The organism is Pedosphaera parvula Ellin514 (assembly GCF_000172555.1).
GTDB lineage: Bacteria > Verrucomicrobiota > Verrucomicrobiia > Limisphaerales > Pedosphaeraceae > Pedosphaera.
This window is the reverse complement of sequence record NZ_ABOX02000015.1, coordinates 57,672-115,342: the sequence shown is the minus strand read 5'-3', so window position 1 is coordinate 115,342 and position 57,671 is coordinate 57,672. Positions and strand designations below refer to the sequence as shown.

Sequence of the window (57,671 nt, the reverse complement as noted above, 5' to 3'; positions counted from 1 at the left end):
CGGTCGCTGGCACGGAAACTCGGCTCGTGCGAAAAGATCGAAACGGGATACCATCAGCCAGTGCTTCAAGCGACGCCGCGGCCAACAACAGGAGGATAATGGTGATGTGTTTCATGTGCGTGTAGTGCGGCTAACAATTAATATCCAACCGGCGGTTCGTAAATGAAAATGGTGGAATGAATACCGAAAAAGTGGTGACGCCCACCTCCATTCGCTGCAGCGCATGGTTAGCCCCCGTTCGCCACATGTCAGTGAGGCCTGAAATCTTCCATGCGGGCCACATCGAGAAAGTTGTTCTCCCAGATCACCGGGCTCTCGTAGATGCGACCGCCAAACGAGAGATTGAGCACCGGGTCGTGCAGGAGACAGCGGGTGATGGGCACTTCAGAGCCAACAACCCCCATCTGCTGTTGCTTCCATTGGCGCGTAGTCATCATCGGGCCGGGAAATGCACTCTTGACGACGTCCGTGATTGGGGTGGATGGAAACTCGTAGAGATACGAGCAACGCAGCTTCGGATCGAGAGCCCCAAACGGTGAGAGGCGCTCCGTCTCCTTTGTAACCGGGCAAATCAACGCTTCCGCTGGGAGATATTGCGGGACTAAATCCGAGAGCCAGTTGGGAACCTCCTTGTGATCCTTTCGGTAGGCGACAATCGCGGCGGCAATTTTTTCGAGGTTCTGTTTGCAGCCATCCACATCGGCTTTGTTTGTCGATGGATCGTAACTGTATGGATTCGGTGGCGGTGCTTTTGGCTGCGCGGTTTCCTGTGCGGTGCCGGTGCTAAAAGCGACGAAAACCATGGCGACCAATAGTGCTAGTGCCGCGAAGTAATAATTTCGATTGGCGTTCATATTCGGGTTTTGTTTGAGTGCTCCTGCTCAGAACGATGCCGCAGCCAGCACCCAAAATCAAGCCTTTCACGCAAGTATCTCTTTCTACAAAGACGCTCTTGGGCATGCAGTCGAAAAACATCCAGGCTTTACAGGCCGGACGACCAACCTAGGCTCGCCACTCACCGACTCCGGATGGATCTCCTTCCCCTCAATCCCTCTTAATCCACGGGCTGATTTCCTCCTCAAAATCCTTTTGTGGGACCATAACCTTCGCCACATCAGGCTCAATCCGCATCAACGCGTTCGTCGCCGCCATCCGACTCGCCCCGATTTCCTCCCGGGCGATGCTCAACAAGGTCGGCACCGCCGCCCTGGCATCCGGCCCGAATTTCTCCAACATATAAATGATGTCTACGTAATCACCGCTCCCGTCTTTCCGCAACGACTCCACCTTCTTTATGAGCCTCGGCACCACCTCGTCACCCGGCACATGCACCGATACCAACGCATACAATGCCGTGGAACGCATTTTTAGGCCAGGATCGTCCAAAGCCCGGCTCAGTACCGGCACAGCATCATTCGCCGACGGCCCGATTTTCTCCAAACATATCATCACCATCCTTCGCACCATCATATCCTTATCATCCATCAATTGAATCAAGGCTGGCACCGCCGGTTTCGCTTCTGCTCCCAAAACATCAAATCCCCAGGTCGCCAACGGCCGCTCTTCCCTGGCCATCAAGGGAATCCGCACCACCGATTGTCTACGTAGCAACATCCATATTTTCACTTTCAGCGGCGAATCCTTTGCTCCCACCATCCTCACCAAATGTGGCAAAGCATTCGTCCCAATCTTCCGAATCGCCAGCTGCGCCTCACCGGGCGTTTCTCCCGGAACATGAAATTTCCCCGTCCGCTGCCACCCCGACGTCTCGTGTTGCGAATACAGCCGACACCACTCCGTTAAACTCTTTCCCTCAGAACGTGGCTCTCGTCCCGCGTACGCCATCCACCCCGCCGCCGCCACTGCCAGCACCACTACCAGCGAAACCATCAACCCCATGATTCTTCTTCTGCTCATTAAAATATGTATCCTGGCTGTAACACCTCCGAACAAAAATTCTTGTCCGCCGTAATCTCTCTCCTTTCAACTATCTCAACTTACTTCAGCTTATTGTCCTTATTCGCTTCTATCAGTTTCAAGAAGTTTGGCATTGCCGCTTTCGATCGCTCCCCAATTGCACCGAGGGCCACTGCCGCAATCTTCCTGACCTGTGCATCGGAATCCTTCAATTTCTTCGTCAACGCTGGCACCACAATATCCGGCTGCCCCCCAATCTCCTGCAGCGCCACCCAGGCATTCAGACGGACCGTGTCATTCTCATCCTCCAGGCATTTTATCAAAGCTAGCATGGCCACAATTCCATCCTTCCCGGCCACCTTTAACCTCCAGGCAGGCCCTCTCCGAACATTTGTTCCCCGAGATTCTGGATCTTTAACCAGGCAGGAAATCGTCACCTCTAAATCTATCTTCATCAAAGCTCCTGTCATAGTGATGCTTTCATTGTAACCTCCGCTCCCGGCTCTTTTTAGTAGTAGAGGGAAGGCAGGCTTCGCCTTCTCACCAAAACCCACCAACACACGAGCTGCATTTTGGCGCATGGTTTCATTCCTATCCTCCAAACATCCCATGAGTGCGGGCACAATCACCTCCGCTTGTTCAGGAAATTCTTCCAAGGCATCGGCTGCTGCACTTCGCTCCATTACGCTCCCGCTCTTGAGCATCGGTATTAATATTGGCACCACCACATCCCCTCTGGAGGTAAATCTGCCCAAGGCCATTATGGCTGCACACCGACTCAATTGATTTGGGTTGGTCAGCGCCGCTTCCAAAACCGGAATGGCTTCCTCCCCCACCTCGGACAAGGTATAAGCAACCTCCTGCGCTCTATGTCCCGCAGCGATGCTATCTCCACTCATCTGTTCCGCCAGCATTGGGATTGCACCTCTGGCTTTTGGTCCAAGGACTCGTATCCCACGGAGTGCAGCACTTCGCTTTTCATGTGCCCATTGAAAATCAAAACCTGTCCACCGTTGCCACCAAGGCAGGTATGCAGCGGCAATTTTGATCCGGGAATCTTTCGCTTGCAGCAGGTTGACCAGGTAGGGCACCGCGTTGGTTCCCATCTCGCGCAAAGCATCAACGGCAGGATTATATACGCCAGCTCTCGGCGGATTCTGACGTAAATCTTCCAACCACGCGCTGAGCCCCTTCCCTTCATATTGCGGCTCCCGAGCCCCCAGCATCATCACGAATAAAAGAACTCCGCCACCAGCGAGCAGCGTCAAAATCAAAGTGAGCCGTTTCTTCCCCACGCCCCCACCCTACCAAACCACCTCCCCAAATCGAGAATTAATCACGCCCCGCCGCAACACGCCCCGCCGCAACACGCAACACGCAACACGCAACACGCAACACGCAACACGCAACACGCAACACGCAACCATCCCCAAACCTCCGTTCTCTCCGCGCCCTCCTGTTGAATAGTTTCGAATCCCTAAAGGGGCACCGCTGGGCAAATTAGGCAATCCGTCATGTCGCCAAAGCAGCCTTTATTGCTTTTCACTCTCCGCCTTCAAGCGTAATCTTCGCCCCATGAGAGCGGGGTATAACGAACCACTTGGGAAATTTCACCGATCTGCTTGCGCGGCAGAATGCCATTCTTTGATCAAATGCGTTGTCATGATGGCCATTCTCGCTGCCTTGAGCCTGGCCTCCGCCTTGGCTGACGGTTGTTTTGTTTTCAAATGGAACAAGGCCATTGACATAAACGAACCTACACAGAAAGCGATTATCTTCCACGACGCCGGTCGCGAGGACCTTCTGCTCCAGGTGAAGTATGAGGGACCGCTGGAAGATTTTGGTTGGCTGATCCCAACGCCAAACCTGCCAGACGTCCGGGAAGGGACCATGGGGCCATTCTATGAGCTAAGCAAATTGACGCAGAGACACTTCGGGTCTGGTGAAGGCTGGGGGCGAGGTCGCGGCCTTGACACGCTTTCAAACGGCGGATCGGCTGAGGACGTTAAGGTAATTCAAATCAAGACCGTCGGCGCGTATGAAGTGTCCATTCTTTCTCCCAAGGACGCCGGCAGTCTGCAGCGGTGGCTCAAGGCTCACGCGTATTCCTTCCCCGAAGGAAAATCCGAAATAGTGGAGGAATATATTCGACTGGGCTGGTATTTCATCGCCGCAAAGATCGAGTTGAATAAGGGACTTGGTTTCAAGAAAGTGCCTGCCACCTCGCCGAAGGAAGCTCCAGGCGCGGCCACCGCCCGCACGACACTTCAATCCAAGCTTTCCAGCGGGGAACTGCACCCGTTGTTGATCAGCTTCGACACCCCAAAAGCTGTTTTCCCTTTGAAAATTTCAGCGGTTGGCGGCAAGCCTTCCGAGGTCTCTCTTTACGTCATTGCGGCAGAACCCTTGCTGAGTCGGTTTATTTATGGACAGTCCGTCGAGAGGCTCGGCCAAAAATATAACCAATGGGAGGCGGAAAAGTCGGCGCGGCAGGAAAGTCGTCAGAAGTCGCATCAGAATATGAGTGCGCTCGGACTTCAGATGTTCTTGGATTCGTTTTACTCAAAAGATCCTAGAGATCCGATTCGGCAACGCCTTCGCGACTACACTCGGGAGGAGCTTCTGGCTCTGGCGAGTGAAGGGGAGAGGACTGTGCAAAAAGATGAACTCAGCGAAATCTATTATGCGCCACCGGGAGAGTTGCTTCAATGTCTGCGAGTGAATGACAAAGAACTTCCTGCTTGCCGCAAAAGTTTTTCGCGCTTGAAAAATGGAGACTGGTATCTCACCAAGCTGGTTCACACGTTCGCTTCGGCCGATATGCGCGATCTCGAATTCGAGCCGGCGTTCCCCGCGCTCGCTCGCACGTTGAGCCAACCCGTGGGGCAAATCCCCGCACAAATCCTGGGCCAACTTGGTCCAAAGGCGCAGGTCTATTTGACTCAGGCTTGCAGCAGCACAAACTCCGTCGAACGTCTCAACGCGGTCATCGGAATTGAGACAAGTCGTACACCAGGTTTTGGCGACACCCTGGCAGTACTTCTGAAGGATCCAACGCCCGCGATCCGCCTTCACACGTTGCGCGCCCTCGATGCCAATACGGTGAGCCGGGTTGTTGATACAATTATAGCGCTCCTACGAGATCCCAACCGCGAGATTCGGCAGGAAGCCTGCGGACTCCTTGATAACGAGTCTGTGGATAGAACTCCCTTCTATCTGGCGCTGACACGGGATCCTGACCCAAACGTTCGGATGTCCTCAATCGGCATTGCCACCTGGATAAACAGGTATGCCCCTTCGGATAAAGTTTTCCAAGAGACACTGCGGCTGTTAAAAGATCCGAACGAAGACGTCCGGACCGGCGCTTTGCATGCGCTCCTCCAGATGCGCGCCAGGATCTCTTCCCAGGAGGTACCACGAGTGGAAATTCTGCCATTCCTGAGCAGCCGGGACCCCGAAGTCCGTGGCATGGCCTATGCCCTCCTACGCGACGGTCCTCAGGTGCCCGGCAACCCATGGGCGGCCCTTCCCTCCAGCGAAACTTTAGGCCTCCTAAAAAATCCCGTAACAATGGCCCGTCTCATGGGACTAAAAAACCTGCAGAGCACCGGTGATGCCGAAGCGGTGGAATTGATCCTTCCGCTGCTCACCGATACCAACAAACTCGTGCGGAACCGCGCTTTCTTTGTTCTGCGGGAAATCACCGGTGGCGATGTGTCCGAAAATGACCCTGCCAAATGGCAAGCTTGGTGGAAGGCAAACAAGTCATCGTTTCGCCCGAAACAAACGGTCGATCAAAATAAAGAATAAGCGCTGGCAAAGCTCATCAGTCCCCGCCTCTTCTCATTAACCCCCTGTTTCAACTGGGGGTTATTCGCCCTCTGCGCACTCCCAACCGTTTCAACTGTTTTCCATTTCGTCAATGACTCTGCAACCTCTTCACCAAACTTCGGACGCGAAGAGACAGCCGGGCAGTTTCTAAAACAACGGCACCTCCACCACCTTCTTCCCCTGCTTAAACCGCAGCACCTTGCCCCCGGACTTCTCCTCAATCCTGCACAATTTCGCCAGCGCCGATGTCTCCTTCGCCGTGGCCTCCACAAAAAAGATCACCACGCGATGCGCCGCTTCCTCACCCGCCTTGAACTTTTTCGGCTGATCAGAATAGGAGCCATAAAGCGAATCCGCACATACCGAAATCCCCGGCGAATACCCGGAAGCCTGCGCATAAGCCATTCCCTCTCCCGCCATCATCACGACGCCCAACCTGCCATCCACGTTGACCCAAGCTCCGGGAATAGCCGCAAGCTGCCGGGGCTTCTGCGCATCAAAGATTATCTGGCCATCCTGATCGGACACCACCCGCATGCCACCGCTGATCTGGTCGTTTTCGATACCCACCGGAACTCCCAGCGCTTTCTTCACCGTGACATCCTTCACCGCCGTGACCTGGTCTTGATAAACCACCGCCTGCTCCCCGATCGAAGTCACTTTCACGGTCTGCTTCAACCGTCCGCCATTAATCAACAACGTCCCGGTCGTCTCAAAACCGTCCAGCGTCTTTTTCCACGAATGTTCCTGAACCGTCATTTTGGCATCACCAGCCGGAGCCAGTTCAAACGATCCAACCAATCCGTTCAGGATCGGAACCGTGAACTCGGGATTCCCCTCGTGACCTTCTCCAATCGGAATGAGCTGGCCCATGATTTGGTTCTTCCAGGAAAAAGTCACAAACTTCTTCCCCGTGCGATGAACAACAAAGTCCACATAACGATACTCCCACACGCCCTGGTCGCAGGTCGTGGCAGCCCGGTCACTCAATTCCTTCGTCGCCGGTCTGAACACTTTATGCGCAATGAAGCCATAGGCCGCCTGCTCGGCGTTGACCGAGTGGCGCGTGATTCCGAGCTTCGAGCCAGGAACGGCCAAATCCCCCTGCTTCATCACCTGCCAGGCACGAAGATATTGCAGACTCCTCTGCTCGAAGTGTGCGGCGAGCGGATCCTTCCCATGCGTGGCCAGCGTGGCAAACAGGTTGAGGTAAGGCAGGGCGTGCAATTCCCAGTCCATCCCCTGAGGATAAGCCGCCTCGCCCCACGGCAAAAGGACTGTCTGAAACATCCGCCAAGTGTCCATGAGATGGTGGGCCGCCGCCTGCGGAATAGGCCGGCCGGCATAAGTGTAATACATCGCCGCCTGCGTCAAAAAATAGGAACTGCACCCGACATACGCGGGATGAAATTTGTTGTGGTTTTCGAGCGTAAAATCCGGTTGCAGATTCGCGCCCTGCACCCACTGGTTCACGGCCCGCCCGTCCACCAGGCTGGTGTCCTCCAGATCAGCCGCGGTGCAAAGCGTGTTCATCATGTACTTCTGCGCCGTTTCATGCCAGGCAGCGGCGTGCGGATGCGAGGGAAACATCAATTCACCCAGGACCAGGCACGGCACTTCCCACCCGTTTTCCTCGGCCTTGGTATCCAACCAAAGTCCGGTCGGTGGCGTCCGCTTGGCCAAAATATCATCCTCCGAAGCCACCACGCGCTGGATGCCTTCCTGCAACCCGGGCTCCAATTTGTCCCACATCAACCACGCGCCAAAGAGGAGCGTCCCCGTCCACATGCCCGACTGCCAACTCTCGGAACCAAACTTCTCCGTCGCACCCCACTGTTTGCCATTCGTGCATTTTTGTGTGCCGGTGACATGCGTGGCCGTGGCGTAACGTAGCGCTGCCGTGGCTTTGGCCAACAACTCCCGTCGTTCTCCCTCACTGAGCCCATCGTCATACTTGAGCAATGTTCCACTAGCCAGCACCATGTTGGCGATGGTCCGGATGCCTTGATTCCCGCTGCTAACCCCGTCGCCCCAGTAGCCCACCGCCGGATCTGACGCCGAACTCTTCCAGTCCTGGTCGGCATGACGGCAGGCATCGCGCAGAACCAGGGTATAAGTTTTCAAGACCTCCCGCTCCGAAAGCGGGTGGATCTGATAAATGTCCTTTGCCAACGAACAAAACGGCAACAACAACAGGACCAGAAAAAATCTCATATCGCGCCGCCAGTAGAGGCCAGGAAGATCGTGTTCATGAATGAATCATCCCTTGGCAACGCCCTCTCTTCAAACACTTTTTGCATCAGACAGAGCCCGCACCCCATTTCTCTCCGGAACATGTTCATTGTGCAAAAATTTTATTGCACCAAAGCCCACATGGTCCCAGGCCCACCCTCACATCCCCGCACTCAGCCCAATCTTCGCCCGCACCTCCATCACCTCTGGATGCGCCCACTGCGTCGGCGTGATCTGCCCCAACTCCTTGCAGGCCTCCACCGGATTTCCCAGCTCATTCCAACCCTGCGCCGCGCGCAGGTAATGCGTATCCGGCGCTTCCAGCGGCTTCAACTCACACAAACTCTTCAGAAAATTCCCGGCTCCAAAAGTAAACCCCGGCTTCCCCTTCTCCCCCGCAACGTAAAGCACCGCGCGAAATTCATTGCCCTTGATGCTGCGCACCACTTCGACTGGCAACTTGCACAAATCCACGGCCTGGGCCTCAGACGTCACCCATTTGTTGTTCTTAGCCAGGTACTTTCCGGTCTTAATATTTTGGATCAAAACTTTCACGCAATACCTCTAGCACGACCTCGCAGTCAGACGGGCGACGTTTCTACCCTCCTCCTTTGTCCTACAAAAAACCAAAGGGCCGACCCCATTGCTGAGACCGGCCCACACACTTTCAATGAGAACAAATCATTGAATAGGTTTGACGCCTCCAATGCACCCACGTTCAATCCGCATGTCCTCAAATATCACTATAATCTGCAGCTATTTCGCTATCAGCAATTTGCAGCCTTTGTGCTCAACGCTCATGAGGCCCGAGGCCTTTGTCTTTATTCGTGGTTGCTCCTCAGGGAAACGTCACCCGGAAGAACCGCTTAGGCACCGCCGAATTGACCGGCGTAGACCAGTGCAAAGCCCCATTAACATCCGCTGCATTCGTGCTCACGTTCGACCACGTCACCAAATCATCAGATATTTGAATCACATAAACCTGCGATGCAACCCCTTGCACAGAAAGCTGCAACTGATTATTCGCCGCTGGCTGTATTGCAGTAATCTGCGGCGCTGGCAGATTCGTATACGTGGCACTCACCACCGCATTGCTGCCCGGCATGATGAACGACGTGGTCATTGCACCTGGGCTGCTCACGCCCGCCCCTGCCCAATGATCAAATTTCTGACCGGAAGGTGCCGCCTGCACTGTCAGGCTGAGAATGGAACCGGCTCCGTACGCACCGCTCCCACTCCCTTGGCTGACAGTCAACTGATACGTGCTTGCCCCATTCGTTCTCCAATAACGCAGCAATTCACGCAATGCCTGCGGCGGATTCGTTGGTGATGGCCGTCCAAGCTGATCCTTGTCGTTGATGCCGTGGCAATTCGCACAGGTGCGAATTTCACCGGGGCGGAAAGTTAGCCAGAAACGCTCCTTCACAATGCTCAAATTATTGTTGGTGCCCGTCAGTTGCCACGTTACCGCGCGTCCCGCCGGCACGATCGTTGCCTGCGACCCATCCGGCATCAATTCACTGCCACCGAACGGCGCATTGGGCCGGCTGCTCGGCGGGTTAAAATTGGCCGTATCATGCATCGGCGTGGCCAGAATGCGCCGGCCCGGCTGAATGTTTGTCGTATTGTAATTATATCCGCGCAGATAATCCGCCTGCAGAAACTGCAAATGCGTGATGTCATAATTGGTATGACCGCCCGGCACAATCGAACTGGCCCCGCCCGGCACCCGCAGGTTGAACGGCTGCTGCTTGTCCGCCGCATCCCGCGCCGTCACATTGCGGCTGATCACCAATGCCAGCCCACGAGCCTTGAGATCCGCCTGGAAAGTATTTAGATCCACATTCTCCTCGCTGAAAACCTGCGCCTCCACGCTCGCCACTCCCGGATTCCACGGCTGCGGCACGGAGCGCGATGTCACCTCCACCGGCTGCAATTCCCACAAAGTACTCGTATTCGTCACCAACGTGGTGTCGTCCCAATAAACGGCACTGCCCGCAATGCCGCTGGTCAGCAGTTTGTTCGTCGTCCACGTCGCGCCGTTGGGCGTCATTGTCATCAAACGAAAATGGTATGCCGGAATAATCAAGTTTGCGGTTCCAGAGTTCGTATCCACTGCATTTGCGCCAGTGTAAGCCGCGACCAGGGACTTATCAGACATCGGCAGCGGATTACGATACACTCCCGGCGTCGCTGCCAGATTGGAAATCTTGGGCGTGATATACGAAACCACCATGCCCGTCGGATTCAGCGAAATCCCGCCCGTAAGCGTGATGATTTGCCCCGCTGTATGGGTGCCACCAAACGGACTGAAATCCGGCGCATCGACGCCGAAATACGTTCCCGGTTGGCGCGGGTCCTCGGCGATTTGAAAAAAGTTATCCAGATAGTTTGTATTCGCGCTCACGATTCCCGCTCCCGCACGCGCGGCTGCAGTATTATTCGTCAGCGGCACCAAATCCAAATCCGCCCGAAACGTGGTGGGGATGGTTTTGTTTAACTCATGCCGGCCGACATGATTCAGCAATTCCTCATTGCCACCATCTTGCGAAAGCATCCAGGGAAAGAACTGGTTGAATGTATTCCCATTGATGTTCAGCGCATTCAATGCGTTCGTATCAAAATTTCGCGGCTCGGGAAAGGACTCCACCAGATTTGTCAGGATGGTTGCATTCGGCAATTCCGATGAAAAGTTCAATGACCCATTCGTTGCGCGACCCAGCCGATCATCCGTCGAATTACTGTCCACCACCAAATGGTCCCACCGCGTCATAATGAGCCGGCCGAAACTGTCTATAAACGGATTGAACGCGCCGCTCGGCGTATGCTCCAGCACACGCAAATCGTTCGTGGTGGGATCGATGCTATAGACGCCGGTTATGGACGCCGCACCCTTATACTCCTCGCGCTGCGGATAAAGATGTGTCAGCCCATTGAACGGCCGGTCACTCATGAAAATGATCCGCCCATCCGTCGCATAGCAAGGACTGACGTTGTTGTAATTCGTCGGCTGGTTGAGAACTTTCACAATCGCGGGAACCACATTCGAGTTCGCCACCACCGCGGTCAGGTTCGTAAGTTCATAGAGCTGCCAGAAGAAAATATTAGTATCGCCCGAGAATCGTGGCGCACCCACCACCATACTGAAGAGCACCTTGCCTCCGCCCCAATGAATCTGAGGATCACGCACCGCAATGCCATTAGTATGTTGCACCCCGCTCATCCCAAGACCCGCCGCATGCGTGAGATTCAGCAACGTGCCATTCGTATACAACAGCCACAAATCCCCGCCGCGTCCCGCTCGCGCGGTGTCCGAGCACTGATTGCCAAATAATGATACAACGGAAAGAAACGTGTTCGACACCGTGCTGTTAAGCTCTCTCGGAATCGGCACCTGGGTGACAAACACCACCGGGTTCGTGAGCCCCGCCAACCCCGTTGGCCCCGTGCTTGCGGTTGCCACCGAAGGCCTTCCACCACACCAAAGCCCCGCCAACAAGCAGCCCATGATCAATAAATTTGAGCGCCTCACGCCCACAAATTGTTTAACACCCAGTAACAACCCTAGAGATACCTTCATTCAGTCCTGCAAAAGCAACCCCGGTGCCAAGTCCCTGCTTTCCATCCATTCATTTCGCATACGTGGAAATCGTTGCCTCTGGCAACTCCTCCCTGTGCCTTCAAACACACATTTCCTTTCCTCCCAAACGTGCTATCCTCCTTCAGAAGCCATTCAAGATCGCAGTCCCGTTTTATCGCTGCAATCATTGCCGTTTGCGAAGTCGAATCTCATGAAAGTTGGAATCTTATCCATTTTTCTGCTTATCGCGATAAGCGCCTTTTCCCAGGGCACGCCGGACATCCTTTGGCAAAAGTCCACGCCGGGCACCCCATTCAACGGCATCGCCGTCTCACCCGATGGCAGACTGGTGGCCACTGCCGGCACCAACGCTCCAGTGCAAGTATGGAATGCCACCAACGGCTCCCTGGCGCATTCCCTCTCCGGCCCCACATCCTGGATCGGCCAACTCGCTTTTTCTCCCAACGGTGGCTACCTCGCCGCCGGCTCGGGTGACCGTACGGTCACCCTCTGGGAAACCACGAATTGGACGCTTGTCTCCGGCTTTGTCACCCATCAGCAAGGCCCCGCCATCGCCTTCTCACCCGACTCCTCCATGATCGCGCTCAGCTCCCAAGCCAATGTCGAACTCCGCTCCCTCCCCAAGTTCGGCCTGATCCGCAGTTGGACCGCTGGCACAAATGAAATTCCCGCCGTTGCCTTTTCCCCTGATGGCACCCGACTTGCCTCCAGCGCCGATTTTCGCGGCCAGGATACCCGCCTCAAAATGTGGGATGTCGCCACCGGCAATCTCCTCTGGGCCGTGCCAACCGCTCAAACCTATTCCATCGGCTCACTCGCTTTCTCACCGGATGGCACCCGCATCGCCACCGCCAACTCGCTCCTCAATTTCTCCAGCTCCGTGCAACTCTTCCGCGTCACTGATGGCGCTCTGCTCCGCACCTATCCCGAGAACGCCAACTCCGTCGCCTTCTCTCCCGATGGCCTGACCACGCTTTCGGCGGGCACCAACCTTGTTTTGCGCAGCGTCCAAAGCGGCGCCCTCATTGCATCCTTTACCGATGGGATTTCCGCAAATGAATCCCGTGCCATCACCTTTGCCCCTGATGGATCTGCGTTTTATTACGGTCATTCCTCGCAACACCTCTTCGCTGCTCGCGTCCCCATCGCCTTCCACCCGTTCCTTCTGCAACCCAACGGCTGGACCCTGCGTTGGAATGGCGGCGTTGGCCCATATCAACCCCAGTTCAAAACGAACCTTACCGATCCGTGGCAAGACCTCGGCACTCCCTCCACCAACCAATCCTTCACCATCTCCAACCAATACCCCAACGCCTTCTTTCGTGTCATTGCGCCGCAGTGACATTTCCGACGGCTCGTCGCGGTATTCGCCCCTTGCACAACCAACTCCTTTTCGATAAATCTCTTCATCATGCTGAGGACGCGCATACTTTACGCCTACGTTGTCGTAGCACTCTGTTTGCTTACTGCCTGCTCCAGAAGTCAACCGGAAGCTCTCGCTCGAAAAGCCCGGTCCATTGCCTTGCTTAAAAAGGATGGCGTGCCGGTTATGGAAAACCTTCCTGTCATTGAGGATTCCAAAACCGCCGTCCGCCGGTCCAGGAAAGAGGTGGCGCAACGAGCTATTGCTCTCTGCATTGTCGCTGAGAAAGCCGACGGGGCCGGACCGGAGGAAACTAACGACCTCATTAAGAAATACCATGCTGATACGTTCTTCACCCCCAAGGAAATGGTTTTCATAAAAGATCCCCACCCTCCCAAAAAAATGCTGAACCGTTTTTCATGGCGCTATGAATCTTACTGGGTGCTTCTTTGGTCTCTGGGCTATATCGAGAGCCTGCATAAACCCGACCACCAATGCGACGTGCTTGCAGCGGTCGCAATCCTTAAAAACCGCACGACCGAGCAATTCATCGACGGCGCAACTCTGCGTGACCTGAACGAGCTGCTGGATCACGCTGACCTTATTTACCGTTATCATTGGGCCACCGTTGATTCCCGGGTAAATGGCAGAAAAAACCCCTCCAACCTGAATGATGATGTCGCCTACGAGCACCACTATGCCCTGCACTGGCTGATCGGCGACGAGGACGAGGATTGGGACGATGTCTCCACCGATACCTAAACCAGCTTGGCCCACCCCTCATGAGACTTTCCCCAAATACTTGCCCCACCTGCCAGTCGCAGGGAAAACATCAACTCCTTGGTCACAAAAGATATCCTTCTTCCGCTCTGCCTTTGGCCGGCGGCCCGCTCATCGCGCTCATCTTTGAATTAAGCCGGAAGCGACGTTTCCGTTGCGGCAATTGCCAATCAGAGTTCTATACACATACCATTGGCTCGCGCTTCTTTCTTGCCTTCTGGATTCTATTCCTCGCTTCGGTGATCCTCGCAATTCTCGCCATCGTTTTGCAAATTATACTGCACCCCCAACCGTCATAAACTGATTCGGCAATCAGACATCTCCAATCCTCTCCGCAATAGCTGGTTTCCTTAAAATCAAGACCCCAAGTCCATCTCGCACAATATTTTCGTTTTATTAAAGTTGACTTTCATTTTATTCAACATAATGTTAAATCATAGTTTCACATTATTAAACAATGCATCAACCGAACCACAGCCGTTGGATTGACCTTTTGGAAGAGGAGGACCTGGCCTTTATCAAGCGCTTCATCCTTTCTTCCGGCTCGCTCAAGGACCTCGCCACGGCCTACAACGTGACTTACCCCACGCTCCGGCTGCGTCTCGATCGTTTGATTGCCAAGCTCACTGTCCTCGACAACCAGAAAATTGAAGACGACCACGAGCGCCTGCTCCGCGCCTTGTTCGCCGAAGGCAAGCTCGATTCGGTTACGTTCAAAAAACTGCTTCACACATATCAGCAACAAAAGAAAGGTGCTTCATGAAACTGTTCCTGACACTCGCCACCGCGCTTCTCTGTGCCCTAAATGCCCGCAGCCAGCAAACCCTCGCCGAGTACGATTGGGCGAAGCTCGCCAGCCAGATCCACGGCGCAGCTGTCGTCACAATCGATGGCCGCCAGGCGCTCAAAATTGAAAACACAAACGACGCCCCCCTCCAACTCACGCTGCTCAACATCGAGCATCCACCCATCACTCAAAAAATTTACAGTCTCCCCGGTGAAATCCGCTACGACAATGTCAAAGGCGATGGCTTTCTCGAATTGTGGAATTATTTTTCCTCCCCCGGACAGCCTGAAGCCCGCTATTTCTCACGCACACTCGGCGACGACGGTCCGATGAAAAAAATCAGCGGCACCTCTTCCTGGCGCGAATTTAGCCTTCCTTTCAATAGCACTGGAACCAGCAATCCTCCCACTCGCCTCCAGTTCAATCTTTATCTTCCCGGTCGCGGCACTGTTTATCTTGGCCCGGTAAAACTGGCGCAATATTCAAACTCCAATCTCACGGCCGCCCTGACTCCCTCAAACGCCTGGTGGTCCGATCGCACCGCCGGTTTGGTGGGCGGTTATGGCGGCGGTTTCATTGGGATTCTTTGCAGCATTTGTGCTCTGCTTGCCTATAAAGGCAAGGCCCGTGCCTTCGTAACCTCCGTGCTGCTCGTTCTCTCGGGATTCGGCGGTGTGCTCGCTACCCTGGCCTGCCTCGCCTTGATTCAACACCAACCGTATGCCGTTTGGTTCCCACTCACCCTTGGAGCCCTGCTGCTCAGGGGCATCTGCCCTTACCGCCTCCGCACGTTTCAAAAACAATACAACGATCTCGAACTACGCCGCATCGCTTCACTGGACGCCTCCAGCGCATAATCTCTAAATCCGCTCCACCCGGAAGGATCTTCGTGGTTGCCATCCTCCATCCTCCATGCCCCTGTGTATTTTTCGTGGCTATTCCCCTTTCGCGTATTAGCCCCGCCCTCAGGACTCCTTTTCTTGTATTCCTGCCAAATCTGTTTATCTTTTGCTTTGCCTCGAGATGGTATGAGTATTTTTGGCAATTGGTTCAATCGACGTCCGGCAGTATCGCTGGATTCCATTCGCTTCAACACAACCGGTTACCATTCGCGCGCCTTTCAGCCCAACCGGCGTGACTGGTGCACGGAAGATGATGTTGCCATCACGCTTCATTTTTTTGATCAACGCCCGGACCTGCCCCCCGTCCCCTGGACTCCCGGATTGCTGCGGCAGTTCTACGAGACTCCTCTCGCCCTGACTGCTGCGCGCATCATTGAGTGCGATGTCACCACTGCTGGCGGCTATCCCGCAGTCTGGCTCATCATCAAGTCCCCCGCGAACCCGATTGGCAATTCCTTCCTGGGCTCGCTCACCATCCCCTTTCGGAATTTCAGCTTTGTCATCAAGGTGCAAATCTCCGAGCAGGAAAGCACCGGCTTGCGTGAGGCCGTGCTCATGGATGAAGCTCTCCGCACAGGACGGATACAAACAGTGGGTGACAGGCTCATCACGAACGACTGGACCGCCGACGATGCATCCTATGATTCACGGTTCCCGCTACACCCCCTCTCACGCGTCCGCCAGGAAATGCGGCGCATTGCCGAATCAGCCCTGCTGGAACCCGACGTCCTTGCCGCCCCTCTATTCTAAGTAAAGTTGGGAACGTTTTGACAGGAAAGGCCATTCAAGTGGCTTTCACCAAACCATCATTCCTGCCAATACTTTATTCACCTCACTTGGACTAGACCGTACTCCAAAAAGAATGTCAAAAAAGGGTTGTGCTCTGATGGGAAAACAACCCGTGATGGCAATCCGCGCCATCATGCCCAATCAACCATGCGCTGCCAGACGTAGTCACCCTCTCCCTTTGCGCATGGGAGAGGGCGGGGTGAGGGAAGATGCGCCCGGACTCCGCGCCGCCTCGGGTGACTCCCACGCCCCCCAACCGATGTGGCGGCCAAGAGCTCGCTCCGTTTCCGACATTCATTTTGAGAAATGTTATAAATGTGTTCAGTCCATACCGAATGCGAAAAGAAATTTCCGAATCGCAGGAGGAATTTTGGCTTGCGGCAAGACCGACAACGTCGCTTCAAATCAAAAGCTCCGTGCACCCAATAACGAATCACCCTGACCGCACCCAGACCATGGCTTTTCAGTCTCCACTTTCATCAGACTTATCGCCTGTTTTCATTCCGGTCCTTTTATCCATTTCGTAAATTTTGGCATTTGGTATAACTGCTGCCCCGGGGCAGCGTCCTCACAGGGCAATGCAAAGTAAAAAACTGCTCCCTTGCCCTTCTCACCTTGCGCCCAAATCCTTCCGCCATGACGCGTGATAATTCGATTCACCGTCGCCAGTCCTATTCCGGTTCCAGGGAATTCTTCGGCTGCGTGCAATCGTTGGAACGGTCCGAATAGCAGCTTGGAACTTTCCATGTCGAACCCTACTCCATTATCCTTTACGAAATACACACACTCATCCTCCTGCAGCATCGCTCCAAACTCAATCCTCGCTCCCGGGCGCTTTGCCGTAAATTTCCAGGCATTGCTAAACAGATGTTCCAGAACCACCCGCATCAATCTCGGATCTCCATACGCCGCTGGCGTTGGCAGGATCTCAAAATGCACCTCGCGCGCCGGCTCGCGACACCGCATCTCCTCTACAACCGTCCAAGCCAGCGCACTCAAATCCACATGTTTAAGTTGCAGTTCTCTTTGCGTTAATCGCGCCAGCGCCAAAAGATCCTCCACCGTCTGGTTCATCCGTGCCGCTCCCTGGATCACAAATTGCAAATACTCCCTGCCCTGTGCATCCAGGTCTTTGCCATACTCTTCGGACAATAGTTGCGTGAAGGAAAAAATCGCCCGCAATGGAGCGCGCAAATCATGTGAGACCGAATAATTAAACGAATCCAACTCGCGGTTGATTGCTACATAACGCGCCGTCCGCTCCTCCACCTGTTGTTCCAATTCCTTGGTGCTGAATTCAGTCATTTCCTCCGCCCGTTTCCGTTCCGTAACGTCCACCACCACACCGCCTACCCGCACTGGCTTCCCTTCAGCCTCGCAAACCACACCCCCATGGTCTTCCAGCCAAATCACCTTCCCGTTGTCGGAGCGTACAATGCGAAACCGGGTCACATATTTTTTACGCTTTTCCAGCGCCTCCAGCAGTTGCCGCCGATATCCCTCCAGATCTTCGGAATGTATCCAGGTGAAAGCGCTGTTAACCCCTTTGATCACTGACGGCGCACGAATGCCAAATACCCTTTTGGCATTGGGAGATAATGTTATTTCATCCCTCGCCAGATCCCAATCCCAGCCCACCATGTGCGCGGATTCCAATGCCAATTGCAGTCGCTTTTCACTCTGCACCAATGCCTCCTCCGCCCGTTTGCGCTGCCCAATCTCCGCCTCTAATGCCTTTCCTTTTTCTTCGGCTATTCTCGTGCTCGCCTCCGCGCGTCGCCGTCCCCTCTTGGCCGTCTGGCTGAAGGCAGTAATGACCATCCCTACAACAGAAAACTCCAATAACCCGATCCAATCAACACTATGAAATTCCAACAGATTTAAATGGTACGTCGGAGGGATGAAAAACCAATCTGCCGCCAGAAAACTTAAAATAGTGCAAAATAATGAAGCTCCCCAACCACCAAACCACGCCGTAGCTGCTATCCCGGCAAAATAGGCAATGTATACAAACCTGTCTCCCAAAATTGGCGCCAGGGCGACTCGAAGCGCCGTTATTAACACAACACTGAGCACCGCAACAACATAAGGACGCAGTGCCTCCCACAAGGACCAAAAACGAGCCGACCACTGCACCCCCTCGCGCGGTATTGCAAAGCCAGCCTTCATAATCCAATCTAATCCTGCTCTTCCAATCCTCAATAATTACCTGACCCTCTCGAACTTTCCGGCCTCCCGCCACCGCCGGCCCTTTACTTTTATACCCTCCCGCTTCATCCTAAAGTTCAGCCGATGAAGAACATCGTTTATTTCGACCTGGAAACACAGAAGTCCGCCGAGGAAGTCGGCGGCTGGGACAAGATCAGCGCCATGCGCATGAGCATCGGCGTTACCTACTCCACCGCCCGTGGCGATTACAAAATCTACGGCGAAAAACAGGTCGACGATCTCCTCACCGAACTCCAGCGTGCCGATCTCGTAGTCGGTTTCAACCACCTCCGCTTCGATTACGAGGTGCTCCATGGTTACACCTCCATGGACCTCCGCCAGTTACCTACGCTAGATATGCTCGTGGAACTGCAGAACACTCTTCAGCATCGCCTTTCTCTCGATTCCATTGCCACCGCCACCTTTGGCCTCGAAAAAACTGCCGAAGGCCTTCAGGCCATCGAATGGTTCCGCCAGGGCAAACTCATGGAAATCGCCGAGTACTGCTGCTTTGACGTCAAGCTCACGAAAATGGTTTATGAGCATGGAGTAAACTACAAGGAACTCCACTACCACAACCGCTTCGGCAAAAAACTCACGGTTGCGGTAAAGTGGTAATTGGTGGCAACCTGGACTGCTTTTGACCTGCAATAATTTGATTGCTAATTCTCCCCCACCTTCCCTTAATACGCCGGTCTAAACCAAAAAGATAAGGGCGGCCATGAAATTTATTTTTGCTATTGCGCTCCTGCTCGGCGTGTCAGCCCAGGCAGGTGAAATCGTTTTAAAGAAGGATACCGGCTTCTCAGTGGCCGACCTGAAGTTTTCTCTTACCAACGCCCAGGACAACTCGCTCGCTGAGGTCACTTTTTCCAGGACAGTCTTTGATGTCGATGAGGCTCCGGTCTATAACTTCCTCATTTCTCGCTTTGGCAGCAATTATCTTTTCTTTAACCCGAAAAGCTTAAGCCTCGTCGCCGATGGCCAAACGATACATTGCGTCAATACCAGTGATCTGTCTGCCATGAGGTCAACTGTCGGAAACACCAGAAAGGAACTGGAGGGCTTTGATTCGGACGAAAAAACGTTCCTCAAGGTCTGCCAGGCGAAACAGGTGGACCTTCACCTCGATGGCGACAAAGGCTCTTCCATTTATCATGTGGATACGGCAAAAGCAGATCGCGGACGTGCTGAATTTGCCGACTTGATTACTCATGAAGCATCTGCGGTTAAAAGCAAACAACCCGCCGCTGCCACCAGCAGCGCCGACGACCTCAAGGTTACTTCTGTCAAAGGTAAACTGGCTGAACAGTCAGACCTCGGCTGGCGCTTTTCCTACAAGCTGGACGCCAGCAGTGTGGCCGGTTGCAAAGGAAAAATCATTCTCATCCAATTTGTGGATGAGGACGGCTTTGCGCTCGCTGAGACCATGGAAATGAATGTGACTCTTCAGCCCGGCGAAAGCAAATCCATCACAGGAATCAAAACCATCGATGCCAAATCCGGAGCGAAAGTGAGCAGAGTCAAAGCCGAAGTTAAATAGATCACTAGCTTGCCCCACAGGAACTAGACCGTACTCCAAAAAGAATGTCAAAAAAGAGGTTGTGCTCTGATGGGAAAACAACCCGTGATGGCCATCCGCGCCATCATGCCCAATCAACCATGCGCTGCCAGACGTAGTCACCCTCTCCCTTTGCGCATGGGAGAGGGCGGGGTGAGGGAAGATGCGCTCGGAATCCGCGCCGCCTCGGGGGACTCCCACGCCCCCCAACCGATGAGGCGGCCAATAGCTCGCTCCATTTCCGACATTCATTTTGAGAAATGTTATAAACAGCTCAAGACCCGCAATCCGAAGCGGAACCACCAGCGCAATCCAGCGCATCCCTCGTTATTCTTGCCAATACTTTACTCACCTTACTTAGAGTTCCCTGGTCGTATCCTGGTATTCTCCCGGCGGCAACGCCTTCGTTTCCACAGATTTATTGCTCACCGCCACTTTGCCGCTAAAGACATTCTTTGCATTGAATGCCACCGGCCCTTGGACTTTCAACTCCCTGCACTGCGCCAGTGACGGCACACCGCCCCTGAGCTTGGAATCCAATTGATCCACCAGTTTGTAATAATCTGAATCCAGATCAATCGCTGGCGGCACACCCTGACGACTTGCCGCCAATTCCAATCGCCAATCCTTCGTCACCTCATACGCATCCGATCGCAACGCCAACAAATCAGCCGTTGTCTTGACTGGTGCAAACCGCGTCCGCGGCACCACAATCGCCCCGGCCCCATCGAAACATTCAATTGCCGCGCCCATCGCCGTTTCGAGCTGAAACACCTTCGTGGAATTCTTGTCGCGCGGGTCCACCGTCTTGGAATTCTTGATGATCGGCAGCTTGATGAAACCCCCGGTCGCATCCAGCAGTTCCTTCAATTTATCCAGCCGCACCCAAAGATTATTCGTATTGAAAAAACGGTGCTTGGAAATGTCCTGGAATGCCGCCATGTCTTCCTCCGGACATTGAGCGGATTCCCGCAGCAGCAACTTTCCATTTCGCTGTGCCAGGTGACCGCCCTTCTTGTCCGACGCCGTCCGCTCGCAGACTTCCATGAGGAAAGGCTGGTTGCTTTTGGCAAAGTAACTCAGCAAATCCAAATCCAGGCTCGCCCCCAGGTTATCCGAGTTGGATACAAACATGTATTTAACCCCACCGGCAAGCAACCGCTCCAGCCAACCCGATCCCAGCAGCGAAGGATACAAATCACCATGTCCCGGCGGACACCATTCCAGCTCCCGATTCGCCGGCCACTCCACCGGCCTCAATGTCTTCGCATCGACCTTTGGCACCGCGCTCTGCATCAACTCCAGTTTTTGCGCCTCGCCCAACTCTGGATATTTCTTCAGAAAGTCCAGCGTATCCTTGCTCGTGCTGAAACTGTCCATCAGCAGGAAGCGCAACTGCGACCCATGCTGCTGGCGCAAATACAAAATCTGTTTCGCGATGAAATCCAGGAACGTAAGGCCATCCTTCAATTGCAGCAGCGACTTGGCCTTCTCCAACCCCATGCTGGTCCCCAACCCGCCATTGAGCTTCACCACCACCGCCTGCGACAGCAACTCCCCCTGCCCCGAACCTTTCGACATCTCTTCGAACCGCGGCAATTGAACCACGGGTTGAATGCTGCTCTCGGGAATCATTCCTGACTGACCAGCCACCAAATTGTCGTAACTATGTTTAAACGCCCGGATGGCCGCCTCATTGAGATCGGCTCCGCGCATTTTGTTCGCATATTCAAGGAATGAATCGCTCATAAAAGTTTCGGGATGCTTCCATAACTCCCTGCCCTTTGTCCATAAGGCAATTACCGTTCGTTTCTTCAAAGCAACTTCTTTGTCTGAAACACCGCCGTTCCTTTGAATTGTTATTCTCTGTCAACCATCATAAACTATACCATCAATTTATGAAGGTTTTCAAATACACTCTCCTCTGCTGGCTCGTTTTACTCGGCAGCTGTTGCTTTGCTGCCGAAACCAATTCCCCCATCTCCGCCCCCCTGCCCAATCCACTCACAATGCGTAACGGCACCCCGGTCACCAGCAAGGAACAATGGTTCCACGACCGTCGCCCTGAACTGAAATCCATGTTCCAGTTCTTCATGTATGGCAGCATGCCGCCCAATCCGGGCCAGACCAACTTCGTGGTCGAACGCGTGTATAAGAACTTCTTCGACGGCAAAGCGACCAAAAAGGAAGTCACCATCTCGTTCAGTTCTGATACCAATTCCCCAAAAATTACCTTGTTGGTCATCACTCCCAACCATCCTCCTAAAAAAGCCAGCCAACGCCTGAGCGGCAATATCGGCACCGGCAGTGAGCAATTGATTGCTCGTGCCCCACATGACGCCCGCTACCCCATCTTCCTTGGCATTAATTTTAATGGCAACGATACGCTCTTGACCGATACCACCACCGCCCTGCCCAACGGTTGGGTCTCCAAAAATCGTCGTGGCAGCGTGAACCATGAAGCCAACGAAAAAGGCCGTGGTTCACAAGTGGATATGTGGGCCATCGAGCAAACAATCGATCGTGGCTACGCCTTCGCTTCCTTTTATTGCGGTGATGTGGAACCCGATGATCCGAATGCCACCACCGGCATTCGCACCTGGCTCAATCTTAAAAATGAAACCGGCGCACTTGCCGCCTGGGCCTGGGGAGTTTCCCGCGCGGTCGATTACCTCGTGACCGACCGGAATATCGACCCCAAACGCATCGCGGTCGTCGGTCATTCACGTCTGGGCAAGGCCGCCCTGCTCGCCGGGGCCTTTGATGACCGCATCGCTTTAACCATTCCCTTGCAAGCCGGTTGCGGCGGGTCTGCTCCCAGCCGTGGCACCATTGGAGAATCCGTGAAAGCCATCACCAAAGAATTTCCCCACTGGTTCAATGATGAATTCAAAAAATATGCCGACCAACCGGAAGCGCTTCCTTTTGATCAAAATTGCCTGGTCGCCATGTGCGCCCCTCGCCCTGTCCTCTTTGCCGCCGCCGCCGAGGACACCTGGGCCAATCCCGCCGGCCAGTTTGAAGTCCTGCGCGCCGCCAGCCCCGTCTTTTTCTTCACCGGTGGCGAAGGCCTCGCCGCCAAACAAATGCCGGAAACCAATCATCTCATCAGCAGCCAACTCGGCTACTACATCCGCCCCGGCAAACATTCCATGACCAAAGACGACTGGAAATTTTTCCTCGATTACGCCGACAAGCAAATGCGGTAACCGCACCTTCTTATTCGTGTTGCTTCGTGTTCATCTGTGGTCAAGTTGTTAAAACCCTTGCAAATGCAGGATTTCTTATATGGATGGGCGACCACAGTCAGCGGAACTGTCAGTAACCCGGCGAGTGCTGAAACAACTCGCCAAAACTGGCTGGAACTCGCTGAAACTTTGCCACCACCGTGTTCTTGAACGCAAGTAAGGGCAAAGTCACTGATCGCCGTTTTGCCTGATTACTCCGGTTTTTTAGTGGAATGTTTCACCTCGCGCCAACATTTCCAAGATCAACTTCATCCGTTTCTCGCGGGTCTCCGGCTTCTTTGCCGTTTGAAGGCGATAGACTATGGAATAAATGTTGGCTTTGTTTAGCGTTTCAAAAAATGCCTTTGCCTTCCTATCGTTATCCAATGCTCTCAAAAAATCTTCGGGCGGAGTGGCATTGCGGGGCGAATCATAAGCGGCGTGCCATCGGCCATCGGCCCGGGCAAACTCAATTACTTTGAGCCCGGCGGAGGTCATTTGGCCGGTCTTGACGAGCCTTTCGGCGTGTTGTGTGTTTACTTTTGACCATCCGCTTTTGGCACGGCGCGGCGTGAATTTCTGGAGCCAGGAATGTTCGTCATGCGCTTGCTTTTGACCATCTACCCAGCCATAGCAAAGCGATTGGTCCAAAGCTTCGGCGTAAGTAATGGATTTTTCGCCTGAGTCTTTCTTGAAGATACGGAGCCAAATGCCATCCGAGGTAGCATTGTTTTTCTCAAGCCAGTTTCGGAAGTCGAGAGGCGATTTGAAGCTTAAAGTGTTCATGCATTCCTTTGAGCCAACCCATGCAGAGCTTTAAATTACGCTGCCAGGATATTTGATCAAGCCCATTTCATTCGAGATTTCAGAGCCATCATTGGGATGTCACCGGGCAAATATATCAAGGGTTTTGCTATTTTAATGAGGTTCTGAATCGGGTTTACAGATCGTGTCCCTCTGTGGTGAATTTGACGAAACCCTTTATTTATCAGGGTTTTCTCGCAGGACGGACGGCCACTGTCAGCAAAAGTGTCAGTCACGGGGCCGACGATAAAACAATTCGCCAAAACTGGCCAGAACTTGCTGAAACCTTGCCATCACTGGCGTTCATAAACGCTGTGGATACTGGACCGGAATATCGAAACAGATACCCGCTCGCGCTGGCCTGATCGCTAACGCGCAGCTTTCCGCACGGCGGAAAGAGAAGTGCGTGGAAAAAGCTGCGTCCATCCGCCGTTTCGTTACGAAGCATGGTTTAGCCCTTCAACAATAATTCCGCTGTAATCCGCCCCTCGCAAACGGTGTTGACGTGCCTCACGGTAAGCGGGGCTGTCATACCACCGTTTTGCTTCATCGAAAGAAGGGAATTCAAGAATAGCTGCACCCTCGATTTGCGCCCCTTCAATTACTTCGTGTCGTCCATACAGGGCATGAATCGTGATTGGCTGACCGGCCAGCGAAGCCGGTGCCTTTTGAGCATAAGTTTCAAGTTCCGCAGGTGTATGTGTGTGCTTGCGAATGAATATGATATAGGCAGGCATAAGATTTTGGTAGTCCTTCAGGGGACGATTTCCAGTGATGCAATTTTGTCACCTTCGCAATTGAAGATGTATCGAAGATCAACCGGACTACCGGGAAAGTTTCCGGTCAGTCGGCTGGTGACGAAAGTCCTACCGCCTTCTTGTTGACACGCGAAAGGCTCGCTCGTGTATTCATACTTCGCCGACGTGTCAGTCTTCCATTGCTTGATCGCAGCTCGACCCTTGTAGGTATGCTCTTCGTCTTTCACGACCGCATTTTCGGTGAAGCAATGCGAGATCGTTTCGCTGTTAAGTTTATCGGCATCGAAATAAGCGGCGATGGGCTTGGGCAATTTTAGGGATTTTGTTGCGGGTTTCATATCTAGTTTCCTTTCCTGTTTGAAAGTCAGACCGTCGGAATCGTGCCGCCGTCAATTACAAATTCGGTTCCCGTGATAGATGAAGCCCTGTCCGAAGCCACAAATGCCACCAGTTCTGCGACTTCATGCGGACTGTTAGGACGGCCCAGGGGAATGCCGCCGAGCATGTCCATCAATTTTTGCCGGGCCGTGGCGTAGTCGCTTTTGTCTTTTTCCGCCATGCGGTCAATCATCCTGGTTGCAGCATCAGTTTCAATGAAGCCGGGCGAAACCGTGACGACCCGTATCCCTTTTGGACTGACTTCATTCGACAATGCTTTGCTGTAATTGCTCAGAGCCGCTTTCGCGGCGGCATAAGCGATGGTTGAATCATAAAGCGGGAGTGCTCTTTGAATGGACGAAATGTGAATTATTACACCGGAGCCTCGCTCAATCATGGAAGGCAGGAGCCCGCGATCCAGGCGGACGGCAGGATATAAGTTCTCATTGATGTTTTGCTGCCAGATTTCGTCGGTGACTGTAATAAATCCGCCGCTGGGTGCCGATGATCCCCCAACATTATGGACGATTATGTCAATTCCATGAAAGCGGTTCAGAATCTCATTGATTACTTTCGACGTGCCTTCAGGGTTTGAGACATCTGTCTGAATAAAATGGTTGTCCGTTTTTTCCTCCGGCGCAGACCGTGCTGTTATGATGACGGTTGCTCCTCCCCGTTGGAAGCGGTCGGCAATTGCCTTGCCCGCGCCTTTTGTGCCGCCAGTCACTAAAACGCGCTTGCCATCAAATTCACTTTCGTAAGGAGTGTTTTTTGCCGCATTCATGTCATTACTCCTGCTTCAATAGTTTCACTTTTCACCCATAATCAGTATTGCCACAATACGCCGCCAAAAGTGGACTTGCAATGGCTTGGAATCCGTGTTTTTAGTCTAAAACGCCAACAAGGGGTCAAAAGTATTGTTATTTTGCGAAAATTGGAACAGCCTATGTGAGACGAATTTAACCGCGCCGCCGTTCAACTTTTTGAAAGTTCAAGACCTATGGATGTTCTTGCCGACATCATGTCGCTTCTCAGGACCAGCACTCACTTGTATGGCAAGCTGGATCTGTCCGCTCCCTTTGGTTTCAAATTTCCCGGCGAGAAAGGCATCTGTATTATTGTCCTTAGAGGCTCGTGCTTTCTCGGCGTGGACAAGGAATCACTCGTCCCGCTAGTAGGCGGCGACTTTGTATTACTTCCAGCCCCCAAATTCTACTCGCTTCGCAGCAGTCCCAAACTACCACTGCGCCCCGTCGAGCAAATAACGTCTGAAAAGGAATTTCACCGAACACGGCTTATCTCGTTCGATGGCGGAGAAGGGCCACCCACCACACTGGTTGCTGGATGTTTCACATTCTCCTCACCGGAGAGCGAATTGCTGGTAAAACATCTTCCGCCGATCATTCACCTTCAAGCCTCGGGAAATCGTGCAACGCCGTGGTTTCATTCCACCCTTCAATTTATTGCGGCGGAGGCGGCGCAAAATCTGCCGGGCGGAACCGCCATTGTTGATCGTCTGGCGGAGGTGCTTTTCGTCCTGGCAATGAGAACCCGCACGGATTCCTTTTCATCGGCCAATCCAAGCTGGCTGCGCGCACTTACCGACCCACAGATTGGCGAAGCACTTAGACAAATGCACGCCGAGCCAGGACGGCCATGGACTGTGAGTGACCTGGCGCGAACCGTGTCAATGTCCCGCTCGTCCTTCGCTGATCGTTTCCGTGAATTGGTTGGAGAGACGCCACTGGGTCATCTCACTCAATGGCGAATGGTCAGGGCGGCGAATATGATGTGCTCCAATCGTCCAATGAAAATGGCCGCCATTGCATCAGCCGTCGGATATGAATCGGAGAGTTCATTTGGAAAAGTCTTTCGGCGTGTCATGGGAATTTCACCCGGCAAATACCGTTTAACCAAGCAGATTGACCAATCTACACCCATTCAGGGAACAGGGCTGTCCTGTGAGCCTTGGGGTTCCTGAGTTTGCTGATAGGACTTCTACTGTCAGTGAAAGTGTCAGCGCAAGTGCCGAAAAGGAATGAAAAATTCCGGCGAGTAGTAACGCATTTATCTTTATTTTACAGTGCTTTTTGCTACTTTATGAGTATTCTGAATCGGGTTTACGGATCGTGTCCATTAGTGGTTGAACTGCATTTCTCCGGCTTAAAGCACCTCCGCACGAGGCTCGTTCACGCGACTCCCCAGATTCCCGTAACGATGATAGTCGATGCTGAGACTCTGCTCGTGCAGATACCAAAGCAATTCCAACCGCCCCTCACTCGACACGGGCACACTGACCACGCAACTTCCCGTCTCCCGCGCAGCCTCAAGCACCGCGACGGGCACACGCTCCGGCGCGGCGTAACGAAGCCGCTCCGCCTGTCGTTCGCGAATGGCCTGCACCAACTCCTCATCCGATTCCTCAACGAATTCAATGGCTCCCGCCCACAACTCGGTCAGTTCTTCAAGCAATGAAACGTCGGCGGAATCCAGCCCCGGCGGCACGCTCACCGTGACCTGACTCCCCGCCGCATGCGCCGCACAAGCCCGGGCGAACAACTCAAACATCGTATCCGCCGGATGCACCCGAATGCGTGTGTTCCGCACCGGCAGGTACCGGCGAAAATTATCCTGCCCAACGAGCTTGAAATGATCATGCGCTTTTCCGAACTCCTCACGGTAACTCCGGTCATAGCTCATCACTGTCGCAATAATTTCATCAGCCCCGCTCGCCTTCGAAGTCCGGAGCCCTTCGCAAATCCCAGCCAACGTTGAGCGACTCGGAGCAGCCTCAGTTTCCCCACCACCCGCATCGCTGAAATTCATCAGTTGCGCCACGTAGTTCGGCCCCCCGGCTTTCATGCCGGGACCAAAAACCGATTTGCCCATGCCGCCAAACGGCTGCCGCAGCACAATCGCTCCCGTGGTCACGCGATTAATGTAGAGATTGCCCGCGTGAATATGTTCCTTCCAATAATCCCACTCGCGCTCATCCAGACTTTCCAACCCGCTGGTCAGCCCGTAACCGGTCTGGTTCACCAATGCCACCGCTTCGCTTAACGTCTTGAAGCGCATCACCGCCAGCACCGGCCCGAAAAACTCGGTCATATGTGTGAAGCTGCCCGGGCTCACGCCATACTTGATGCCGGGTGTCCAAAGATTCGGATTGCCTTCAATCGGCTGCGGCATCAATGCCCATTCTTCGCCCGGTTCCAGCACCTTCAGCGCGGTTTCAAGGTCACCGCTGGGTGGCCGAATCAGCGGTCCCATTTTGGTGTCCAGCTCCCACGCCGAACCGACCTTCATGCTCTCCACCGCTTCGCACAAACCACGACGAAAAGCCGGATCATCATAAACTTCGTCCTGAAGCAACAGCAGCGACGTGGCGGAACACTTTTGCCCGGCATGACTAAACGCCGAATGCAGGATATGCTTGATGGCCTGGTCACGGTCGGAAACCGCCGTCACAATCGTCGCGTCCTTGCCACCAGTCTCCGCAAACAATGTCAATCGTGGGTTATCACGCAGCATGCCAAGCGCCGTGGCCGTTCCACCTGTGAGAATCACGGCATTGACCTGCGGATGATTCACCAGCTTGCGCCCTTCCTTGCCGCCGGAACACGGCACGAATTGCAACGCATTCTTCGAAACACCCGCGCGCCAGAAACACTGGCACAGTTCCCACGCTACCAGCACAGTGTCGGAAGCAGGCTTGAGAATCACAGTATTACCCGCCGCCAACGCCGCAGCGACTCCACCGCACGGAATCGCGATGGGAAAGTTCCACGGCGAAACCACCACCACCACGCCCTTGCCTCGTGCCCGCGTCGTCGGCATCTCCTGCCACCAACGCGCGGTGCTGCGATAAAACTCCAGAAAATCCACCGCTTCGGAAACTTCAGGATCGGATTCAGCCAACGTCTTGCCGCCATTGGCCAGCGCCACGCCCATCAAGTCTGCCCGACCTCTACGCAACTCCTGCGCCACTCTACCCAGTATTTCAAATCGCGCCTCGGCGCTTAACTTCCGCCAACCATCCGGATCAGCCGCCGCGCTCTCAACCGCCCGAGCCACATCCGCATCCGTGGCCTGCAGGTAACGGCCCACGATAATTCCCGGCCGCGACGGATCCAAACACTCGCGCATGGGACGCCCTTCAAACAATTCTTCACCCGCCACAACCAGCGGAATCCGCGTGGCCTTCTCCCCAAACAGTGGCTGCCATTTCGCAATAATTGCTTCTCCCCACTTACCATTTTCCGGCAACACAAAATCAGTGTCCGGTTCATTCTGAAGCAACTGCCAGCCTCGCGCCACGGCCGCGGAAGGTTCCAGTGGAGGCAAATTCCGATTCTGCGTACGACGCGGCGCCTCGCTGGTCGCCGCCATCGCGTCAAAGGAAGCCAGGAAACCTTGCTCCAACTTCTGCCATTCCGGACTCCCCACTTTGATTTTGAAAGCGTGACGCAGAAAATTCTCCGGCCCGGTGTTTTCATCCAGGCGGCGAATGAGATAACCAATGGCGTTGATGAAATTCTCCTTCTTGCAGGCCGGAGCATAGAGCAGCAGCTTCGAAGTCAGCTCGAACAACGCACGACGCTGCTGGTTCGCCATGCCTTCCAACATCTCGAATTGCACCCGGTCAAACGCATTGTTTTCCTGCGTCAACACCAGCGCATACGCCAGATCAAACAAGTTGTGCGATGCCACCCCGACATTCATCGCCGCGAGATTCTCGGGCTTCATCATTTCGTGCAGCATCCGTTTGTAATTGGCATCGGTCTCGACCTTGCTCTTATACGGCGCCTGCGGCCAGCCGCGCTGCGAAGCCTCCGCCCGCTCGCTCTCCATGTTCGCACCTTTGACGAGACGGACCGTCACACGCCCGCCTCCTGCCGCCACTCTCCGCCGCGCCCACTCCTGAATATGCTGCAGCGTGCGAAAGGAATCTGGGACGTAACTCTGCAACGCAATCCCGGCGCGGACCTGCTTCAGCCCCGGCCGATCCAGCGTGCGCATGAACGCCTCCGCCGTCAGCTCCTTGTCCCGGTATTCCTCCATGTCCAAATAAACAAACTTCGGCACCTGCTCGCCATCCAGCCGCATGAATCGCGCACGTTGCGCCGTCAGGAAAAGTCGCTCAAGCCGGTCGCATAGCCGCGCCACAGTCAACTCCCGCGCCAGTGGCGAAATTTGCGAATACAGCGTCGATATCTTGATCGATACCACCTCAATTTCCGGCCATTGAAGACTGATCAAATATTGCTGCAATCGCCGCTCCGCCTCGGCTTCACTCAGGATCGCTTCACCCAAAAAGTTCACATTCATCCGCACCCCTTCGTGAGTGCGTTCGCTCAGATGCCGCGTCAACATCTCCTTCTCCCCGGGCAGGATAACATTCGCCGTCTCCTTCTGCATGTGCTCCTTGACCAGGGGCAAAGCCACGCCCGGCAGATACCCGCCAAACGATTGAAAACCCCTCATCAACGTGCGGTCCCACGAACTGAAAAATCGCGGCACGCCCTGCACGTCGAGAATGTGAATCAAATGCTCCACCGCCCGATGCGGATCGTTCGTGCGAAAGGCCTGATCGGTAATCTGGGCGAGAGTCGCCTTGTCCGACGGCGTCTGCAGCATCCGGTCCAGTTCCGCCTGCTGACGCTTTTCCGACGGTGTCTGCAATTCCGTGGCCCGTTCCTGCAATCGACGCGCCAGGAACAACGCCTTCCTGACCGTGAGTGGATACTTCGCTGGCTTGTCAGAATCGAAGCCATCCATTAACTGATCGAGCAGCGGAACTTGCATCTCAGATTGAAGATTCATAATTTCTGAACACAACCGAATCGGCTGGGAAATAATGCCACCATTTGTCGCACCGGGCAAACCGGTGCGCCTGAGTAAACAACCAACCTGCCGAAACACAATATAATTCCTTTAGAAGTAATCGGCACCCTACAACTGACCCTCATTCCCCACCTCACCTATCAAGGCGGCAAACGCGCGTTGATCGAAACCGTGCGCGCATTGACAATAAATATCGCAGTCAAGACCTTGGCCGCCAACTCTTCAAATGGGCCATCACCCAATCCCGCGCCGCCTCGTGGAACTCGTCCTTCAGCTTGCCCTTGGGATTCGATAGAAATCCTTGGCGGGGTCCGTTTGCCGCCTTTGTTGCAGCCTTTCCATGGAAGGTCTACCCCACTCATTATTCGCCAGGAAATATGCTGGACAGCGATTTACGTCCAGCACAGCATTCAATCCATGGAAAGGATAGGCCACAGAATCTAATAGGTAATAACTGTTAGGCGGCATCGCACTTTATGAAGCCCTCATTGGACGAGACGGTTCCACTTCGGACAGCATTTGTGATCATGCAGCGATACCTGGAGTTTTATTGGGAGCACACCGGACGAGGTGGTGAAATTGGTTCGTTACTCAGTGACGTTCAGATGCTGCAGGATGGAGGCACGGCAGACCCCGCGGCACTTGAGGATTGGCTTACCGTTGCCGAGACAGTGATACGTGGCGGACAGGGACCGCTTTTCATGCAGTTGACGCCAAAGCCATGACTATATTGCCACCTAACACATCACTGGAGCCAACTGGCGTTGGCGCCGGCAATTCCGCTGCGCGGTTCACGTCCCGCGTCGCCGGTGGCTCAGTTCTTGGTCGTTAGGCGGCAAGAGCACATATTTATGGAATTACCCTTTCCAATGCCGATGACAATTCGCTGCTACCAGTGCGGAAAGGTGTATGATGCAGTGCTGACTAGCGAAGAGACGCATGAGTTTCCTTGCCCTGCTTGCGGGAAGGTTGAGGTTTATAATTTGGCCGCATTGAGGGAAAAGGCCGAGAAGATTATCCGACAGCGGACGAGAGGCCGGTGATATTTTTAGCGATTATGTTTTTGAGTTTTGAACATTGCCACCTAACCATGCGCTCAACTTCGAACGTTCCGTTTTGAATGCTCGATATTTCCCGCACTTTGCAGCCCGCCCCAAGGTCCAGCGGACCGAAATGTTTATAGGGACCAATCCCAAAAACTATCCCCGCTTCGGCCCAGGATTTTAAACAGCTCAAGACACGCCATCCGAAGCGGAACTGACCGCGCCAACGCCGGTTGGTTCCAGTGATGTGTTAAGCCACGGCTCGTGAGACAAATATAATCTCATCTTCGTCCAGTGAATCTTTTGGAAGAAACACAAGCCCACCATAGGATGTGTCAATCATCAAACCAGGCGCTTCCAAATTCCACCGCTCGACATCTTCTGGCAAATCAATGATGTGCTGAACCACGCCGGCGTAAGCGCGATGATGCAATAAAACAGCATCGCCGACTCGAATCTCTGTGCCATCTGGATACAAAATCATGTCCCACGCTCGATCTGGCCTCACGTTCAGGAACTGAGCCACGCCAAAGCAGTGTTGTCAACGCGCAAAGCGTTAGCGGCGTTGGCTCCAGTGATGTGTTAGGCTGCCGTCGGATTGTCATAAAACTCAAATGCTACATCAATGCCGCCTCCATCAAGCAAAACCATCGTCGCGTAAGAAATGTGCTCTATCCAACCATCCAGCCGCTCAACATCCGCTGGCTGAATCAATCCATTGCTTCTAAGCATGCCGTCTGGATACACCCCCCATGCTCTGGCTAAATGACAGATACCCCAAAGTGACCTGACAACCTCTCGGTCAACGACTGGCTGCTCCAGCGAAGGAGCAAGCACAAGCAATGCCGCCATAACCTCGTGATAATTCTGCTCATTCAAATGACCAGAAAACGGACGCAACGAACCTAGGAATCCTGACTTCATTTTGGGATGGTCAACATCGGAATAGGCGAAGCTGTGCATCAGCAACAACTCTTTGGCTTCGGCGATAGTCATAATCCTAAAAGTGTAGGCAGCCTAACGTTCCGGATCAGTGACCCCGCGCCAGTGATATTCGAAATGCAACCGGGACGCAATCGCGGGGTTCACTGCATCCGGTTTGTTGGGCATTCTCATCGTTCGAGTTCTCGCGCGGCGACGTAAGCTTTCCGGGCCCAGAACTCAATATCAATCTTGGGCCAATCATTTCGGAAAAGCGTAAACGATACCCACTGATCGCCGCATTCGGGATACGGCACGCCTCCACTGGCAAGGGCACGAGCCTTCATGCGCTCATCCAATCGGAATGCGGTCGTGTCCATCCCGACGGCAAACGCCATGATGATACCCTTGGTGGAAGCAACCACGTAGCGATACTGTTGCCAATCGGGACAAAACATCTGGACATCTCCCAGCGGCTTCAACGCCGCACTCAGGGCGCCAGCGACATCAGAATGCGCAGACAGGCCGTCTAGATGACTGAGCACCTGCCGATTGATGCTCGTCTCTAGTTCGGATGGGATGCTCCGTGTCATGGTGTTACTCCGCCCAACGCCAGATATAGGTAATCCGAAGTTATTCATGGTCTGCGAGCGGGCGGTTGAAGAGCTCGCGCCGATGGCAACCGCGACGGCCCGCCGCCGTTCGCTGCAGCGCATGGTTAGGCGACTTATTTGGTAAATCTGACATCTGAAATCTTCGCATCTACTGCTCCCTCCTTCCACTCGGTGGGAACTGACTTAGCAGAGTAAAACTTCCCACTCTCCATCTGCCAAACGTAACCAGCCTTGAGCGGCTTATTGTCTCGGAGTGAATACTTAGATACGAGAACTGGAGTGTAGTCCTCCTCGTGAATCACTGCTCCAGTGGCGTCCTTGAAAAGAACTGTGACCTTCACCATCTCCAAATCTCTGTCTCCAGTGTTGCGCAGCTTGAAAAGCACGCCTGGAACTTTCCCGTCGAGAATCGAATCCATGTAACGCGCCTGCACATCGTAGAGAGAGAGGTGCTCCTGAATGTATGCGGTCTTCGCCTTCGTCTCCTCATCTTCTTGGACCTTCTTCTGAGATGTGGAAGATCTGGACTTCCTGGATGACTCCTCCACGGCCCTCGTAATCGCCGCCGAAGTGCCGCCCGTGGAAAGAATCGGAAGGACTAAAGCGCCAACGCAGATAACCCCGCCGAGCAACGGCATTCCGATGCCCTTGCCACTCTTGAACAGCGCAATCACAAAACCAATGCCCGCAAGCAACAAACCGATGATCGCCACCGGAATGGCAAGGAGTCCGAGAAATGGAATCCAGCCCACGAGCAACGACAACACTCCGACTACGAGCGCAATGATGCCGAGTGTCAGCGATGCCGTATTTTTCGTCGTGACGATGACGGTTTGGGGTTCTTGTGATGTTGCGTTCATGTGTGGTGTGGCATAGTCGGCTAACAATTATCATGCGACACGTGTCGCAATCATTCCAATATACGAATAATATTTCGAGCCGCCTCACTTGCCCAGCGAACTCAAACTGGAACGATTCCTCACGGCGCTTGCTCAAACCCTGTCACCGCCAGCACCCGGAATCAAGCGTTTAGAAATGGACTGGTCGCGCATCCGGCGCTTAACTTCCTGCGCCCGCTCTGGACTTGCCGCCGCACTCATCCTGCCACCCAGGCCGCCTGGAAATCCTGCCCGCAAATACTTTCCGCAAAGCAACTCCTCGCTTCGCAAGACCCGCTAAAACTCTCCCGCAGCTTCGTTCAACCCGGGAATGCAGACAACCCTCCGCTTCGCTCCGCGTTATCTACATTCCTTTTCTTGTTAGGCCACATTATTTTTCACGATGGGGCTGATGGTCGCGGTTCCAACGCACCAAAGCTGCGTCGCTGGTATCTTCAAAAAGAAATTTCAGCGTCGGCGATTCAACGTGGCCGTCGCAAAACACCACGTTGGCTTTGCCATGATGACGCGTGCTCATGTTTCCGTACTTTTCTAACTCGACCAAACTCTTTCGCATGAAATCTCCTTGAATGAAATCTCCGACTGCCATCATTTCGCTTGGAGCAAACACTTCTGACTCAGCTATTGGTTTGTAACTATCCGGTGCACCCTCAACCCGGATGGCCCTGAAGGCCGAATTGGTTGGTTGGGTTCCTCCGCAACAAGTTCTCTGAGTATTCGTCTGAGTTGTACCCGTAGGACAATCTTGGTCCTGGGGGAAGCAGCCAAGTGGCTGACGGGCATACCCATACTCCTCTTAGAAAATAATTTGTTTCAAGGTGAGAGTCACCAAACCCATCCCGTGCTAATTGGCCACACCAAAACCTGCTATTGTAGTTCTCATTTGTGCTTGCAAACCTCACGGGATAACCGTGGTCGTTTGCGAGGAACGTGTGCAAGCCCACCCCGATTTGACGTAAATTGTTGACGCAGTAAATTTGTTGCGCTCTGGCCTTGCCTTTAGAAACCGTTGGCAGCAGTAGCGCGGCCAGAATTCCGATGATTGCGATTACGACCAAAAGTTCAACGAGCGTGAACCCGTCGCGACCACCTCTTTGCATTTGCATACACGTTGTCGGCTCCATGATCGTTGAATTACGGCTTTGTGACAAGGTTGCGGCCTAACGCCCCAAGCTCAGCGACGGCGGCCACGAGGCGCGCCGATTGCAAGCGCGACGGCCCGCCGCCGTTCGCTGCAGCGCATGGTTAGGTGTCCAGGCCACGATTGACATAAGGTTCACGTTCCATCCATTGACTTGGTGCGGGGTTGTGCCTTTACGTAATATGCGTCGAGACCCTTCATCGAACAGACAAGCCCGAATGCGAGTATGATGCTTCTTACCCAGTTCATGGTGCTCCACTCGGAACAGATTTTAGTGAACACATCAGCGTTCGACTGGGCGGCGAGGAACAAAATTTCATTCCGGGGATAGAAATAGGCAAAGGTCAGGGCGTCCGTCAGCACCGCGAGCAGGAACGCCAGTCCGAAATACAGCCTTACCTTCCTTCCGAACTTCCAACAAGCAACCAGAGCGGCTAACGCCAGAAGCTGATTGAACGGCGAAGCCGTCCGGAAAAATGTTCCTGGGTTGACGGTCTTGAAGTAGATTCTCGCTGTGAGAATCGAATCTGGAATGTTGGCGCTCCAGCTCCTCGCGTCGACGATCGAGTTGTAGACATTCACGCTAAGCACAGCGGCCATCAACGCCAAGGATGCAAATATGCAGATTTTTCTCATGATGTTCTCTCGATTCCAACAGCTATCCACGCGTGACTCCTTGGCCACGCTGAACACCTAACAATCAATATGCGACGCGTGTCGCAATAATTCCGATATACGAACAAGGACTACCGCGCTGAAAACATTGTCAGCTGTCATTTGGCGAAAGCATCTTGCATTGAACACCGCACAGATTTACTACGGCTCAAGCGATACTGAAATTATCTTCAAACACTGCCGCCTCACTTGCGCAGCGAACTCAAACTGGAACGATTCCTCACGGCGCTTGCTCAAAACCATGTCTTCGCCAGCACCCAGAATCAAGCGTTTAATGCCATCCTTTTCTTCTATAGGAGGTGCAGGCATCATGAAGCAGAGAATGCGAAGGGTGCGACTTGTGTCAATACTTTGGACCTCACTGACCCCTTTTTTGGTTTGCCCCCTTTTCTATCGAGTGAGGTAATAGGAAGTACACAACCCGGTCATGGCTTAATATTTGACCGGTTTCTTTAAATCCTCCTCGATCCTCTTTAACCTTGCTTTCTTCTTCTCCTCGTCCTTCTTGATATTGGTAGCGAGTAGCCAATCTTTAAACGCCTTTCCGTTTATTGTTAATTGAGCAGTGCCATCACTGAACCTGTCAAAATATGCGCTGCTGGTCTCTGCTTCCCATACTTTCCGACGAGGTTCAGATGCATTTATCTTGAGCTTCCATTCTACGTTCGTAACTCCTGTAATTTCCTTTGCCAAAGCTATGCATTCAGCGTCGGTTATTTTGTGCTTTTCTTCGAAAAAAAACTGTTCGGACAGATCTTTTCCCTCGATATAATCCACCATGACTCCGTAACCCTGATATTCGTACGTTCGCCACTCGGAGTATGGGTCTTTGAAAATGTTGGTTGGCTTACCATAGCGGGTTTCGACTTGAGCGACAGTCTCTCCCAATTTTGCTGCAACGATACTGCACCAGATCAAAACAGCAGAGATCAGAATCATCCTTTTCATAGTTAAGATCAGTAATTTTCCGGCTGGCTCAAGCGATACTGAAATTATCTTCAAACACTGCCGCCTCACTTGCCCAGCGAACTCAAACTGGAACAATTCCTCACGGCGCTTGCTCAAAACCATGTCTCCGCCAGCACCCAAAATCAAGCCTTTAGAAATGGACTGGTCGCGCATCCGGCGCTTAACTTCCTGCGCCTGCTCTGGACTTGCCGCCGCACTCAACCTGCCACCCAGGTCGCCTGGAAATCCTGCCCGCAAATACTTTCCGCAAAGCAACTCCTCGCTTCGTACGACCCGCTAAAACTCTCCCGCAGCTTCGTTCAACCCGGGAATGCAGACAACCCTCCGCTTCGCTCCGGGTTATCTACATTCCTTTTCTTGTTAGACATCATGCGAATCATACTCGTGGCTCAGAAAGCACCTCCACCCGACCTTTCCAGCCGCCCATGTGTAAATAATCCACAACTCTTGGAATGATCACAGACTGAGTCTCACCAGTGCTCACATGCACTCGCCCGTCTGCGCCGGTCCAGCGATAAGCATGAATAAGCCACCGACCTCCCGCCCGTAACTCAACATCGAAACGACACGTCTGCTTGCCATCCTCGTAATCAACTTGCTTGCCGCCGCGCGCAATCTTCACAACCCAACTCTCCTTCAGCTCTGCGTCTGGGACTCTCTCGAATACACCACGGCGGTCATGCTTGTCGAAAAGAACCAAAGTGTTAGGGTCTGGCAGCTCGAACCGTTGGGTGCTCTGTCCCTTCTCACCGCGCGCTCCTCCGATCTGAAGTCGTCCATCTACTATCTTCCAGCGCATTGGCAGCTTCGCGCCACCGGGAGCGTTCCAGGACGCCGAGCCGTCGGGATTGAAGGTATAATTTGGCGGCGCGGGCATCGGAGTAGTGTCTTCCTTGCCAGCGCGGTCAATCTGCTTGACCCAGCGCCACGTGCCATGAAGTTGCGTGCTCATGATGTCTAACGAAAAAAGCTGAGCCACTGCCGGCTCGTGGCGTGAACCGCGACAGCGGAACGGCCAGCGCCAACGGCGGTTGGCTCCGGCGACTTGTCAGGCATTTGGTCCGTCTTTCGCAAAAAAAGCACAATAAAACAGAGCTGCTGCTATCAGCGACATGAAGATCACTATCCCCCAAAACACGACAGGATCGGTCACCTGAGTAACAACGGCATCCTTAGTATTGTGGCCAAATGTTACATTGAGCTTTCTATCGTGAACGGAGCGGATCGCATAAAGACTACAAAATGTGCCAACGACTAAACAAATGAGCCGTCCTAAGTCATTTAAGAAATCGTTTCGATGCCTCATAAATGCCTAACGACCGAACTTCAGCGACGGCGGCCATGAGACGCGCCGATTGCAACGGCGACGGCCCGCCGCCGTTCGCTGCAGCGCATGGTTTGGCTGCGGTCTTCTCGTCATCTCCATTACTCCTTCCGCCGTCGGGCAGCTATCAAGCGGCCTATACACTCTATGAAAAGAAACGTGGCTACCGCAAAAAGAATCAAACCCACCAAACCACCTGTCGGATATGTAATCCACAAGCTCCATCCTGTGAGCCTGTGCAAACCAAACGCCCCAACATGAGAACCAAAAAGTAGTCCGACAAGAAGTGAGAAACTGGTTTGGTCCATACGCGTGTGCTGTCGCCTAACAATCAATATGCGACACGTGTCGCAATCATTCCAAAATACGAACAATATTTCGAGTGCTGATATCGCCCCATGACTACCGCTCAGGCACTGAAACCATTGTCAGCCGTCATGCGGCGAAAGCATCTTGCATTGAATACCGAACAGATTTACTGCGGCTGGCATCAAGCGATGCTGCAACGACCTTCAAACATTGCCGCCTCATTTGCCCGGCGAACTCAAACGGGAACGATTCCTCACGGCGCTTGCTCAAAACCCTGTCACCGCCAGCATCCGGAATCAAGCGCTTAACGCCATCCTTTTCTTCTACAAGGAGGCGATGGAGGTGCAATTGAAGAACATTCAGGCGTTGCGGGCAAGGCGTCCGAGTCAGCTCCGACGCGCCCCGAACCATGAAGACACTTTGTTGCTCATAAAAACCGTGCAGGCCGGAGGCGATTTTGCCACGAGTCTGGTGGTCCGCCTGCTGTATGGTTGCGGCCTGCGCGTCCCGCTCCGGAGCCAAGGACTTCTACAAAGCCCTTGGCTTCACCCCCTCCCACACCGGCATGAAACTTTATCTCAAGTGGCTTCCGAAAATCTCCACACCAGAAACGGCCTATCCCCAGACACCTATGATTTATCGAAGCTTCCCCGACTCAATTTAATAGCCACCTGAGAACCAACCCACAAAGCTTCTGGAATTGGCATCAAACCGCTGCTAAATTTAACATGCGCAAAATAGCGTTTAGTCTATGACCATCCCGACCGAGCCAATCGACAGCATTCCCAGACATCTCACACTGATTGAGGCAGTAAGGAATGGAAACCGCGAGGACGCGGGCTTGGACCCACTACTTAACGAGGCAATCCAGAATACCGTGAAGCGGTCAGCACCACGCTGGCGGAGGAATTATACCGAATGCCGAAAGAAATTTCCGAATGGCAGGAGGGATTTTGGTTTGAGGCAAGGCGGAGGCCGCAGGCGCTATCCTTTGATAGCGACCAGGCCGACAACGCCGCCTCAAATCAAAAGCACCCTGCTCCCAACGACTAACGAATTTCCTCGCCTCCAGGATCATGACTTTTTGAGTCTCTACTTTCATCAGGCTTATTGTCTGCTTTCATTCCGGTTCTTTTTCCCATTTCGGAAATTAATTTTGGCATTCGGTATAATCAAGGCGAGCTGAGTGGACACACCAGAAAACGAAGAAAAGATGCTGCGTTCGGTTGCTTTACAGAACGCCGGAAGCACCACGCTCGCACGTGACCGTGCCGAGGCCGAACTTCTCCAGGCCAGGGCAAGTCTGGAAGAGAGAACGAAGGAACTCGCCCAACAACGCGAATGCTTTCAAGTCGCCCTCTCCAGCATCGGCGACGCTGTCATCACGGCTGATACCGAAGGCAAGGTCACCTTTCTTAATCCCGTGGCGGAAACGATGACCGGCTGGAAATCCAGCGAGGCAACTGGTCAGCTCGTGGAAAAAGTTTTCAACATCATTAATGAGCAGACTCGCCAGCCGGTCACGAATCCCGTTCACAAAGTTCTGAAGATAGGAGTCATTGTCGGCCCGGCCGATCATGCCACCTTGATTGCCCGGGATGGCAGGGAAACAGCCATTGAAGATAGCGCCGCGCCAATTCGGGACGCCACTGGAGGATGTTCAGGTGCAGTCATGGTTTTTCATGATGTGACCGGGCGACGCAGCGTGGAAGCGGCCTTGCGCCGAAGTCGTGATCAGTTCTCCGCCATTCTCAATGTCGCGCTCGATGCCATCATTACGATGGATCACAAAGGAAAGGTTTCAGACTTCAATCCGGCGGCGGAAAGAATTTTCGGCTATCGTCGCGACGACATTCTTGGCAGACCTATCGCCGAACTGATAATCCCTGAGCGGCTTCGCCAGCGCCACTACGAAGGCTTATCCCGCTATCTTGCCACTGGCGAAGGACCGGTTCTCGGCAAACGCATTGAAATGCCTGCGTTACGCGCCGACGGACAGGAATTCCCCGTGGAATTATCCATCTGCCGTATCGCACACAGCGAGCCGCCCATCTTCACTGCCACGTTGCGCGACATCACTGAACGCAAGCAGGAGGAAAAGGCATTGGTCGAACGGGCGCGGCTCGCGGCATTGCGGGCAGACATCGGCATCGCACTGGCCGGGAGCGAAAACTCGCAGAGTGTTCTACAACGTTGTTCCCAGGCTTTGGTTACACAGCTTGACGCGGCCTTTGCCCGGATCTGGACGGTGAATGAAGCAGAAAGCGTTTTGGAACTGCAGGCAAGCGCGGGCATTTACACCCATCTGAACGGGCCACACGGACGGGTAAAAATCGGAGAATACAAAATTGGGCGTATCGCGCAAAACCATCAACCACTTCTGACAAATGACGTTCTTCACGATCCAAACATCAGCGACCCAGTCTGGGCACGGAGAGAAGGCATGGTCGCTTTTGCGGGATACCCGCTGGTCTTGGAGGGAAAGGCGCTGGGAGTAATGGCGATGTTTGCGCGCCACCCATTGAGCGAAAATGTGATGACCGAACTGGCCCCCATTGCGGATGGCCTGGCGCAATGGGTTCGGCGCAAGCGGGTCGAGGAAGCCCTGCGGAAAGCACAGCAGGAGTTGCAACACCATGCCTCCACTCTGGAGGCCACGGTGGAGGAACGCACTGCAGAATTGCGCGAAAAAATAGGCGAACTTGAAGCGTTTTCCTACAGTGTTTCCCATGATATGCGAGCCCCCCTTCGGGCGATGCAGGGCTATGCCACCACTTTACTCGAAGACCACAAACAGGATCTTCCAGAAGCAGCTCAGCAATACCTGGATCGAATTTATAAATCTGCGACCAGAATGGATTTGCTCATTCAGGCAGTGCTTACTTACAGCAAAGTCGCCAAGGAACCTTTGATCCTTCATCCGGTGGATATGGAAACATTGATCGCTGACGTCCGTCATACTTACCCGGCTCTGCAAACACCCAAAGCAATTATCACCATTAAAGGTTCCCTGCCCAGGGTGCTTGGGCACGAAGTGTTCCTAAGCCAGGTCATTTCCAATCTGCTCAGCAATGCCGTTAAGTTTGTTGTGCCGGGCGTAACGCCTGAAATAAACATACATGCCGACCAAACAGAAGGATTCGTTCGTATATGGTTTGAGGATAATGGCATCGGCATCGACTCCGCGCATTACCATCGAATTTTCGAGATGTTCGGTGGGGTGCATGCAGACAAAAAGTTTGAAGGCACTGGCATCGGACTGACAATTGTTAAAAAGGCGGTTGAACGAATGGGGGGAGAGATTGGAGTTGAATCACAACCCGATCAAGGAAGCCGGTTTTGGTTTACCCTTAAAAAAGCCAATGATTCTGACAATGAACAGAACCTTTCCACCGGTTGAAAAAAGAACTGCTGCGAGCCAGGTAATCTCCGAGTTGAAGGAGTGGTGGTGCCCACGACAGGACTTGAACCTGTACGATGTTACTAGAACCTGAATCTGGCGCGTCTGCCAATCCCGCCACATGGTCCAACTCACCACCAACGCCGCCCGCTCCGAAGCCCAGGACTTCTACCAGGCACTCGGCTTCACCCCCTCCCACATCGGCATGAAACTTTATAGTCTGATGTGATTGATGGTTGTGCGATGTGATAGCGGCCTAACGACCCAGGCTCAACGACGGCGGCCACGAGAGACGCGGCGATTGCAACCACAGCCCGATGCCGCCGGTCGCTGCAGCGCATGGTTAGGCCACATAATCAATCAACTCCAATCCCGTCTCTCTGGAAAGCTCGCACGCAAAAGCTCGTGCTTTAGGGCAGTCCTTACTGCCGGTCGTTACGGAAAATTGACACAGCGCCACCGCTCGTCCAGAACGCGGATGCAGCGCCACCGTCCATGTATCTGAAATATCGTTAGTAACTCCGGACGAACAGTGACACGAAATACCTGCATACTCCTGCATCCTGCGCTCCCGTCGGGAGAACGGAATCACGCCCAGAATCCGGCAAACCTCGACAACCACGCCGCGCTGAATATCAATCCGGGTTTCGCGAAAGAAAAGCAGCAACAGAGCAACAAAGCCTGTGAAGAAGCCGCAAATGCGTGGAATCCAGTCCGGAATGCGAATGGCAACAGCCGTCAGTGCCACGCAAAGCGCCAATCCAAATATCTGGACTCCGGGACTGATTACGCGATAGGTTTTTAGCCTTGGTTCTGCGTGCATAATGGTCATGCGGCCTAACGACTAGATATAGGTAATCCGAAGTTATTCATGGTCTGCGCGCGGGCCGGTTGAAGAGCTCGCGCCGATGGCAACCGCGACGGCCCGCCGCCGTTCGCTGCAGCGCCCTTGTTGGGAGTTCTCATCGTTCGAGTTCTCGTGCGGCGACGTAAGCTTTCCGTGCCCAGAACTCAAGATCAATCTTGGGCCAATCAGCTCGGAAAAGCGTAAACGATACCCAGTGATCGCCGCATTCGGGATACGGCATGCCTCCGCTGGCAAGGGCACGAGCCTTCATGCGCTCATCCAATCGGAATGCGGTCGTGTCCATCCCGACGGCAAACGCCATGATGATACCCTTGGTGGAAGCAACCACGTAGCGATACTGTTGCCAATCGGGACAAAACATCTGGACATCTCCCAGCGGCTTCAACGCCGCACTCAGGGCGCCAGCGACATCAGAATGCGCAGACAGGCCGTCTAGATGACTGAGCACCTGCCGATTGATGCTCGTCTCTAACTCAGCTGGGATGTTCCGTGTCATGATGTTGCTCCGCCCAACGATCCGAAGCTGAGCCACGGCCACTGGCGGCCAAGCTCCGAATGCAATCTGGACTCTCAAATTTCATAGCTCAACCGAAAACTGGAGGGACAGTGGCCGCTGGCTCCAGCGCCGTGTTAGGCGCTTCGGTCGCTCTGAGAACTTCGTCCAATGTCCGGCAAGTAATCAACTCGCGGCCATGCTCCACTATGAACCTGTGCGCTCGCACGAGATTATCTCTGTCGTAGGCGTGACTCCAACGAAGCAAATGCCAAAGGCCTGCCAATGACTCGCGCTTGGATGGAATCCGACCAAGCTTGCGCAGCACAAATCGCCTGACTACCCGCCAATGGCGAACCCAAATCGAAGGCGTCAAAGCAACGATGACATCGGCTGCATCAAAACTCGGAGCGAGCCACTGATAATAAACACCCTCAACAATCCAGCCGTCGCGGGAAACAATGGCCGCCAACTTCCGGTCGCGCTCCGAGGCGTCGGCGCGAACTCCGTAGTGGGAAGCCGTGCTATCCCAAAAAAGGTCGTCAAGGTTGCAAGCAAGAACACCGAACCGCTCTGCCAACTTCGCGGCAACGTATGACTTGCCACTGCCCGGACCTCCGATGATGTGAATGCGTGACTTCAAGGTGCACGAGAAACGCCTAACGACCCAAGCTCAGCGACGGCGGCCACAAGGCTCGCCGATTGCAACAGTGATGCGATGCCGCCGTTCGCTGCAGCGCGAGCCCGTGTGAAAACTCCAAACCGCTTTTGTAAGTCGTTGATACAATCTTGTAACTCATTGCAAATGGATCCGGCTACTGCTGTTTTCCTGAGTTTTCACACAGGCTCGCGCTTGGTTAGGCGCCTGCGGCCTTCCGGATCACGTCGAGCACGAAGCCTGGCTGGGAAAGCATTGGCACGTGGCTGCTGGCAACCTCATAGGTAGTCGCGCCCATGCGCTCTGCCATGGCTCGCTCTAGATCGGGATGCACCGTATGGTCCTTCTTGGCGACGATGTACCAGCTCGGCTTCGACTTCCAGGCAGTACCCCCGACTTTCGCCTCGAATAGGTCGGGTTTCGGCGCGCCCTGGGTCGCCCAAACGAGCTTCTGCTCTTCCTCCGAGAGGTCGCCGCAGAAGTACTTTGTGCCCTCCGGCCGCAGCCAGATACGTCCATCCACGACTTCTATTTGGGAAAAGACGTCGGTCCCCGGAAACTTAGCCTGCTGCGTCTGAGATGTTTCATCGGCATCCGGCGCGAGCGCGGCGATGTAAACCAGTCCGACAACACGATCGTCGGTTCCGGCGCCGGTAATGACACTTCCGCCGTAGGAGTGGCCGACGAGGATAACGGGACCACTTACCCGGCCTATCGTTTCTTTCGCTGCGGCAACATCCTCCGCCGTTGTGTTCAAGCCGTACTGCGCCGCAATACATTCATAGCCCTCCGCCTGCAGGGGAACGATCAGCTTACTGAAGCACGAGCCATCGGCCCAGAGCCCATGGCAGAATACGATACTCTTTTTTGTCTTTGGCATATTTGTCTCCTTTGATCTTTGGTTTCATCATACTTGCATACTTTAAGATCATTCGCGAGTGGTGATAACGCCTAACAAACAATAGGCGACGCGTGTCGCAATAATTCCAATATACGAACAATATTTCGAGTACTGTATCGCCCCATGACTACCGCGCTGAAAACATCTTCAGCTGTCATTCGGCGAAAGCATCTCGCATTGAACACCGGACAGATTTACTGCGACTGCCTCCAGCGACACTGCAGTGATTTTCAAACACTGCCGCCTCACATACCCGGCGAACTCAAACGGGAACAATTCCTCACGGCGCTTGCTCAAAACCATGTCACCACCACCTGCTTTATGTGTGATGGCTGGCCCCAATGCTGTCTCACCCAGAGGCTCGTTGGGTTTCAAACCAAGGATCAATGCCAAATGTCCTGCCACTAGCCTCCACCGAATACCTGAGCAACGATAAACAGCAAGGCGCAATCCGGCGTCGCCTGCACGCGGTGGTTGGGCTTTATTTTGCGCCTTTCCGAGGCTCTATGACTACTGTGTCGTCCTCTCCCAGCGATACCTCGACGCGCTTGCCGTCATACGCAACCCGTCGCGTCACAGCAACCTCATCAGGCCGGCCGAGCGGATAGCGAATGCCGACGGTATAGAAATCTTTGCCGCCCTGATGGCCCTCGAAGGTGAAGTAGAAGAGCTGTGTCCCGCCCGGCAACTCGGTGCGGTTCGTCGCGTTGAGCGTATCGAGCAGGGTTGTAATGGAGGTCTCACCGGACTTGCTCGAGTGGACCACCTGGCCATCGGAGTGGGGAGCTAGCTTTGGCGCGTTCGTCCGGCAAGAGACGCAGAGAGCCAAGCAGGCCGTAAGGCTGGCTACCGTTACGAGGTAGTTTCTCATGTTTTTAATTTCGGAGGTTTCTTAGAGCCCAACAATCAATATGCGACACGTGTCGCAATCATTCCAAAATATGAACCATTTTTCGAGTGCAATATCACCCCATGACTACCGCTCAGGCAATGAAAACATTGTCAGCTGTCATTCGGCGAAAGCATCCTGCATTGAACACCAAACAGATTTACTGCGGCTGGCTCAGGTGATACTGCAATTATCTTCAAACACTGCCGCCTCACTTGCCCAAGCGAACTCAAATGGGAACGATTCCTCACGGCGCTTGCTCAAAACCATGTCACCGCCAATACCCGGAATCAAGCGTTTAATGCCTCCTTGTGTAGTTCCGACAACGGTGCATTTTGCTGACAAGAACCTCCAAATGGATCATCCCCTGAAATCAAAAAGCCCTGAACGTCACGCGACGCTCAGGGCTTGAGTAAACCAGGAACCAATTACGGCGTTTTCAACTGGAAGAACCGGGTGGCCTCGGATGTCACGATTGGGATGGCATTCGAGAACGTGCCGGTGCCGCTAAACACACCGACGGTGTTCGTCGTCCAGGTTGACAACGGTGCCGCCACGTTGATGGAGGTGAGCCATGTATAACTGCCGCCAGGAGTGCCACCAGTGCCGGTGAAGATCAGGTTGCCACCGGAAACCTTGATCGGATTTACCACTGGAGGAGCGGATGAAGTGACAGTCAACTCACCCGTGGCGGGATTGAACGTGCCCGTGCCGACCGGCAGGATGGTAACCGAAGTGAAGTTGCCGCTGCCCGCAGTAGAGGAGTTGAACAGCTTGAAGACGCTGCCGCTAACGAATGCGTTGGTGCCAGCATTGGTGACTACCAACGAACCAGCGTAGGTCACTGCGCTCAACCCTGCCACCTGGTCTTGCGTGGTCACGCCTCCATCCAGGCTGATTTCCATCAGTGTCGAACTGCCCGCTGACAAGGTCAGCGCGTTGTTAATGGTCAGCGTTCCAATGGGAGCGCCCGGGGCAAGTGTCGCGCCGGAAGCAACGTTCACCGGACCGGCGATTGTTCCCGAGCCACCCAATGCACCGGCCGTCACCAAAGTTTGGCCGGTGTAAGTGTTGACTCCGTTCAACCGCAGTGTGCCAGTGCCCTTCTTCGTCAGACCGCCATTGGCACCACCATCGAGCAAGGCTTGACTGACGCCGATCACACTCGTGCCGCTGTCGATGACGGCACCGCCAGCCAGGACATTTGCCGCAGTGATGTCATGCAGGAAGTTTGTGTTATTGGCGCCTGCAGCCAGGGTGCCGCCGTTGAGGTTCAGAGTGCTGGTGGCACCGGTATTACCAGTGGTCAACTCAGTCGCAGTGAACGTGCCACCGTTCAGGTTAACAACACCCGATGCGCTGGCATTTTGTGCCAGGTGAACCATGCCGAAGGTCGCCGTGCCACCACTCAGATTCCACGTACCCGTGTTTGAATCTTCGCCAATCCATGTCTCGCCGACCGTGCTCGCAAACGCACCACCGGTCTGGTTGATGGTGCCAGTGCCTCCGCCGTGGGCGATGGAGATGTTGCCACCACTACCACCCTTGGTCATCGATCCGCCACTGATGTTCAATGTTCCGGTGCCACCTTCGCGACCCACTGCCAACCAGCCGTTAATGGTAACCGAACCGGCGCTTAAGTCATATTGGCCGGTGCCGCTTCCCGACTGGCCAATCCACAAGTCGTTGGCCGACGTGAGCGTGCCGCCGGTCTGGTTGAAATAGCCATTACCGCCGTCACCGACGATAAAGTTTCCACCACCAGTCTTGTTAATCGTACCTCCGGAGAAGTTGATGACGCCGTGGCCACCTCGACCGATTGACATCCAGTTGCTCAAGTTGAGCACAGCACTGCCGCTGATGTTGTTGGTTGCTTCAGTGCCACTATTTTCAGCCAGCCAGTATTCGTTCTGTGAGTTGATTGTGCCGCCGCTCTGTTGCAGCAGGCCATAACTGCCAGCGCCACCTGTACCAATGATAAAGTTGCCGTTTGCATTCTTGTTGAAAGTTCCGCCCGTCATGGTAAACGTGCCGTTCCCACCGCGGCGACCGATCGCAAGCCAGTTGTGGAGATTGATGACACCTCCACTCAGGTTGTAGGCACCAATCCCGGACACGCCTTGGCCGAGCCAAAGTTCACCGGCCGATTCAAGTGTGCCACCGGTTTGGTTGACCAGCCCTGTGCTCGGAGCTCCGCCACCATCGCCAAGGGCCATGGGGCTTCCTTGCTCACTCAGCACGGCACCGTTCTTGATGGTCAGGGTGCCTGTGGCGCTGTTGGTGTTGCCTAATTCAATGGCACCGTTAACAATCAAGGTGCTGTTGGTCAAGACCACTGCAGCATCAATTCCTGGCAGTCCGACGACGCCCAGCGCACCTTGAATTGTGTTAGTCTGTCCACCATTGGAACCATCGAAGAACACTGTGCCGTTTTGCACGAGATACCCGGGTGAAGAGCTCCCGGAAAGTGCGTTGCTGCCAACAGTAGCGTAGGTAAGTTGAGCCGGACCCGCCTTGATGAACGCGCTGCCTGGATTTGCCATCGCAATACCGCTTAATGTGAGGTTGTTCTCAGTGTCAATCCCACCGGCGATGCCTGAGATAGTGTAGCCACGATTAATCGAGGTGGATGGTCCAGCGTAACTCAACATGCCGTTGGCGAGTAGCAAGTTGGCTGGACTTGCCGAGGAGGCGCCGATGGCACTGGGTGAGCCGCCGTTGGCGAGGTTGGTGACGCTCAAAACGCCGTTGGAGATGACGGTCGAGCCGATGTAGTTGTTGCCGCCGGTATTGGCGATGGTCAGCGTGCCGGTGCCGTCCTTGATCAAGCCGGTGTTGCCGCTGATCTTGCCAGTGCCTGTGAGCGTGTAGGCGAGACCACTATTGGCGAAGGTGACTTTGCCTGGATTTACCGTGGTATTGAGAGTGACCGTTGTTGTGCCGGCGGCGGCATCGTTGAACATCACTGGATTTCCCTGGCGATAAGTCGTGGGTGCCAGTGTTCCCTGATCAATCCAGTTCAGAGTAGTGTCAATGTCCCAGACGCCACCTGCAAGTGTGCCATCCCAACGAGGAGTGCCGGCGCTGGTGATGACGAGGTCAATCGAGGAGGTGTTCGTAGCAATGTGCGCTTGAATGCCCACCGGGAGTGAACCAAGGACGAAGTTGCCCGAGCCAGTGCGGCTGCTGTATTGGATCAACGGGAACTGTCCCACTTGAGGCAGGTCATCCGCGATGTTGAGGGTGACCGTGCCGTTCACAGCCAGTGCACCGTAGACATTAATTGGCGCCGCGGATGGATTGCCGAAGTTGCTGAGGGTGAAATCGAGCGAGGAGGCAGTCGGACCTGACATCGTCAGGCTGGCAACGTTAAGTTGTGCATTGCCATACTGAAGGACCACGCCGAGTCCGGCGTTGTTCGCCAAAGTGTAACCGCCACCTGTGCTGGACGCGGTGGTCGTCACCAACTTGCCGCCGTTGACGATGGTTGCACCGCTGTAACTGTTCCCAGCGGTGAGCGTCAGCGTGCCGGCACCGTTCTTGGTCAACCCGCCGCCATTATCCATCAAAGCTTGTGGGACGATGATGTCGAAGCCGGCAGTATTAAAGATGGCGCCACCCGCACCGACGTACACCTGGCTCAAGTCATGGAGAAAGCTTGGGTTGCTCCAGGTTGGGATCAATACGCCGCCATTGAGGCTCAAGGTGCTGTAACCACCAGTATTGCCGGTCGTGACTTCGGCTGCGCTGAAGGAACCGCCGTCGAGGTTGAGCGTGCCAGCGCTGCCGCCATTGTTACAGATCCGGAGCACTCCGATACTGGCCGTGCCGCCTTCCATGTTCCAGATGCCGGTGCCGTTTTCAGGCAGCCAGACTTCACCGCTGGTGCTGGTGAATGAACCGTTAGTCTGATTGATAATGCCGAGGCCAGAACCAGGAACGACGATATTGCCGTTGCCGGTCTTGGTGATGGAGCCGCCAGAGAGATTCAATACGCCCGTGCCGCCGCGGCCAATGGCGAGCCAGTTGTTTACGTTCAATACTGCAGTCCCGCTCACGTTGTTGGTTCCGACCCCAGAGCCGCCATTGCCGATCCAGAACTCGCCTGCGGTTGTGGTGATCGTGCCACCGCTGTGGTTGAGCGTGGCTGTTCCTCCGTCTGCGACGATAAAGGCCGGTTGTCCACCGCTGACTTGCAGCATCGAACCGCCGTCCATGTTCATCGTGCCTTCACCACCGGAACGTCCAATGACGAACCAGTTGGTGGAATTGATCGTGCCGCCCGCGTGGAGATTGTAGAAGCCGACGCCCGGAGCGACCTGGCCGATCCAGATTTCGCTGCTGGAATTGACGGTGCCGCCATTCTGAGTCACCGTGCCGACGCGCGCTCCGGAGCCGTTCCAGCCACCGTCAGCGATAACGAAGACATCGCCAGCCTTGTTAAGCACGCCGCCATTGATGGTCAGATAGCTGGTGCTGCCCGGGCCCTCGCCTAAAAACAGGCGGCCATTCAAGACGTTCAAGGTGCCGCCATTGAGAGTGTAGAAGCCGGTGGAATTGGGTCCCGCGCCGAGGTGAAACCAACCGTTGGCGGTTACGGTCTGGGCATTCTGCTGAAAAGCTCCGCTGGTTGAATCAGTGCTGCCCGGGGACAAATCCGAGATTGTCCAATCGGGGTCGCCAAGATTGATTTGCACCACGTTGGTGGCGCCGTTGTCATTGTTGGCGTTATCACTCGCGCCAGGGATAGCACCGCCCCAGTTGGCGGCGTTGTTGTAAGTACCCGTGTTGCCTGACCAGAAAAAGTCGGCAGCCTGTGTGACGGTGGTTGGTGAAACGGCCAACGTGGCCAAGGTCAAAGTACTGAATCTGAGGAAGCGCCCCAGCTGCGGATTGATTATGGTTTTCAAGCGGCTTTATTTGGTTAATTCCTGCCTATCCACGCCAAAGGACAGGCCTCTGCATGACGCCATGAGGCGACAAACCTGACTCTCTGAGTTGTGGGCATGATCCGACTATATAGAAATAACCGGCCAATCATCATGTGGCATGAATTGGCCGCAGGGCATGGGCCGAAGATTACTCACATCCAATGACCTTCTTGTAACGAAATGAAATGGGAGGAATGCCGATGAAAACTTTTAAACAAAAAACTGAAAAACACTTTCCCGGACTGCAAGGGGTGTTGCATCTTATGCGAGTTCAGAAGTGATCTCTTGAAGTTGGCAAAGCCCTTGGTTTTTACTGAGATGGTGCCCACGACAGGACTTGAACCTAATTGAGAGGTGTTTTCGGTGTTGCTCATAGTTGCGCTTTGGTGCGACTACCAATACACAGTAAAGCATGGATAGCATTGCAAAACAATAGCTTATTCGCGTCTATGGGAAATCATGTGATGTTTTTTGCGTGCGCTTTTGTGCGGTAATGGAACATTGTGCGGTAATTGTGCGGCACATAATATTGGCATTATTCTGTGCGGGATTTGTGCAGCGCTTTTGGCCTTTTTCGGCGGGTGCGATGCTGCTTTCGCAATGGGCGTCAGCCCGGCGAGAACTATTGCGAATTAGCCTGAATTGGTTTGCAACCGCTGTGCTCTGGCGGTCAGATGGTACCGGAGTAAGTATCGCCCGATAAAACCTGCTCGAATCTCCGGTCGGCGTTGAACCGGGATTTGTGCTCGTCTGGATTTTATTAATAAAGGGTTCTCAAAAGGCCAGCGCGCTGCTAATTTTGTTCCCAATATAGTTCAACACTTGGAAAGCACTGCGAAGCTACATCAACTTCTTTGCGCTTTCCAAGGGGCTGCCACCGTGGGTGAATTGAGTCGGGTTGAGTGGATATGGTTCCGACTTTTGGGCGACAGCTTTGCCCGTAAAAAAGGCGCAAAATCCGGCAGCCTAGCATCCCCATTTTCACTCTCCAAACTTTCTTTTTTCTCAGGCTGGTCGGATGCCTCATTCATGCCGCTTGTCCTTTGCTCAGAGCTTCGCAAAATGTTACAACTGCTGGCAACCGTATTTCTCCGCAACAACAGAACGCAGTAATTGCAGAAAATAAGGTTCGCTCGCACTGCCGGGCAACAGCTTCAATGTTTTTTCACGGGTCGCCTTGTCACACTCGATCCCGCGCTGCGAAAGGCTTGCCAAGCGGTTCCTGAGTCCTATTATCGCGGCAATGAAGCAAAGGAGCACCATGGAATGGAAAAATGTCGCTGATGGATTGAAAGCAGTCGTCGTCAGCATGCGATGGTTAGCATCCACGATGCTTGCGGTGAGCTTGTGCGCTTTGATGCCTCAAGTAGCCCGGTGCGAGTCGTACAATCTGGACAAAGTGAAGGACATCCAGGCCTTCCAAGGTTCCGCAGCAGCGAAGGAACTGCTCGCGAAGAATGGTTTCGTGGTGGCCGACCCGGCCTTCAACCAGATTTTTGAACCTTACATCAAGAGCCCCCAGACTGCCGAGCCGACGGGTCAGGACTGGAGGGGCAGTGTGTTGCCGTCGTTCATCACCACCGATTCAGCCTGGCACACATATCATGTGCTGGTGGAAGAAAGCGTCAAACAACTCGAGGAAGTCCAAAGCCAAAGGCTGCTTCGCTTATCCCGTCGGTTGATGGCTGCGGCAGGCGATGCAAACAATGGAAACCCAGACCTCGTCCTTTACGCATCCGTTGGCCTCGGCTTGCAAGACGAGGAATTCAGGAAATCTCTTGGGGCATCGGCAAAGCGAATCGTGGATGGTCTGCGGAGTGGCTCGGGAACAGTGGAAATGCCGGTGGGATTTCCGCTGCAGGCAGAGCAATTCCGTGCGCAGAGTTTCTATACGCAGTCACTGGAACTGAGCGATTACTTTGCCGCGCGGCAATGGTATGGGAGCGCTGTTCTCCGCCTCGCAGACAAGCGGGAAACGCGGTTGGCTGTCGAGTTGGCGCGGTTGGTGAATAAGGACCCGATATTGCTGGACTTGTGGAAGCAGTTGTCAGAACCATTCGACACTCTTCTCGCCACCGCCGAAGACGGGACGGTGCCCGATTATGTCGCGGCGGAAAAAGTTGTATTGGGCAACACTGGTGCATCCACTCAGCTAACGGACGAAAAGGTCGCGGAAATCCAAAAGAAGCTGGTGGCGCAACTGCCTATGCCGCGAGTGAGTGACCAATTCTTGTCGCCAGAGCAGTACGCCCAATACTCCAAGGAAACGCGCGGTTTTCGTTTGCTCCCACCTCGGCGTTTGCCGTGCGCCGTCTGTTTCCAGCAAACGGTGGACCCAGCAATCCCGAACCGGATGTATCCGTCTGGACTCGATTTCCTGGCAGCCTCGCCCACGTTGCATTCGCCCGCCGCGATTCGCGCCTTGCAGGCACAATTCGGAAAAGAAGTCAGCAGCGCAATCCTGAAGGTTGACTGCGGGACCTTGCCGGATTCACTGCACGGCGAAGCAATGCAACTGCTCGCGCTTTTACAAAAACCATTGCCTTCGCAAGCACCCGCGGCGTTGCGGACAGAGGCGTGGTCGGATCTACAATTGTGGACCCAGCTTGGTGCTTGGGCTGAACAACGGCATACGTGGGCATTGCATGTGAAAAATAATATGAGCGTGATGGGGATGGTGTCTCCTCCGCGAGGCATGGTCGCACCATATCCAGAATTTTTCTCCAAGCTCGCAGCACTAACGCGCCAAACTGCTGCCGCCTTTGAAAAAGCCGGTCTGGACGAAACTTTTGATGCCAAGGCCGCCGCGAGCAAAGTAGCCAAACTTGCGGAACTGTCGCAGGCTTCCCGCCTTGGAGCTAAAGCCCGCGAGGAAATGGAAAAAAATTCAGCAAATCTGGAACAACTCTACTCTCTTCAGAATTATATCTACGAGCAGCACCAGAAACAGCTTCAACAAAGCCAGGGCCAGCAAGCATATCAGCAGATTGAGCAGGAGCTAAAAGCGTTTGAAACACGTTGCGCGAAAGGAGAGGCAACAAACGCTGCTGATATGGAAATGCTTAAATTTTTCCACGAATCAAGGCAGAATCTTCCCAAATACCTGAATGATTTTGCTCCGATCTGTGACCGCCTCGCTGACCTGTCAAAGAAATCACTGACTGGCACTGGTTTGACGGGGGATGATGCGAAATGGATAAGCAGTTACGGAATGGCGCTCGCCCATTTCCATTTTTATACCGGCAATTCTTATGAAGTTCCGCGCGACGATTTTCCCATCGTCTCTCGGGTGTTTTCAAGCCCACGGACGCACTCGATGCTGTATGCCGGTGTCGCTCGCCCACAATCGCTTTACGTGATCGCTCGCGATGGTGACCATCTGCAGCTTTATCGCGGTGCGGTGCTGACTTATCGCGAGTTTGTCAAACCGAACAGCGAACTGCTGGACGATCAGTCGTGGCGTGAAATGATCTCGAAGGGCCAAACACCGCCAGCGCCGCCTTTCACGCGCAGCTTTTACGCGGAGATGACTTTTGCAGAGTTGCTGAAACGTGCCCATGCGCAGAGCCTTGACCGAAACGGTGGGTACGAAGAACTCCGAACCACCCTTTGGCAAATGAGTTCACGAGCGACAGAAAAAGATTTGTCGGCCCTGCTGGAAATCCTGACCCATGGAGACGGTGAAAATGAAAACCGGGAATTCGTGGAAGGAGTCGCAGAAATCGTGTCGCGGCTGCCGTGGCAATCGCATCAAGACCAACTCATCCAGCTTCTTTCATCCTCGGACGATGCTCGTGCCAATTCAGCCGCGCATATCCTGGTTTCGCAACCAACGGCGCTGGACACCAACCTCTTCATTTCCAACTTTGACGCTCAAACGCCCCGTGCTCGGCGCTTTTATTGCGCAATCCTAAGCCGCGTTCCTCAACAAACTGACATCATCCAGGACCTTTATTTGCACGCCTTGCGCGACCAGGATGATGGAGTTCGATGGCAGTCTGCCCTCGCAATCAAGGAGTCTCATTGGAATGATGCCCGCAGCAGCGGCGCATTGCTGGCACGCTTGAACGACACCAATGAAATCGTCGCAGCCGCGGCGGTTTATTCGCTGGGAAAACTTGGCGCAACCAACACCGCGCCTGTGCTTTTCGCGAGGCTTCTGACCCAGTTGCAGTCCACCAATCACTCGGATGAGGAAGTGAAAGAACAAGCATTGATCGTAAGGCGCGACATCCGAGACGGACAATCGGAACGCGTTCTGGATATCGATGACCTTAGCATGCGGATTTATATAGGAGGCGAAGTCGTGGCCAATGCTCGCAAGAGGGTCGGGAGGCGAGTGCCGGCCATGCCCATCACATTGCCCGGCCATGAATACAATCTGACAGGAGCATTGATCGAGGCATTAGGAGAGATGAGCTATGCGCCTGCTGTGGACGAACTGTTCAAGCTCCGCGGCACTGAATACGATACGGAGGCCACCATTGCCCTCGAAAAGGCCGCGCCCAAACGACTAAGCAACTTGTTGCTCACCACCGCGAAGGACAAGCAATTGGACAGCTACCTTCGTGAGCAGGCGATGTTAAGCCTCGTCAAAATATACGCCACGAACCATGTCCGGGACCTAATTCCGCTGCTGGATGACACCACGCCTATCGTTTATGACGTACCAATACGCGGACCCGAGTGGCGGATTTGCGACCGAGCGATGGTGACAATTTCCATTTTACTTCAATGGGAAAGCCCGATGGCAGCAATGCACTTCCGGCCCGGACAACTTGAGCAGTTGACGGAGCGCGTCCGTGATTGGGCGAAGCAAAACCAAGCGGCTCAGTAAATCAGTCAGGATGTGCTCGCAATTTAAATCCTCATCAAAACCATATGCATCTTTCACGCATTCAGCTTTGGAATTTCAGGAGGTTAGGATCTTCTGGCGAGTTCGATCTCTCAAATCCGAGTCCAACGGCTGCGATTATCAGGACCGGAGGAGCGGCCAGAGCGATGGGAGCGGCTGCGGTGATTAACGGTACAGCTTGATTAGGTTTCATTCGTTTAGTGTTTATTTGTTTGGGTTTGGGACATGGAATTGCGACGGTTTCCTCAGTGCCTTTGAGTGCCTTTTGGAGACCTGAAAGTGGGGGAAAGTTGACCGAAGCTGGCCGAACGTCAAAGCGTACGGAAAAGGCCGAAAATAAAGGGTTTTTGGGAGATTTCGCGGCTTTCGCCGCAATTCTTGGATGGTGCCCACGACAGGACTTGAACCTGTACGATGTTACTCACTAGAACCTGAATCTAGCGCGTCTGCCAATTCCGCCACGTGGGCTATGTGATTACCAACAACTTGCGTCAAACAGAGCAATGTTGCTCTTAGCTAAAATAGACGCGATTGCCAGCATCGACAACATCAATACCATAAGGTCATCAATGAGTGCAAGCGCCCAATTCGCGGACTGTGGGTGCGCAACGGTCGTTACTATGCCCAACTGAGCATCGAAGACCATGAGACCGGGCACAAAAAAGTGCGCCGGGTTCCACTCGAAGACGCCATCACTCCGGCTCAAGCCCGGGACAAGATGAACGACCTGTTGGCCTCGCGTCGCAAGGGCCATCTCCCCATTCTCAAACGGACTCCCAAATTTTCCGAATACGCGGACACCTACCTTGAGTTCCATAAGCACGCCAAAGACGCCAAGAAAGCTTCCACCATGGAAACCGAGGAATACGCCATTGACCGCTGGAAGGAACACCTCAAAGACGTGCGCCTGAATCAGATCCGCCCGGTGCTTATCAACAGCTTTATCGCCAAACGGCAGAAGGCGGGCCGTTCCGCCCGCACAGTGAACCTGGAGGTGACAGTTCTGCGCAACGTGCTGAATCGCGCCATCGACGAAAAGTGGATCACTCAACTCCCTACTCAAAATCTGCGCCCACTAAAATCGGCGGGTCGCAAACGGGATTTTACTCCGGCCACCGAGATCGACCGGCTCTGCCATGTGGCGCTTCAACCTTTGTTCTGTGAAGGACGGCTGGCTCTGGCTGAGGAAAAAGGTGAACCCTTGCAGAACGGCCAGCAATTTGCCGATTACATCCGCCTCATGACCTACTGCGGTGCCCGCCTGGCTGAAACCCTGCGACTGCGCTGGAGTGACATCAATTGGGAGAAGCGTCAGCTTACCGTCGGTTCGGAAGGCAATTCCAAGAATCGCAAATGGCGGGTCGTGGATTTTAACCCTGAACTGGAGAGCTTGCTTAAAGAGATGCTTCCACGCCGAACGCCCGACTTGGAATGGCTGTTCCCTTCCCCTCGCCGCGGCGAAAAGGATCACCCGGCGAAGACTTTCCGGGAAAGTCTTATCCTGGCCCGCACGGCCGCTAAGCTACCCAAGTTCGGATTTCATGATTGCCGGCACCATTTTATCAGCCAATGCGTCATGGCCGGGATCGATTACATGACCATCGCCCGGTGGGTTGGGCATCAGGATGGAGGCATTCTCATTGGCAAAGTCTACGGACATTTATCCAATGAGCATGCCCAACTTCAGGCACAAAAACTGAATTTCGGAGATACCAATGAGCAAGCAAAAGCCCAGTAACCGACTTGCCGAAGACAAACGGCCTCATTGGTGGAAAACCTCACCATTCTTTGGCCCGGGG

At 54.0% G+C, this 57,671-nt stretch carries 48 protein-coding genes and 1 tRNA gene (1 of these 49 only partly in view); 17 read left to right on the top strand and 32 right to left on the bottom strand.

The genetic code is table 11. The features are described 5' to 3' along the window. From CFLAV_RS13920 to CFLAV_RS13905, 4 genes are all read right to left on the bottom strand, one after another. Positions 1-115: the start of a hypothetical protein gene (locus CFLAV_RS13920; RefSeq protein WP_007415381.1), read on the bottom strand. The gene continues 263 nt to the left of window position 1, outside the view; only the first 115 of its 378 coding nucleotides appear in the window; it begins with the start codon at positions 113-115; its stop codon lies off the left edge, out of view. A gap of 133 nt (positions 116-248) precedes the next feature. After that, a complete protein-coding gene (locus CFLAV_RS13915; RefSeq protein ID WP_007415380.1) occupies positions 249-854 on the bottom strand; it encodes a hypothetical protein in 606 nt (201 codons plus the stop codon). Between the two features lie 190 nt (positions 855-1,044). Continuing rightward, positions 1,045-1,917 (bottom strand): HEAT repeat domain-containing protein, encoded by an 873-nt coding sequence (locus CFLAV_RS13910; protein WP_150107414.1) that lies wholly within the window; start codon positions 1,915-1,917, stop codon positions 1,045-1,047. 80 nt (positions 1,918-1,997) lie between these two features. Further along, on the bottom strand, positions 1,998-3,212 hold the full coding sequence (locus tag CFLAV_RS13905) for a HEAT repeat domain-containing protein (RefSeq protein ID WP_007415378.1): 1,215 nt from the start codon (positions 3,210-3,212) through the stop codon (positions 1,998-2,000). 367 nt (positions 3,213-3,579) lie between these two features. On the opposite strand from CFLAV_RS13905, the gene CFLAV_RS13900 reads away from it, so the two are divergent. Continuing rightward, on the top strand, positions 3,580-5,727 hold the full coding sequence (locus tag CFLAV_RS13900; protein ID WP_007415377.1) for a DUF2330 domain-containing protein: 2,148 nt from the start codon (positions 3,580-3,582) through the stop codon (positions 5,725-5,727). A 168-nt stretch (positions 5,728-5,895) separates the two neighbouring features. On the opposite strand, the gene CFLAV_RS13895 is transcribed toward CFLAV_RS13900, so the two are convergent. The 3 genes from CFLAV_RS13895 to CFLAV_RS13885 form a co-directional block, all read right to left on the bottom strand. Continuing rightward, positions 5,896-7,962 carry a hypothetical protein gene (locus tag CFLAV_RS13895; protein ID WP_007415376.1) on the bottom strand — a complete coding sequence of 689 codons (2,067 nt, stop codon included), beginning with the start codon at positions 7,960-7,962 and terminating at the stop codon, positions 5,896-5,898. 177 nt (positions 7,963-8,139) lie between these two features. Further along, entirely contained in the window at positions 8,140-8,535 is a 396-nt protein-coding gene (locus CFLAV_RS13890; protein WP_007415374.1) for a hypothetical protein, read from the bottom strand. A gap of 283 nt (positions 8,536-8,818) precedes the next feature. Then, positions 8,819-11,488, bottom strand: a complete 2,670-nt coding sequence (locus tag CFLAV_RS13885) for an InlB B-repeat-containing protein (RefSeq protein WP_150107413.1) — start codon at positions 11,486-11,488, stop codon at positions 8,819-8,821. Between the two features lie 283 nt (positions 11,489-11,771). Here CFLAV_RS13885 and CFLAV_RS13880 point away from each other — a divergent pair, with 283 nt between their 5' ends. The 5 genes from CFLAV_RS13880 (at position 11,772) to CFLAV_RS13860 (ending at position 16,163) form a co-directional block, all read left to right on the top strand. Continuing rightward, positions 11,772-12,923, top strand: a complete 1,152-nt coding sequence (locus CFLAV_RS13880) for a WD40 repeat domain-containing protein (RefSeq protein ID WP_007415372.1) — start codon at positions 11,772-11,774, stop codon at positions 12,921-12,923. 69 nt (positions 12,924-12,992) lie between these two features. Continuing rightward, the gene (locus tag CFLAV_RS13875) at positions 12,993-13,706 is read left to right on the top strand and encodes a DUF4272 domain-containing protein (protein WP_007415371.1); all 714 of its coding nucleotides are present in this window, start codon (positions 12,993-12,995) and stop codon (positions 13,704-13,706) included. 475 nt (positions 13,707-14,181) lie between these two features. Beyond that, a complete protein-coding gene (locus tag CFLAV_RS13870) occupies positions 14,182-14,487 on the top strand; it encodes a DUF2089 family protein (RefSeq protein ID WP_007415369.1) in 306 nt (101 codons plus the stop codon). Further along, positions 14,484-15,368 carry a hypothetical protein gene (locus tag CFLAV_RS13865; RefSeq protein ID WP_007415368.1) on the top strand — a complete coding sequence of 295 codons (885 nt, stop codon included), beginning with the start codon at positions 14,484-14,486 and terminating at the stop codon, positions 15,366-15,368. The genes CFLAV_RS13870 and CFLAV_RS13865 overlap by 4 nt, the downstream gene beginning before the upstream one ends. A 171-nt stretch (positions 15,369-15,539) precedes the next feature. Then, the gene (locus tag CFLAV_RS13860; RefSeq protein ID WP_007415367.1) at positions 15,540-16,163 is read left to right on the top strand and encodes a hypothetical protein; all 624 of its coding nucleotides are present in this window, start codon (positions 15,540-15,542) and stop codon (positions 16,161-16,163) included. Positions 16,164-16,700: 537 nt separating this feature from the next. On the opposite strand, the gene CFLAV_RS32300 is transcribed toward CFLAV_RS13860, so the two are convergent. Further along, complete coding sequence (locus tag CFLAV_RS32300; protein WP_007415366.1) at positions 16,701-18,371, bottom strand: sensor histidine kinase; 1,671 nt, start codon at positions 18,369-18,371, stop codon at positions 16,701-16,703. Between the two features lie 123 nt (positions 18,372-18,494). On the opposite strand from CFLAV_RS32300, the gene CFLAV_RS13845 reads away from it, so the two are divergent. Then, positions 18,495-19,028, top strand: coding sequence for a ribonuclease H-like domain-containing protein (locus tag CFLAV_RS13845; protein WP_007415365.1), 534 nt, complete (start codon positions 18,495-18,497; stop codon positions 19,026-19,028). A gap of 103 nt (positions 19,029-19,131) precedes the next feature. Further along, a complete protein-coding gene (locus tag CFLAV_RS13840) occupies positions 19,132-19,953 on the top strand; it encodes a hypothetical protein (RefSeq protein WP_007415364.1) in 822 nt (273 codons plus the stop codon). A 375-nt stretch (positions 19,954-20,328) separates the two neighbouring features. Here CFLAV_RS13840 and CFLAV_RS13835 read toward each other — a convergent pair whose 3' ends face one another. Beyond that, positions 20,329-21,720, bottom strand: a complete 1,392-nt coding sequence (locus CFLAV_RS13835; protein ID WP_007415362.1) for a UTP--glucose-1-phosphate uridylyltransferase — start codon at positions 21,718-21,720, stop codon at positions 20,329-20,331. 149 nt (positions 21,721-21,869) lie between these two features. On the opposite strand from CFLAV_RS13835, the gene CFLAV_RS13830 reads away from it, so the two are divergent. Continuing rightward, positions 21,870-23,180, top strand: a complete 1,311-nt coding sequence (locus tag CFLAV_RS13830) for a glucuronyl esterase domain-containing protein (protein WP_007415361.1) — start codon at positions 21,870-21,872, stop codon at positions 23,178-23,180. Between the two features lie 243 nt (positions 23,181-23,423). On the opposite strand, the gene CFLAV_RS13825 is transcribed toward CFLAV_RS13830, so the two are convergent. The 4 genes from CFLAV_RS13825 to CFLAV_RS13805 form a co-directional block, all read right to left on the bottom strand. Continuing rightward, positions 23,424-23,984, bottom strand: coding sequence for a YdeI/OmpD-associated family protein (locus CFLAV_RS13825; RefSeq protein ID WP_007415360.1), 561 nt, complete (start codon positions 23,982-23,984; stop codon positions 23,424-23,426). A 455-nt stretch (positions 23,985-24,439) separates the two neighbouring features. Beyond that, positions 24,440-24,739 carry a DUF1330 domain-containing protein gene (locus tag CFLAV_RS13815; RefSeq protein WP_007415359.1) on the bottom strand — a complete coding sequence of 100 codons (300 nt, stop codon included), beginning with the start codon at positions 24,737-24,739 and terminating at the stop codon, positions 24,440-24,442. Positions 24,740-24,756: 17 nt separating this feature from the next. Continuing rightward, complete coding sequence (locus CFLAV_RS13810) at positions 24,757-25,098, bottom strand: nuclear transport factor 2 family protein (protein WP_007415358.1); 342 nt, start codon at positions 25,096-25,098, stop codon at positions 24,757-24,759. A gap of 26 nt (positions 25,099-25,124) precedes the next feature. Then, a complete protein-coding gene (locus tag CFLAV_RS13805) occupies positions 25,125-25,922 on the bottom strand; it encodes an SDR family oxidoreductase (RefSeq protein WP_007415357.1) in 798 nt (265 codons plus the stop codon). A 216-nt stretch (positions 25,923-26,138) separates the two neighbouring features. Here CFLAV_RS13805 and CFLAV_RS13800 point away from each other — a divergent pair, with 216 nt between their 5' ends. Further along, entirely contained in the window at positions 26,139-27,119 is a 981-nt protein-coding gene (locus CFLAV_RS13800; RefSeq protein ID WP_007415356.1) for an AraC family transcriptional regulator, read from the top strand. Between the two features lie 182 nt (positions 27,120-27,301). Here the strand turns inward: CFLAV_RS13800 and CFLAV_RS13795 are convergent, their stop codons facing one another. Further along, positions 27,302-30,961 carry a bifunctional proline dehydrogenase/L-glutamate gamma-semialdehyde dehydrogenase gene (locus CFLAV_RS13795; RefSeq protein ID WP_007415355.1) on the bottom strand — a complete coding sequence of 1,220 codons (3,660 nt, stop codon included), beginning with the start codon at positions 30,959-30,961 and terminating at the stop codon, positions 27,302-27,304. 497 nt (positions 30,962-31,458) lie between these two features. Here CFLAV_RS13795 and CFLAV_RS13785 point away from each other — a divergent pair, with 497 nt between their 5' ends. Next, the gene (locus CFLAV_RS13785) at positions 31,459-31,707 is read left to right on the top strand and encodes a hypothetical protein (RefSeq protein WP_007415353.1); all 249 of its coding nucleotides are present in this window, start codon (positions 31,459-31,461) and stop codon (positions 31,705-31,707) included. A gap of 568 nt (positions 31,708-32,275) precedes the next feature. Here the strand turns inward: CFLAV_RS13785 and CFLAV_RS13775 are convergent. The 7 genes from CFLAV_RS13775 to CFLAV_RS13740 form a co-directional block, all read right to left on the bottom strand. Further along, the gene (locus tag CFLAV_RS13775; RefSeq protein ID WP_007415351.1) at positions 32,276-32,509 is read right to left on the bottom strand and encodes a hypothetical protein; all 234 of its coding nucleotides are present in this window, start codon (positions 32,507-32,509) and stop codon (positions 32,276-32,278) included. Positions 32,510-32,607: 98 nt separating this feature from the next. Further along, the gene (locus CFLAV_RS13770; protein ID WP_007415350.1) at positions 32,608-33,021 is read right to left on the bottom strand and encodes a hypothetical protein; all 414 of its coding nucleotides are present in this window, start codon (positions 33,019-33,021) and stop codon (positions 32,608-32,610) included. Positions 33,022-33,137: 116 nt separating this feature from the next. Then, a complete protein-coding gene (locus tag CFLAV_RS13765) occupies positions 33,138-33,662 on the bottom strand; it encodes a hypothetical protein (protein ID WP_007415348.1) in 525 nt (174 codons plus the stop codon). A gap of 11 nt (positions 33,663-33,673) precedes the next feature. After that, entirely contained in the window at positions 33,674-34,420 is a 747-nt protein-coding gene (locus CFLAV_RS13760; RefSeq protein WP_007415347.1) for a hypothetical protein, read from the bottom strand. 409 nt (positions 34,421-34,829) lie between these two features. Further along, positions 34,830-35,015 (bottom strand): H-X9-DG-CTERM domain-containing protein, encoded by a 186-nt coding sequence (locus CFLAV_RS13750; RefSeq protein ID WP_160164578.1) that lies wholly within the window; start codon positions 35,013-35,015, stop codon positions 34,830-34,832. 94 nt (positions 35,016-35,109) lie between these two features. Then, entirely contained in the window at positions 35,110-35,559 is a 450-nt protein-coding gene (locus CFLAV_RS36940) for a type II secretion system protein (RefSeq protein ID WP_085998869.1), read from the bottom strand. Between the two features lie 176 nt (positions 35,560-35,735). Continuing rightward, positions 35,736-36,236 carry an anthrone oxygenase family protein gene (locus CFLAV_RS13740; RefSeq protein ID WP_040548693.1) on the bottom strand — a complete coding sequence of 167 codons (501 nt, stop codon included), beginning with the start codon at positions 36,234-36,236 and terminating at the stop codon, positions 35,736-35,738. A gap of 228 nt (positions 36,237-36,464) precedes the next feature. Here CFLAV_RS13740 and CFLAV_RS37610 point away from each other — a divergent pair, with 228 nt between their 5' ends. Beyond that, positions 36,465-36,731 carry a phage integrase N-terminal SAM-like domain-containing protein gene (locus CFLAV_RS37610; protein WP_343123224.1) on the top strand — a complete coding sequence of 89 codons (267 nt, stop codon included), beginning with the start codon at positions 36,465-36,467 and terminating at the stop codon, positions 36,729-36,731. On the opposite strand, the gene CFLAV_RS13735 is transcribed toward CFLAV_RS37610, so the two are convergent. From CFLAV_RS13735 to CFLAV_RS13725, 3 genes are all read right to left on the bottom strand, one after another. Next, positions 36,708-37,481: a hypothetical protein gene (locus tag CFLAV_RS13735; protein ID WP_040548690.1), complete on the bottom strand. Its 774-nt coding sequence runs from the start codon at positions 37,479-37,481 to the stop codon at positions 36,708-36,710. The genes CFLAV_RS37610 and CFLAV_RS13735 overlap by 24 nt on opposite strands. A 139-nt stretch (positions 37,482-37,620) precedes the next feature. Continuing rightward, a complete protein-coding gene (locus CFLAV_RS13730; protein ID WP_007415341.1) occupies positions 37,621-38,196 on the bottom strand; it encodes a hypothetical protein in 576 nt (191 codons plus the stop codon). A 96-nt stretch (positions 38,197-38,292) separates the two neighbouring features. Continuing rightward, the gene (locus tag CFLAV_RS13725) at positions 38,293-38,550 is read right to left on the bottom strand and encodes a hypothetical protein (RefSeq protein WP_007415340.1); all 258 of its coding nucleotides are present in this window, start codon (positions 38,548-38,550) and stop codon (positions 38,293-38,295) included. Between the two features lie 537 nt (positions 38,551-39,087). On the opposite strand from CFLAV_RS13725, the gene CFLAV_RS13715 reads away from it, so the two are divergent. The 3 genes from CFLAV_RS13715 to CFLAV_RS13705 all read left to right on the top strand — a co-directional run bounded on the left by CFLAV_RS13715 (position 39,088) and on the right by CFLAV_RS13705 (position 42,277). Further along, entirely contained in the window at positions 39,088-39,552 is a 465-nt protein-coding gene (locus CFLAV_RS13715; protein ID WP_040548687.1) for a site-specific integrase, read from the top strand. 243 nt (positions 39,553-39,795) lie between these two features. Further along, entirely contained in the window at positions 39,796-39,930 is a 135-nt protein-coding gene (locus CFLAV_RS36935) for a hypothetical protein (protein ID WP_272941479.1), read from the top strand. 133 nt (positions 39,931-40,063) lie between these two features. Further along, positions 40,064-42,277 carry a PAS domain-containing sensor histidine kinase gene (locus tag CFLAV_RS13705; RefSeq protein WP_050785751.1) on the top strand — a complete coding sequence of 738 codons (2,214 nt, stop codon included), beginning with the start codon at positions 40,064-40,066 and terminating at the stop codon, positions 42,275-42,277. Between the two features lie 343 nt (positions 42,278-42,620). Here the strand turns inward: CFLAV_RS13705 and CFLAV_RS13695 are convergent, their stop codons facing one another. The 7 genes from CFLAV_RS13695 to CFLAV_RS13660 all read right to left on the bottom strand — a co-directional run bounded on the left by CFLAV_RS13695 (position 42,621) and on the right by CFLAV_RS13660 (position 50,996). Next, entirely contained in the window at positions 42,621-43,109 is a 489-nt protein-coding gene (locus tag CFLAV_RS13695) for a hypothetical protein (protein ID WP_007415335.1), read from the bottom strand. A gap of 130 nt (positions 43,110-43,239) precedes the next feature. Next, positions 43,240-43,641, bottom strand: a complete 402-nt coding sequence (locus tag CFLAV_RS13690) for a hypothetical protein (protein WP_007415334.1) — start codon at positions 43,639-43,641, stop codon at positions 43,240-43,242. Positions 43,642-43,729: 88 nt separating this feature from the next. Then, positions 43,730-44,281 (bottom strand): P-loop NTPase family protein, encoded by a 552-nt coding sequence (locus tag CFLAV_RS13685; RefSeq protein ID WP_007415333.1) that lies wholly within the window; start codon positions 44,279-44,281, stop codon positions 43,730-43,732. 214 nt (positions 44,282-44,495) lie between these two features. After that, the gene (locus tag CFLAV_RS13680; RefSeq protein ID WP_007415332.1) at positions 44,496-45,176 is read right to left on the bottom strand and encodes an alpha/beta hydrolase; all 681 of its coding nucleotides are present in this window, start codon (positions 45,174-45,176) and stop codon (positions 44,496-44,498) included. Between the two features lie 168 nt (positions 45,177-45,344). Continuing rightward, positions 45,345-45,572, bottom strand: coding sequence for a hypothetical protein (locus tag CFLAV_RS13675; RefSeq protein WP_150107407.1), 228 nt, complete (start codon positions 45,570-45,572; stop codon positions 45,345-45,347). Positions 45,573-45,678: 106 nt separating this feature from the next. After that, positions 45,679-46,068: a hypothetical protein gene (locus CFLAV_RS13670; protein ID WP_007415330.1), complete on the bottom strand. Its 390-nt coding sequence runs from the start codon at positions 46,066-46,068 to the stop codon at positions 45,679-45,681. A 446-nt stretch (positions 46,069-46,514) separates the two neighbouring features. Continuing rightward, positions 46,515-50,996, bottom strand: a complete 4,482-nt coding sequence (locus tag CFLAV_RS13660) for a beta strand repeat-containing protein (RefSeq protein WP_007415329.1) — start codon at positions 50,994-50,996, stop codon at positions 46,515-46,517. A 1,282-nt stretch (positions 50,997-52,278) separates the two neighbouring features. Between CFLAV_RS13660 and CFLAV_RS13645 the strand changes: the two genes are divergently transcribed. Further along, the gene (locus tag CFLAV_RS13645) at positions 52,279-55,854 is read left to right on the top strand and encodes a DUF3160 domain-containing protein (RefSeq protein WP_007415327.1); all 3,576 of its coding nucleotides are present in this window, start codon (positions 52,279-52,281) and stop codon (positions 55,852-55,854) included. Positions 55,855-56,255: 401 nt separating this feature from the next. Here the strand turns inward: CFLAV_RS13645 and CFLAV_RS13635 are convergent. After that, positions 56,256-56,340 (bottom strand) — tRNA-Leu (locus CFLAV_RS13635). 133 nt (positions 56,341-56,473) lie between these two features. On the opposite strand from CFLAV_RS13635, the gene CFLAV_RS13630 reads away from it, so the two are divergent. Next, the gene (locus tag CFLAV_RS13630; RefSeq protein ID WP_007415326.1) at positions 56,474-57,610 is read left to right on the top strand and encodes a tyrosine-type recombinase/integrase; all 1,137 of its coding nucleotides are present in this window, start codon (positions 56,474-56,476) and stop codon (positions 57,608-57,610) included. Positions 57,611-57,671: the final 61 nt, after the last annotated feature.

Excerpts from the sequence above, each read along its gene's own strand:
- CFLAV_RS13830 (WP_007415361.1), top strand. The coding sequence starts at position 21,870 with ATGAAGGTTTTCAAATACACTCTCCTCTGCTGGCTCGTTTTACTCGGC.
- CFLAV_RS13750 (WP_160164578.1), bottom strand. The coding sequence starts at position 35,015 with ATGCGAAAGAGTTTGGTCGAGTTAGAAAAGTACGGAAACATGAGCACG.
- CFLAV_RS13740 (WP_040548693.1), bottom strand. The coding sequence starts at position 36,236 with ATGAGAAAAATCTGCATATTTGCATCCTTGGCGTTGATGGCCGCTGTG.
- CFLAV_RS13865 (WP_007415368.1), top strand. The coding sequence starts at position 14,484 with ATGAAACTGTTCCTGACACTCGCCACCGCGCTTCTCTGTGCCCTAAAT.
- CFLAV_RS13860 (WP_007415367.1), top strand. The coding sequence starts at position 15,540 with ATGAGTATTTTTGGCAATTGGTTCAATCGACGTCCGGCAGTATCGCTG.
- CFLAV_RS13760 (WP_007415347.1), bottom strand. The coding sequence starts at position 34,420 with ATGAACGCAACATCACAAGAACCCCAAACCGTCATCGTCACGACGAAA.
- CFLAV_RS13840 (WP_007415364.1), top strand. The coding sequence starts at position 19,132 with ATGAAATTTATTTTTGCTATTGCGCTCCTGCTCGGCGTGTCAGCCCAG.
- CFLAV_RS13775 (WP_007415351.1), bottom strand. The coding sequence starts at position 32,509 with ATGATTTTGTATCCAGATGGCACAGAGATTCGAGTCGGCGATGCTGTT.
- CFLAV_RS36935 (WP_272941479.1), top strand. The coding sequence starts at position 39,796 with ATGCCGAAAGAAATTTCCGAATGGCAGGAGGGATTTTGGTTTGAGGCA.
- CFLAV_RS13915 (WP_007415380.1), bottom strand. The coding sequence starts at position 854 with ATGAACGCCAATCGAAATTATTACTTCGCGGCACTAGCACTATTGGTC.
- CFLAV_RS13690 (WP_007415334.1), bottom strand. The coding sequence starts at position 43,641 with ATGACACGGAACATCCCAGCTGAGTTAGAGACGAGCATCAATCGGCAG.
- CFLAV_RS13885 (WP_150107413.1), bottom strand. The coding sequence starts at position 11,488 with ATGGGCTGCTTGTTGGCGGGGCTTTGGTGTGGTGGAAGGCCTTCGGTG.
- CFLAV_RS13725 (WP_007415340.1), bottom strand. The coding sequence starts at position 38,550 with ATGAGGCATCGAAACGATTTCTTAAATGACTTAGGACGGCTCATTTGT.
- CFLAV_RS13815 (WP_007415359.1), bottom strand. The coding sequence starts at position 24,739 with ATGCCTGCCTATATCATATTCATTCGCAAGCACACACATACACCTGCG.
- CFLAV_RS13800 (WP_007415356.1), top strand. The coding sequence starts at position 26,139 with ATGGATGTTCTTGCCGACATCATGTCGCTTCTCAGGACCAGCACTCAC.
- CFLAV_RS36940 (WP_085998869.1), bottom strand. The coding sequence starts at position 35,559 with ATGCAAAGAGGTGGTCGCGACGGGTTCACGCTCGTTGAACTTTTGGTC.
- CFLAV_RS13765 (WP_007415348.1), bottom strand. The coding sequence starts at position 33,662 with ATGCGCTGCAGCGAACGGCGGCGGGCCGTCGCGGTTGCCATCGGCGCG.
- CFLAV_RS13795 (WP_007415355.1), bottom strand. The coding sequence starts at position 30,961 with ATGAATCTTCAATCTGAGATGCAAGTTCCGCTGCTCGATCAGTTAATG.
- CFLAV_RS32300 (WP_007415366.1), bottom strand. The coding sequence starts at position 18,371 with ATGAAGGCTGGCTTTGCAATACCGCGCGAGGGGGTGCAGTGGTCGGCT.
- CFLAV_RS13875 (WP_007415371.1), top strand. The coding sequence starts at position 12,993 with ATGCTGAGGACGCGCATACTTTACGCCTACGTTGTCGTAGCACTCTGT.
- CFLAV_RS13835 (WP_007415362.1), bottom strand. The coding sequence starts at position 21,720 with ATGAGCGATTCATTCCTTGAATATGCGAACAAAATGCGCGGAGCCGAT.
- CFLAV_RS13845 (WP_007415365.1), top strand. The coding sequence starts at position 18,495 with ATGAAGAACATCGTTTATTTCGACCTGGAAACACAGAAGTCCGCCGAG.
- CFLAV_RS13730 (WP_007415341.1), bottom strand. The coding sequence starts at position 38,196 with ATGAGCACGCAACTTCATGGCACGTGGCGCTGGGTCAAGCAGATTGAC.
- CFLAV_RS13870 (WP_007415369.1), top strand. The coding sequence starts at position 14,182 with ATGCATCAACCGAACCACAGCCGTTGGATTGACCTTTTGGAAGAGGAG.
- CFLAV_RS13680 (WP_007415332.1), bottom strand. The coding sequence starts at position 45,176 with ATGCCAAAGACAAAAAAGAGTATCGTATTCTGCCATGGGCTCTGGGCC.
- CFLAV_RS13825 (WP_007415360.1), bottom strand. The coding sequence starts at position 23,984 with ATGAACACTTTAAGCTTCAAATCGCCTCTCGACTTCCGAAACTGGCTT.
- CFLAV_RS13645 (WP_007415327.1), top strand. The coding sequence starts at position 52,279 with ATGGAATGGAAAAATGTCGCTGATGGATTGAAAGCAGTCGTCGTCAGC.
- CFLAV_RS13880 (WP_007415372.1), top strand. The coding sequence starts at position 11,772 with ATGAAAGTTGGAATCTTATCCATTTTTCTGCTTATCGCGATAAGCGCC.
- CFLAV_RS13695 (WP_007415335.1), bottom strand. The coding sequence starts at position 43,109 with ATGACCATTATGCACGCAGAACCAAGGCTAAAAACCTATCGCGTAATC.
- CFLAV_RS13670 (WP_007415330.1), bottom strand. The coding sequence starts at position 46,068 with ATGAGAAACTACCTCGTAACGGTAGCCAGCCTTACGGCCTGCTTGGCT.
- CFLAV_RS13805 (WP_007415357.1), bottom strand. The coding sequence starts at position 25,922 with ATGAATGCGGCAAAAAACACTCCTTACGAAAGTGAATTTGATGGCAAG.
- CFLAV_RS13900 (WP_007415377.1), top strand. The coding sequence starts at position 3,580 with ATGATGGCCATTCTCGCTGCCTTGAGCCTGGCCTCCGCCTTGGCTGAC.
- CFLAV_RS13770 (WP_007415350.1), bottom strand. The coding sequence starts at position 33,021 with ATGACTATCGCCGAAGCCAAAGAGTTGTTGCTGATGCACAGCTTCGCC.
- CFLAV_RS13810 (WP_007415358.1), bottom strand. The coding sequence starts at position 25,098 with ATGAAACCCGCAACAAAATCCCTAAAATTGCCCAAGCCCATCGCCGCT.
- CFLAV_RS13910 (WP_150107414.1), bottom strand. The coding sequence starts at position 1,917 with ATGAGCAGAAGAAGAATCATGGGGTTGATGGTTTCGCTGGTAGTGGTG.
- CFLAV_RS13895 (WP_007415376.1), bottom strand. The coding sequence starts at position 7,962 with ATGAGATTTTTTCTGGTCCTGTTGTTGTTGCCGTTTTGTTCGTTGGCA.
- CFLAV_RS13785 (WP_007415353.1), top strand. The coding sequence starts at position 31,459 with ATGAAGCCCTCATTGGACGAGACGGTTCCACTTCGGACAGCATTTGTG.